The 55156-nt window shown below is 68.2% G+C and carries 60 protein-coding genes (2 of these 60 running past the window's edge); 30 read left to right on the top strand and 30 right to left on the bottom strand.

Features of this window, described 5'->3' with window-relative positions:
• On the bottom strand, positions 1-13 hold the start of the coding sequence (locus tag N0B51_RS01520; protein WP_259960423.1) for a hypothetical protein. Its footprint begins 488 nt before the window's first position; the window shows 13 of its 501 coding nt (coding positions 1-13); its start codon is at positions 11-13; its stop codon lies off the left edge, out of view.
• 230 nt (positions 14-243) lie between these two features.
• On the opposite strand from N0B51_RS01520, the gene N0B51_RS01515 reads away from it, so the two are divergent.
• Positions 244-882: a YqaA family protein gene (locus N0B51_RS01515; protein ID WP_259960422.1), complete on the top strand. Its 639-nt coding sequence runs from the start codon at positions 244-246 to the stop codon at positions 880-882.
• Here the strand turns inward: N0B51_RS01515 and N0B51_RS01510 are convergent.
• From N0B51_RS01510 to N0B51_RS01500, 3 genes are all read right to left on the bottom strand, one after another.
• The gene (locus N0B51_RS01510) at positions 879-1310 is read right to left on the bottom strand and encodes an OsmC family protein (protein ID WP_259960421.1); all 432 of its coding nucleotides are present in this window, start codon (positions 1308-1310) and stop codon (positions 879-881) included. The genes N0B51_RS01515 and N0B51_RS01510 overlap by 4 nt on opposite strands.
• 56 nt (positions 1311-1366) lie before the next feature.
• Positions 1367-2146, bottom strand: coding sequence for a sulfite exporter TauE/SafE family protein (locus N0B51_RS01505; RefSeq protein ID WP_259960420.1), 780 nt, complete (start codon positions 2144-2146; stop codon positions 1367-1369).
• A gap of 119 nt (positions 2147-2265) precedes the next feature.
• Positions 2266-2814, bottom strand: coding sequence for an Lrp/AsnC family transcriptional regulator (locus N0B51_RS01500; RefSeq protein WP_259960419.1), 549 nt, complete (start codon positions 2812-2814; stop codon positions 2266-2268).
• A gap of 65 nt (positions 2815-2879) precedes the next feature.
• Here N0B51_RS01500 and N0B51_RS01495 point away from each other — a divergent pair, with 65 nt between their 5' ends.
• Positions 2880-4190 (top strand): S41 family peptidase, encoded by a 1311-nt coding sequence (locus N0B51_RS01495; RefSeq protein ID WP_259960418.1) that lies wholly within the window; start codon positions 2880-2882, stop codon positions 4188-4190.
• A 13-nt stretch (positions 4191-4203) separates the two neighbouring features.
• Here N0B51_RS01495 and spt read toward each other — a convergent pair whose 3' ends face one another.
• Positions 4204-5439: a serine palmitoyltransferase gene (spt, locus tag N0B51_RS01490; protein WP_375545922.1), complete on the bottom strand. Its 1236-nt coding sequence runs from the start codon at positions 5437-5439 to the stop codon at positions 4204-4206.
• An 11-nt stretch (positions 5440-5450) separates the two neighbouring features.
• Positions 5451-5693: an acyl carrier protein gene (locus N0B51_RS01485; RefSeq protein WP_259960416.1), complete on the bottom strand. Its 243-nt coding sequence runs from the start codon at positions 5691-5693 to the stop codon at positions 5451-5453.
• A 150-nt stretch (positions 5694-5843) separates the two neighbouring features.
• Between N0B51_RS01485 and N0B51_RS01480 the strand changes: the two genes are divergently transcribed.
• Complete coding sequence (locus tag N0B51_RS01480) at positions 5844-6374, top strand: Pycsar system effector family protein (RefSeq protein WP_259960415.1); 531 nt, start codon at positions 5844-5846, stop codon at positions 6372-6374.
• Here the strand turns inward: N0B51_RS01480 and N0B51_RS01475 are convergent.
• Both N0B51_RS01475 and N0B51_RS01470 read right to left on the bottom strand, forming a co-directional pair.
• Complete coding sequence (locus tag N0B51_RS01475; RefSeq protein WP_259960414.1) at positions 6371-7891, bottom strand: HWE histidine kinase domain-containing protein; 1521 nt, start codon at positions 7889-7891, stop codon at positions 6371-6373. The genes N0B51_RS01480 and N0B51_RS01475 overlap by 4 nt on opposite strands.
• A 90-nt stretch (positions 7892-7981) precedes the next feature.
• A complete protein-coding gene (locus tag N0B51_RS01470; RefSeq protein WP_259960413.1) occupies positions 7982-8347 on the bottom strand; it encodes a response regulator in 366 nt (121 codons plus the stop codon).
• A 55-nt stretch (positions 8348-8402) separates the two neighbouring features.
• On the opposite strand from N0B51_RS01470, the gene N0B51_RS01465 reads away from it, so the two are divergent.
• Genes N0B51_RS01465 through N0B51_RS01445 form a run of 5 tightly spaced genes read left to right on the top strand, consistent with a single transcriptional unit; the run spans position 8403 to position 11656 of the window.
• Positions 8403-8684: a DUF3572 domain-containing protein gene (locus N0B51_RS01465; protein WP_311201823.1), complete on the top strand. Its 282-nt coding sequence runs from the start codon at positions 8403-8405 to the stop codon at positions 8682-8684.
• Complete coding sequence (locus N0B51_RS01460; protein WP_259960412.1) at positions 8681-9310, top strand: HAD family hydrolase; 630 nt, start codon at positions 8681-8683, stop codon at positions 9308-9310. Before N0B51_RS01465 ends, N0B51_RS01460 begins: the two co-directional genes overlap by 4 nt.
• Positions 9307-9765, top strand: coding sequence for a RidA family protein (locus N0B51_RS01455; protein ID WP_259960411.1), 459 nt, complete (start codon positions 9307-9309; stop codon positions 9763-9765). Before N0B51_RS01460 ends, N0B51_RS01455 begins: the two co-directional genes overlap by 4 nt.
• The gene (locus tag N0B51_RS01450) at positions 9762-10526 is read left to right on the top strand and encodes a glycerophosphodiester phosphodiesterase family protein (protein ID WP_259960788.1); all 765 of its coding nucleotides are present in this window, start codon (positions 9762-9764) and stop codon (positions 10524-10526) included. The genes N0B51_RS01455 and N0B51_RS01450 overlap by 4 nt, the downstream gene beginning before the upstream one ends.
• Positions 10523-11656 (top strand): GNAT family N-acetyltransferase, encoded by a 1134-nt coding sequence (locus tag N0B51_RS01445; protein ID WP_259960410.1) that lies wholly within the window; start codon positions 10523-10525, stop codon positions 11654-11656. Before N0B51_RS01450 ends, N0B51_RS01445 begins: the two co-directional genes overlap by 4 nt.
• A gap of 21 nt (positions 11657-11677) precedes the next feature.
• On the opposite strand, the gene N0B51_RS01440 is transcribed toward N0B51_RS01445, so the two are convergent.
• On the bottom strand, positions 11678-12004 hold the full coding sequence (locus N0B51_RS01440; RefSeq protein WP_259960409.1) for a hypothetical protein: 327 nt from the start codon (positions 12002-12004) through the stop codon (positions 11678-11680).
• Between the two features lie 280 nt (positions 12005-12284).
• Here N0B51_RS01440 and dksA point away from each other — a divergent pair, with 280 nt between their 5' ends.
• The 5 genes from dksA (at position 12285) to N0B51_RS01415 (ending at position 16047) form a co-directional block, all read left to right on the top strand.
• A complete protein-coding gene (dksA, locus tag N0B51_RS01435; protein ID WP_259960408.1) occupies positions 12285-12743 on the top strand; it encodes an RNA polymerase-binding protein DksA in 459 nt (152 codons plus the stop codon).
• Between the two features lie 176 nt (positions 12744-12919).
• Entirely contained in the window at positions 12920-13249 is a 330-nt protein-coding gene (locus N0B51_RS01430) for a PilZ domain-containing protein (RefSeq protein ID WP_259960407.1), read from the top strand.
• A gap of 46 nt (positions 13250-13295) precedes the next feature.
• Positions 13296-14750: an ABC transporter substrate-binding protein gene (locus tag N0B51_RS01425; protein WP_259960406.1), complete on the top strand. Its 1455-nt coding sequence runs from the start codon at positions 13296-13298 to the stop codon at positions 14748-14750.
• 5 nt (positions 14751-14755) lie between these two features.
• Positions 14756-15223 carry a DUF4112 domain-containing protein gene (locus N0B51_RS01420; protein WP_375545921.1) on the top strand — a complete coding sequence of 156 codons (468 nt, stop codon included), beginning with the start codon at positions 14756-14758 and terminating at the stop codon, positions 15221-15223.
• A 35-nt stretch (positions 15224-15258) separates the two neighbouring features.
• Positions 15259-16047, top strand: a complete 789-nt coding sequence (locus tag N0B51_RS01415) for a tryptophan 2,3-dioxygenase (protein ID WP_259960405.1) — start codon at positions 15259-15261, stop codon at positions 16045-16047.
• Here the strand turns inward: N0B51_RS01415 and N0B51_RS01410 are convergent.
• Positions 16044-16634, bottom strand: a complete 591-nt coding sequence (locus tag N0B51_RS01410) for an HNH endonuclease (protein WP_375545920.1) — start codon at positions 16632-16634, stop codon at positions 16044-16046. The genes N0B51_RS01415 and N0B51_RS01410 overlap by 4 nt on opposite strands.
• A gap of 120 nt (positions 16635-16754) precedes the next feature.
• Between N0B51_RS01410 and gluQRS the strand changes: the two genes are divergently transcribed.
• Genes gluQRS through N0B51_RS01385 form a run of 5 tightly spaced genes read left to right on the top strand, consistent with a single transcriptional unit; the run spans position 16755 to position 19729 of the window.
• Positions 16755-17582, top strand: a complete 828-nt coding sequence (gene gluQRS / locus N0B51_RS01405; RefSeq protein WP_259960404.1) for a tRNA glutamyl-Q(34) synthetase GluQRS — start codon at positions 16755-16757, stop codon at positions 17580-17582.
• A gap of 9 nt (positions 17583-17591) precedes the next feature.
• Positions 17592-17819 carry an HIG1 domain-containing protein gene (locus N0B51_RS01400; protein WP_259960403.1) on the top strand — a complete coding sequence of 76 codons (228 nt, stop codon included), beginning with the start codon at positions 17592-17594 and terminating at the stop codon, positions 17817-17819.
• A 27-nt stretch (positions 17820-17846) separates the two neighbouring features.
• Entirely contained in the window at positions 17847-18413 is a 567-nt protein-coding gene (locus N0B51_RS01395; RefSeq protein ID WP_259960402.1) for a cob(I)yrinic acid a,c-diamide adenosyltransferase, read from the top strand.
• Positions 18414-18471: 58 nt separating this feature from the next.
• Positions 18472-19341 carry a 3-hydroxyacyl-CoA dehydrogenase family protein gene (locus N0B51_RS01390; protein ID WP_259960401.1) on the top strand — a complete coding sequence of 290 codons (870 nt, stop codon included), beginning with the start codon at positions 18472-18474 and terminating at the stop codon, positions 19339-19341.
• Between the two features lie 55 nt (positions 19342-19396).
• On the top strand, positions 19397-19729 hold the full coding sequence (locus tag N0B51_RS01385; protein WP_259960400.1) for a hypothetical protein: 333 nt from the start codon (positions 19397-19399) through the stop codon (positions 19727-19729).
• A 6-nt stretch (positions 19730-19735) separates the two neighbouring features.
• Here N0B51_RS01385 and N0B51_RS01380 read toward each other — a convergent pair whose 3' ends face one another.
• Genes N0B51_RS01380 through mutS form a run of 3 tightly spaced genes read right to left on the bottom strand, consistent with a single transcriptional unit; the run spans position 19736 to position 23125 of the window.
• Complete coding sequence (locus N0B51_RS01380) at positions 19736-20161, bottom strand: YidH family protein (RefSeq protein WP_259960399.1); 426 nt, start codon at positions 20159-20161, stop codon at positions 19736-19738.
• Positions 20136-20498 (bottom strand): hypothetical protein, encoded by a 363-nt coding sequence (locus N0B51_RS01375; RefSeq protein ID WP_259960398.1) that lies wholly within the window; start codon positions 20496-20498, stop codon positions 20136-20138. The genes N0B51_RS01380 and N0B51_RS01375 overlap by 26 nt, the downstream gene beginning before the upstream one ends.
• 23 nt (positions 20499-20521) lie before the next feature.
• On the bottom strand, positions 20522-23125 hold the full coding sequence (mutS, locus tag N0B51_RS01370; protein WP_259960397.1) for a DNA mismatch repair protein MutS: 2604 nt from the start codon (positions 23123-23125) through the stop codon (positions 20522-20524).
• Between the two features lie 140 nt (positions 23126-23265).
• On the opposite strand from mutS, the gene N0B51_RS01365 reads away from it, so the two are divergent.
• Both N0B51_RS01365 and N0B51_RS01360 read left to right on the top strand, forming a co-directional pair.
• The gene (locus tag N0B51_RS01365; protein WP_259960396.1) at positions 23266-25527 is read left to right on the top strand and encodes an NADP-dependent malic enzyme; all 2262 of its coding nucleotides are present in this window, start codon (positions 23266-23268) and stop codon (positions 25525-25527) included.
• A 68-nt stretch (positions 25528-25595) separates the two neighbouring features.
• Entirely contained in the window at positions 25596-25979 is a 384-nt protein-coding gene (locus N0B51_RS01360) for a hypothetical protein (protein ID WP_259960395.1), read from the top strand.
• Here N0B51_RS01360 and trmB read toward each other — a convergent pair.
• The 6 genes from trmB to lptB all read right to left on the bottom strand — a co-directional run bounded on the left by trmB (position 25976) and on the right by lptB (position 31873).
• Positions 25976-26677, bottom strand: coding sequence for a tRNA (guanine(46)-N(7))-methyltransferase TrmB (gene trmB, locus N0B51_RS01355; RefSeq protein WP_259960394.1), 702 nt, complete (start codon positions 26675-26677; stop codon positions 25976-25978). The two genes, N0B51_RS01360 and trmB, sit on opposite strands and share 4 nt — an antisense overlap.
• A 60-nt stretch (positions 26678-26737) precedes the next feature.
• Positions 26738-27253: a hypothetical protein gene (locus N0B51_RS01350; protein ID WP_259960393.1), complete on the bottom strand. Its 516-nt coding sequence runs from the start codon at positions 27251-27253 to the stop codon at positions 26738-26740.
• Positions 27254-27755: 502 nt separating this feature from the next.
• Positions 27756-28526 carry a sulfite exporter TauE/SafE family protein gene (locus N0B51_RS01345; RefSeq protein WP_259960392.1) on the bottom strand — a complete coding sequence of 257 codons (771 nt, stop codon included), beginning with the start codon at positions 28524-28526 and terminating at the stop codon, positions 27756-27758.
• Between the two features lie 196 nt (positions 28527-28722).
• On the bottom strand, positions 28723-29418 hold the full coding sequence (gene ctrA / locus N0B51_RS01340) for a response regulator transcription factor CtrA (protein WP_259960391.1): 696 nt from the start codon (positions 29416-29418) through the stop codon (positions 28723-28725).
• 185 nt (positions 29419-29603) lie between these two features.
• Entirely contained in the window at positions 29604-31061 is a 1458-nt protein-coding gene (rpoN, locus tag N0B51_RS01335; protein WP_259960390.1) for an RNA polymerase factor sigma-54, read from the bottom strand.
• 26 nt (positions 31062-31087) lie between these two features.
• On the bottom strand, positions 31088-31873 hold the full coding sequence (gene lptB / locus N0B51_RS01330; protein ID WP_375545919.1) for an LPS export ABC transporter ATP-binding protein: 786 nt from the start codon (positions 31871-31873) through the stop codon (positions 31088-31090).
• A gap of 217 nt (positions 31874-32090) precedes the next feature.
• Here lptB and N0B51_RS01325 point away from each other — a divergent pair, with 217 nt between their 5' ends.
• The 3 genes from N0B51_RS01325 to N0B51_RS01315 are packed head-to-tail and all read left to right on the top strand — an operon-like array spanning position 32091 to position 35247.
• Positions 32091-32459 (top strand): hypothetical protein, encoded by a 369-nt coding sequence (locus N0B51_RS01325; protein ID WP_259960388.1) that lies wholly within the window; start codon positions 32091-32093, stop codon positions 32457-32459.
• A gap of 59 nt (positions 32460-32518) precedes the next feature.
• On the top strand, positions 32519-33862 hold the full coding sequence (locus N0B51_RS01320; protein ID WP_259960387.1) for a TldD/PmbA family protein: 1344 nt from the start codon (positions 32519-32521) through the stop codon (positions 33860-33862).
• Positions 33859-35247: a mechanosensitive ion channel family protein gene (locus N0B51_RS01315; RefSeq protein WP_259960386.1), complete on the top strand. Its 1389-nt coding sequence runs from the start codon at positions 33859-33861 to the stop codon at positions 35245-35247. The genes N0B51_RS01320 and N0B51_RS01315 overlap by 4 nt, the downstream gene beginning before the upstream one ends.
• A 6-nt stretch (positions 35248-35253) precedes the next feature.
• Here the strand turns inward: N0B51_RS01315 and ppa are convergent, their stop codons facing one another.
• Positions 35254-35790: an inorganic diphosphatase gene (ppa, locus tag N0B51_RS01310; protein WP_259960385.1), complete on the bottom strand. Its 537-nt coding sequence runs from the start codon at positions 35788-35790 to the stop codon at positions 35254-35256.
• Between the two features lie 52 nt (positions 35791-35842).
• Positions 35843-37792: a M61 family metallopeptidase gene (locus N0B51_RS01305; protein WP_259960384.1), complete on the bottom strand. Its 1950-nt coding sequence runs from the start codon at positions 37790-37792 to the stop codon at positions 35843-35845.
• 92 nt (positions 37793-37884) lie between these two features.
• Here N0B51_RS01305 and hisS point away from each other — a divergent pair, with 92 nt between their 5' ends.
• The 6 genes from hisS (at position 37885) to metK (ending at position 44938) form a co-directional block, all read left to right on the top strand.
• Positions 37885-39114 carry a histidine--tRNA ligase gene (hisS, locus tag N0B51_RS01300; RefSeq protein WP_259960383.1) on the top strand — a complete coding sequence of 410 codons (1230 nt, stop codon included), beginning with the start codon at positions 37885-37887 and terminating at the stop codon, positions 39112-39114.
• On the top strand, positions 39111-40181 hold the full coding sequence (gene prfA, locus N0B51_RS01295; RefSeq protein WP_259960382.1) for a peptide chain release factor 1: 1071 nt from the start codon (positions 39111-39113) through the stop codon (positions 40179-40181). The genes hisS and prfA overlap by 4 nt, the downstream gene beginning before the upstream one ends.
• A 14-nt stretch (positions 40182-40195) precedes the next feature.
• On the top strand, positions 40196-41032 hold the full coding sequence (gene prmC / locus N0B51_RS01290) for a peptide chain release factor N(5)-glutamine methyltransferase (RefSeq protein WP_259960381.1): 837 nt from the start codon (positions 40196-40198) through the stop codon (positions 41030-41032).
• A gap of 238 nt (positions 41033-41270) precedes the next feature.
• Complete coding sequence (locus tag N0B51_RS01285; protein WP_259960380.1) at positions 41271-42026, top strand: DUF4167 domain-containing protein; 756 nt, start codon at positions 41271-41273, stop codon at positions 42024-42026.
• Positions 42027-42061: 35 nt separating this feature from the next.
• On the top strand, positions 42062-43627 hold the full coding sequence (gene lnt, locus N0B51_RS01280; protein ID WP_259960379.1) for an apolipoprotein N-acyltransferase: 1566 nt from the start codon (positions 42062-42064) through the stop codon (positions 43625-43627).
• Positions 43628-43681: 54 nt separating this feature from the next.
• Positions 43682-44938: a methionine adenosyltransferase gene (metK, locus tag N0B51_RS01275; RefSeq protein ID WP_259960378.1), complete on the top strand. Its 1257-nt coding sequence runs from the start codon at positions 43682-43684 to the stop codon at positions 44936-44938.
• Here the strand turns inward: metK and N0B51_RS01270 are convergent, their stop codons facing one another.
• The 7 genes from N0B51_RS01270 to N0B51_RS01240 all read right to left on the bottom strand — a co-directional run bounded on the left by N0B51_RS01270 (position 44939) and on the right by N0B51_RS01240 (position 51268).
• Entirely contained in the window at positions 44939-46210 is a 1272-nt protein-coding gene (locus N0B51_RS01270; RefSeq protein WP_259960377.1) for a spinster family MFS transporter, read from the bottom strand.
• A gap of 3 nt (positions 46211-46213) precedes the next feature.
• Complete coding sequence (locus N0B51_RS01265; protein ID WP_259960376.1) at positions 46214-47344, bottom strand: NAD(P)H-dependent flavin oxidoreductase; 1131 nt, start codon at positions 47342-47344, stop codon at positions 46214-46216.
• 24 nt (positions 47345-47368) lie between these two features.
• Positions 47369-48049 (bottom strand): glutathione S-transferase N-terminal domain-containing protein, encoded by a 681-nt coding sequence (locus N0B51_RS01260; RefSeq protein WP_259960375.1) that lies wholly within the window; start codon positions 48047-48049, stop codon positions 47369-47371.
• Positions 48050-48058: 9 nt separating this feature from the next.
• A complete protein-coding gene (locus N0B51_RS01255; RefSeq protein ID WP_259960785.1) occupies positions 48059-48883 on the bottom strand; it encodes an MBL fold metallo-hydrolase in 825 nt (274 codons plus the stop codon).
• Positions 48884-49000: 117 nt separating this feature from the next.
• The gene (locus N0B51_RS01250) at positions 49001-49642 is read right to left on the bottom strand and encodes a CoA transferase subunit B (protein WP_259960374.1); all 642 of its coding nucleotides are present in this window, start codon (positions 49640-49642) and stop codon (positions 49001-49003) included.
• Between the two features lie 13 nt (positions 49643-49655).
• Positions 49656-50564, bottom strand: a complete 909-nt coding sequence (locus N0B51_RS01245) for an HAD family hydrolase (RefSeq protein ID WP_259960373.1) — start codon at positions 50562-50564, stop codon at positions 49656-49658.
• Positions 50561-51268: a CoA transferase subunit A gene (locus N0B51_RS01240; protein ID WP_259960372.1), complete on the bottom strand. Its 708-nt coding sequence runs from the start codon at positions 51266-51268 to the stop codon at positions 50561-50563. Before N0B51_RS01240 ends, N0B51_RS01245 begins: the two co-directional genes overlap by 4 nt.
• Before the next feature lie 324 nt (positions 51269-51592).
• Between N0B51_RS01240 and N0B51_RS01235 the strand changes: the two genes are divergently transcribed.
• Positions 51593-53935, top strand: coding sequence for a CDC48 family AAA ATPase (locus N0B51_RS01235; protein WP_259960371.1), 2343 nt, complete (start codon positions 51593-51595; stop codon positions 53933-53935).
• Here the strand turns inward: N0B51_RS01235 and N0B51_RS01230 are convergent.
• On the bottom strand, positions 53932-54996 hold the full coding sequence (locus N0B51_RS01230) for a mechanosensitive ion channel family protein (RefSeq protein ID WP_259960369.1): 1065 nt from the start codon (positions 54994-54996) through the stop codon (positions 53932-53934). The genes N0B51_RS01235 and N0B51_RS01230 overlap by 4 nt on opposite strands.
• 50 nt (positions 54997-55046) lie before the next feature.
• On the bottom strand, positions 55047-55156 hold the 3' end of the coding sequence (locus N0B51_RS01225; protein ID WP_259960368.1) for a sensor histidine kinase. It continues 1192 nt past the right edge of the window; the window shows 110 of its 1302 coding nt (coding positions 1193-1302); its start codon lies off the right edge, out of view; it ends in the stop codon at positions 55047-55049.

Below are 55156 nucleotides of genomic sequence, written 5' to 3'. Positions count from 1 at the left end.
CGCGAGCTGCCATGTCGTGCGATCCCGAATTGGCGACGGCGGACGCGAAGACGGGCGGGAAGCGCAGCTCCCGCCCGTCAAGATCGCCTCAGCGGCGAATCACACCATCGCGATGTTCCTGTTGACTAACCAATGATCGTTACGATGTCAAGCTGAAAGTGCCAAAAAGGTTAATCAACGTTGCCGATTGTGCCGTGTTGCCGCTTCGCGTAGAGGCCCGCGACCAGACGGGTAGGGACGCGCATGCTTCGCAAGCTTTACGATTGGACGATGGAAAAGGCGGCGCATCGCCATGCCGTCGGATGGCTCGCGCTGTTTTCCTTCGTGGAGGCCAGCTTCTTCCCGATCCCGCCGCATCCCCTGCTCGGCCTGATGTGCCTCGCCGAACCGAAGAAGGCGATTCGCTTTGCAGTCGTCGCCACGATCGCATCGGTCGCCGGCGGATTGCTCGGCTATGCGATCGGCTATGCGCTTTACGACACTGTGGGCCAGCAGTTGCTGGGCGCGCTGGGCCTGACCGATAGCTTTCCCAAGGCGGCCTGCTACCTGCGCGAGTACGGCGCCGAGATCATCATGATCAAGGGCGCCACACCGATCCCGTTCAAGCTGCTGACGATCACCGCCGGCTTCATCGCGATGCCGCTGATCCCCTTTATCCTGGCAAGCGTGGTCAGCCGGTCGATCAGCTTCATGATCGTGGGCGTGCTGTTCCGCCTGTTCGGCGCGCCGATCAAGCGCTTCATCGACAAGTACCTCGGCCTCGTGACAATTGGCTTCGTGGTGCTGGTCGTCGGCGGCTTCCTCGCGATCACCCTGCTTTCCGGCGGCGATCCGGCGAAGACCGACGCGTGCTCCTCGGTCGAGGCGGTGCAGCCGGCCTAGCCGCCGAAGGTGGCCTCGAGGGTGATCTCGGCGTTCAGCAGTTTCGACACCGGGCAGTTCGCCTTGGCCTCGTTGGCCAGCCGCATGAACTCCGCTTCGTCGATGCCCAATACAGTGCCCGTGAGGACCAGGTCCGAGCGTGTGATGGTGAACGCGTCGCCCTCCTTGTCGAGGCTGACCTTCGCCGTCGTTTCGAGCGTGCCGTCACCGTGCCCGGCCCGGGCCAGCGCAAAGCTGAGCGCCATCGTGAAGCACGCCGCGTGCGCGGCGGCGACCAGTTCCTCGGGGTTGGTGCCGGGCCTGTCCTCGAAGCGGGTCTGGAAGCCGTAGGGCTGGTCGTCGAGAGCGCCCGACTGGGTGCTGACGTGTCCCTTGCCTTCCTTGCCGAGGCCTTCGTACCTTGCGCTGCCCGATTTCACGATGGTCATCCGTTCGTCTCCTTCGCACCAGAGACGGACGGGCGGGGCCTGGGTTCCGCGCAGGGTCAGAGGCTGGTCGCCGCGACGAATGCGCCGACCGCGATTACCACCGCGGCAAATCCCCGTTCGAGAAGGTTCTTGCGCGCGGCGAGGCGAACCCCGGCCATCCGGCCAAGGACCGACCCCGCGATCCCGCCCGCCACCAGCCATGCGACCAGGCCCCAGTCGACATAGCCTGACAGGGCGTAGGAGCCGGCGGTCGTCGCGCCCAGCGCGGTCACCACCACCAGCGAGGTGCCGACCGCCACCCCGATGGGCATCGCGGTCGCCGCGATGAGGCCGGGTACGATCAGGAAGCCCCCGCCGATTCCGAAGAACCCGGCGAGCAGCCCCACGCCGAGACCGTATCCGACGAGGCGCGGCAACAGGTGGCGCGCGCTGGTCCTGTCGAGGTGCACGTCCGGATCCGAGCCGCCCTTGCGCCCGCGCAGCATCAGCCCGCCGACGACGATCATCAGTCCGCCGAACGCCGCAAGCAGGTGCTGCCCGTTCATCGCCTTGCCCGCCTCGGCCCCGATCGCCGCGCCGAGCATCCCGGCACCCGCAAACACGAGCGCGCAATTCCACTTCACGTTCCCCGCCCGGGCATGGCCCGCGAGGCCCGCGGCTGCGTTGAGGGCAACCGCGACGGCGGCGGTACCGATCGCCGCGTGCGGGCTGTCGAGCCCGACGATATAGACCAGCAGCGGCACGGCCAGGATCGAGCCGCCTCCGCCCACCAAGCCCAGCACGAACCCGATCAGCGCGCCCGAGGCGATTACTGCGGCGATGGTGCCGGCCTCCATGGCGTCAGCGGGCGATGTTGGTGGAGGAACACATTAGACATGTCTAATGTATGACCGGCCGCTGCTAGTCAAGCCCGACGTCCGCCTTCCCCATGGGCGCTGCATTCCAACGGGCGACTTCAATCCAACGGAATCGGCCAAGCCGTCGTGAACTTGCGCCGGCGCTTGACGAAGCGGGTCTCGTAGCGGCGGACTGCCGGGTCGTCGCCGAGTGCTGCATCGGCGAACGCATTGAACGCATCCATGTCGTCGACCACCACCAGGACCATCAGGTCGAGCGGCCCCGCCAGTTCAAAGATCACCTGCACCTCGGGTCGTCGTTCCAGGCGCCTGAGAAACTCCTCGACCGGCTGCAACGCGTGGCGATCGAGCTGGACATCGACCATTGCCGAAAGGAACGGACCGACCTCCCCGCTGACCACTGCTCGGTCGGCCAGGATCGTGCCGTCCTCGCGCATTCGGCGCACACGCCGGGCGATCGCCGACGGAGACAGGGCGACGTCGCGGGCAAGATCTTCGGCGGTCGCCAGGGCATTCTCCTGCAGTAGCGCCAGGAGCCTGCGATCATAGCCGTCCCATTCGCGCATTTTCTTGCAACCTACCCCTTCGCGGTGCCCGAAACGGGCAAATAGCGACAAATCTTTGCCCGGACCACGCGCGCGGGCCAAGCTAAAAGGATTTTGGAGAAAGTTGAGCCTGGAAAGGGAAGTAGATGGTCACTTGTGTACGACTGATGGCAGCGATGGCCCTTGCCGGAAGCACGATCGGGGCGGCCTCCGCGGCCGAGCCCGCGCCGCCGGCCGCGACTGCCCCGAACGCGGTCGACGCGCGCACCGTCGTCGACGCCGTGCGTCAACTCGTTCGCGATCGCTATGTCATTGCCGAGACCGGCGCGGCGCTCGACGCGGCACTCGCGAAGGCGCAGGCGAACGGTGATTTCGCCGGCCTTTCGGGACGAGCGCTCGCCGAGGCGATCAACGGGGTGATGCGGTCGGTGACGCCAGACGGGCACCTTGGCGCATCGTACGATCCAGTCCGCTCGGCCGACCTCGCCGCCCATGGCGGGGCTTTCGCCGGCGAGGACGAGCTCACCCCGGCGATGATCCGGATGATCGCGCTCAACAACGCCGGCTTCCGGCGGATGGAGGTGCTGCCCGGCAACATCCGTTACGTCGACCATACGGTGTTCGCCTGGGGCACGCCGGAATCGGAGAGCGCACTGGCCAATGCGATGGAATTCCTGCGCGGCGGATCGGCGATCATCATCGATCACAGACGGATGGGCGGCGGTGCGGCCGAAGCGGTCGCCGCGATGGCGAGCTATTTCGTCCCGGAAGGCACCCCGCTCATGCGCTTCCAGACCCGCGGCGAGGAGCCCGAGGTATCGGTCAGCGGCGCCGCGCCGTTCAGCCTCGCCGGCAAGCCGGTCTTCGTGCTCACCTCGTCGCGCACCTTTTCCGCGGGCGAGGAGTTCGCCGCTCATGTGGATGCCTTCGGCTTCGCCAAGCTGGTCGGGGAGACCACGGGCGGCGGCGGGTTCAACAACATGTTCTTCGCGCTGCCCGGCGGCCACCTGATCTCGGTTTCGACCAGCCAGGCGCTTCACGCGAGGACCGGCAAGGGCTGGGAACGCACGGGCATCGCGCCCGCCGTGGCGGTGCCGCAGGACCGCGCGCTGGAACGCGCGCAGGCCGAGGCGGTAGCGGCGATGATTCCCGGCGCGCGCGACGGCGAGCGACAAGCGCTCGAGGCGATCCTGCCGGTCTACCGCGCGATGGCGGACGGGACCGCGCCGGCGAACCCTCCGTCCACCTATCTCGGCCGGTACGGCGATCGCACCATCGCGGTCGGCGCGGACGGAACGCTCACCTCGCAGCGCGGCAACGGCCCCGCCACCAGGCTGATCGCCCTGGGCGGCGATACCTTCGCGTTCGAACAGGCGCCCGCCCAGCGGATCGCGTTCGTGGTCGAGAACGGCAGCGCGGCGGCGGTGGAGGTGTCCTCGCCCGCCGGCCCGCAGCGCACTCCGCGCAACCCGGGCTAGGCGGGCGCGGGGATCAGATGATCCCCACCGCCTTGCCCGCGCGTCCGAACATGCCCAGGATCGTCTCGACTTCCTCGCTCGAATGCTCGGCGCACAGCGAACAGCGCAGGAGCGTCATGTTGGCAGGCGTCGCCGGCGGGCGGGCGAGGTTGACGTAGAGCCCCTCCTTGAGAAGCGCCTCCCACATCGCCGCGCCGCGCGGAAGGTCGGGCATGATCACCGCGACGATCGCGCTCTGCGGCTGCTTGGTGCCCAGTTCGAAGCCGAGCGCGGTCAGCCCCTGGTGCAGCCGCTTCGAATTCTCCCACAGGTGGGCGCGCTTGTTCGAGCCGTGCATCAGCTTGCGGATGCTGGTGGCGGCGGTCGCCACCACGCTCGGCGGCAGGCTCGCGGTGAACACGTAAGGGCGGCAGACGAGGCGCATGATCTCGAATTTCGGGTGGTTCGAAACGCAGAAGCCGCCGACCGTGCCGACGCTCTTGGAGAAGGTGCCGATGATGAAGTCGCAGTCGTCCATCACGCCTGCCGCTTCGCAGACCCCGCGCCCGTGCTCGCCGATGAAACCCATCGAGTGCGCCTCGTCGACGAGAACCATGGCCCCGTGCTTCTTGGCCACCGCGACCATTTCCTTGAGCGGCGCGACGTCGCCGAGCATCGAGTAGACGCCCTCCAGCACGACCAGCTTGCCTGCGCCCTCGGGAATGCGGCCGAGCCGCTTGTCCATCGCCTCGATGTCGTTGTGCTTGAACGGCACGACCTCGGCGTTGCCCAGCGCGCAGCCGTCCCAGATCGAGGCGTGGCTGTCGATGTCGAGCACGACGTAGTCGCCCTTGCCGGCGATCGTCGAAATGATGCCGAGGTTCGCCTGGTAGCCGGTGGAAAACACCATGGCATGATCCATGGCGTAGAATTCCCTGAGCGCGTCCTCGCACGCCTTGTGCCCCTGGTAGGTGCCGTTGAGCACGCGGCTGCCGGTGGTGCCCGAGCCGTACTCGTCGAGCGCCTGCTTGCCCGCCGCGATGACGTCGGGGTCGAAGGTCATGCCCATGTAGTTGTAGGTGCCGAGCAGGATGGTGTCGCGCCCGTTGCAGATCGCGCGGGTGGGGGAGAGGACCTTCTCCATGACCAGGCTGAACGGATCTTCCTGCCCGCTCGCCAGAAGCCCCTCGCGCATCGCGATCAGGTCGTCGAACTTGGAAAACAGGTCCTTGCCTTCGCCCGCCAGTTCGGGGGGCTGGTCGGGCTGCATGATGCCTTCGCTCACGTGGTCACCATCCGGGTCACGGCATCGATCAGGTCCCCCCAGGTCTCGATCTCGGCCTGCTGGTTCATGCTGATGATGATGTCGAACTCGTCCTCGATCGCGGCGACGAAGTCCATCACCGTCAGGCTGTCGAATTCGAGGTCGCCGGCGAACGAGGTGTCCTCGTCGATTCCGACCTCCTTCTTGTTGAACGGTTCGGCCAGCGTGCGGATGCGGGCGTCGACTTGTGCGCGGTCCATGATGGTCTTTTTGTCCTGTTTTCGTGCAACCGGCTCCGGTGGTTGGGCGCCTGCCACTGCAATAGGGGGGAAAAGCGACTACCACGCCCGCTTGTCAAGGGCGGGGCCGCTTGGCAACCTCGGACTCGGAGGCAGCAGGGGAGCGAGCCGATGGACCAAGCAGAGCCGGGGCGCTTCGCTCCCAACGCGGTGCAGATGCTCCGCACAGCCCAGGCGAGCACGCTTCAGCTGTCGCAGATGGCCGACCAGAAGGCTTCGATCCTGATGGGCGCGACATTCGTCGTGTTCTCGCTCTCGGTCGGGCGCGCGCTCGCCTCCAACCAGGCGCTGCCGTGGTCGCTCGCCGTGCTGGCGGTCTTCGCGTTTCTTTCCGCGCTGTGTGGCGTCTCGGCGGTGCTACCCGCGGTCAAGACCGCCAAGCCGCCGCCGGGATTCAAGCCGAACAAGCTGTTCTTCGGCCACTTCGCGCTGCTCGACGAGCAGGACTGGGCCGACGCGGTGATCCGCGATCTCGAAGACGAGGAGGCGATGTTTCGCATGATGCTGCACGACCTCTACCAGAACGGCCAGGTCCTCCACCGCAAGAAATACCGCTTCCTCGGATACGCCTATCGCCTGTTCATCGTCGGCCTGGTCGCCACGATGATCACCTTCGTGATCGAGATCGCAGCCATGTACTAGCTGCCGCGAAGCGGGGCCGGCTTGGGAACCGGCCCGAGGAAATTGCAGACGAGCCCTTCGGGTCGATAGTCGAGGGTGATCTGTCCGCCGAGGTCCGCGGCCAGGCCCTTTTCGATCAGGCTGGTTCCGAACCCCTTGCGGGTGGGTGGGGACACGGTCGGCCCTCCACTTTCCCGCCAGCCGAACATGAAGTTCTCGCGATCCTCGTCGAAACCCCACTCGATCGATACCCGCCCGCTGCCCGTCGAGAAGGCTCCGTACTTCATCGCGTTCGTGGCCATTTCATGTATCGCGAGCGAAATCATGATCGCGTGTCGGGGCGAAACCGCGACTTCCGGCCCCGAAAGGATCGCCCTTCCGCCATCGATGCCCGTTCCCGCCAGCGCGCTTTCGATTATCTCCTTGAGCACCGCTCCGCGCATGTTCTGCGAAACGAGCATGTCCTGCGCCTTGGCGATCGCGACGAGCCGCCCCTCGAGCACGGACCGGGCTTCCTCGAGCGATCCGGCCGAGCGGAAGGTCTGCTGCGCGACGGCGTGAACCACGGCCAGGATGTTCTTCACCCGGTGGTTGAGTTCGTGGAGCAGCAGTTTCTCGTGCTCGTTGGTCCGCAGGCGCTCGAACACGCGGCCCGCCTGCTCGCCGAGAGCCTGGACGGTCAACAGGATCCCCGGGTCGGGCGGAGCGGGATTTTGCGAAAAGAACTCGAGGATGGCGACGATTCGCCCCTCGCTCTTGAGCGGGAAGGCGAACGCGCCCCGAAAGCCCGTGTTCTTCCGGGGAAAATTCGTGTCCGATGCGGTGTCAGACACCCACTGGGCCTCGCCCGTCTCGAGGACCTTTCCGGGAAGTCCGTATCCCGGCCTGAATACGATCTCCCCGGTGCGCTGGCGGATGGTGGCAGCGATTCCGGGTTGCGCTTCGAACCAGACGCCGGAGGATCGGATAACCTGCTGGTTGCCCATCGGGATGACGAACGCGTGACCGACGGGCCAGCCGGTAATCTCGCAGATGGCACCCAGCGCGCGGTAGAGGGCATCGTCGAACGAATCCGAATCGGCGGCCATGCTGGCCACCTCGAACATCAGCCGGTTCTTGACCGCTTCGCGCTCGACCTTGCGTTCCGCTTCCTGGCGCTCGGATATGTCCCTGATGAAACCGACGAATACCTCGCCGGCAGAGCTGGGAGCGGTCGTGATCGAAAGCTCGACCGGCAGTTCGCGGCCGTCGCGATGAAGCGCCGTGATCTCGATCCGTCGGCCGAGCACGCGCGGTTCCCCGCCGGCGGCCAGCCGCTGCATGCCCATTTGGTGGGCTTCGCGGTGCCGCAGCGGGATGATGAGCTCGGACAGGCTGCGCCCCAGCACCTCGCTGCTGGGCCAGCCGAACGTGTCTTCGGCAACGCCATTCCAGCCGGCAACGAGGCCGCCTCCCGTCATGACGACGACCGCGTCGAGCGCCGTCGCGAGCACGCCTTCGAGCGCCGGGTCCAGCAAGGGATGAGGTGGGTCCGTCACGGGAGGGCTATGGCCTAATCGGGGAGGGTCGTCGAGGCGGGCCGGCTTTCCGCCCGGACCAAGGCCCCGATATCCTGTCTGGCAGCGGACTTATCCCACGAGGTTCTTCACCGCGGCCATGAACGGGCCGATGCTCACCGGCTTCGACAGGTATCCGTTCGCGCCGGCGTCGCGGATCCGCTCTTCGTCCCCCTTGCCGGCATATGCCGTGACGGCGAGCACCGGGGTATCGGCAAGGCCCGCGTCGCGGCGCATCGCGACGATCAGGTCGACTCCGGACACGCCCGGAAGCTGGATGTCCATGATGACGAGATCGGGGGTGAACGCGCGCGCGGCGTTCAACACTGCCTCCCCGTCCGCGACCGGCTCGACCTCGAACCCGCCGGCGCGCAGCACGTCGCAGAACAGTTTGCGGTTGAGATCGTTGTCCTCGACAACGAGGATTCTCTTTGCCACTGCTCTTAAGCCTCCGGTTGCGTCCTGCAGGCGCGACTAGGGATTATCAAGGACGCTGACAATTACTGCCGATACCGACCATCGCTCCGGAGACGCCGACACCCTGGCGCTCTCGGCCCTCGGCTGGGTGCTTGCCGACGAAGCCCGCGCCGAGCGGTTGCTCGCGCTGACCGGCCTGACACCGGACGTGCTGCGCGACAGCCTTACCGAGCGCTCCACGCTGGCGGCCGTGCTCGACTATCTCGCGGGTCACGAACCCGACCTGCTGCTCGCCGCCGACGCGCTCAACGTCACGCCCGAGCGGCTCGCGGCGGCGCGGCAGGAGCTGGCGGAATGAGCCGGCCGCTGATCGTATCGGACTGCGACGAGGTGCTCCTGTTCATGGTGGCGCACTTCAAGGCCTGGCTCGAGGAAAGCCAGGGCGTGACGTTCAACATGGTCGGCAACGACTTCGGCGAATCGATGCGCTGGACGCAGAGCGGCGAGGTGGTCGAGCCGGCCGAGATATGGGGCTTCCTGCGCAAGTTCTTCGACGGCGAAATGCACCGGCAGGACCCGATCCCCGGCGCGGTCGAGGGCATCGCCGCGCTCGGCGAGCACGCCGACGTGGTGATCCTGACCAACCTTGCCGATCGGCATCGCGAGATGCGCGCCGAACAGCTCGCCAGTCACGGCATCCACGCGCGGGTGTTCACGAACCAGGGGCCGAAAGGCCCGGCGCTCAAGGCGATCGTCGACGAATACGCGCCGAGCCGGACGGTCTTCATCGACGACCTTGCCCAGCATCACAAGTCGGCGGCCGATACCGTGCCCGGCGTGCACCGGCTGCACCTGTGCGGCGAACCGATGCTCGCTTCGCGCATCGCCTGCGCGCACGAGGCCGGCGACGCGCACGCCCGTATCGACACCTGGGAGCACGCGCTCCCGTGGCTTATGGAACGAATCGAAGGAGTGGACGCATGAGCATCGAGGCGCGCCTCGCAGAAATCGGCATCGAACTGCCCGAAGCCGCGGCCCCTGTCGCGGCCTACGTGCCGGTGGTCATATCCGGCGGTCTTGCCCACGTGTCGGGCCAGCTGCCGTTCGTGAACGGCGAGCTGGTCAAGGGGCGCCTGGGCGAGAGCGTGCCGCTGGACGACGGTGTCGCGGCGGCGCGGGCCTGCGGGCTGATGATCCTCGCCCAGCTGAAAGCCGCGCTCGGCTCGCTCGACCGGGTGGAACGGATCGTCAAGCTGGGCGCCTTCGTCAACTCGACCGGCGAATTCGACGCGCAGCCCCGGATCGCGAACGGGGCGAGCGAACTGATGGTGGAAGTGTTCGGCGACGCCGGCAAGCACGCGCGCAGCGCGGTCGGCGTACCGGTGCTGCCGCTGGGAGCCGCGGTCGAGGTCGATGCCATCGTCGCCGTGAGGGACTGATTTTCGCGCTTCTCGATACGCTGTTCGCACCCGCGCCGGACCCCGCCCGGGCCGGCTGGCTGGGGCAGCACGAATACGCACATCGGGGCGTGCACGACGGCCGCGTGGCGGAGAACTCGCCTGCCGCGTTCGCGGAAGCCATCCGCCGCGCGATGGGTATCGAGTGCGACGTCCAGAGGAGCCGCGACGGGCGCGCGATGGTGTTCCACGACTGGACGCTCGACCGGCTCACGGCCGAATGCGGGCCAGTTGCCGCACGGGATGCCGCCGCGCTCGAAACGATCGCGCTGGCCGTCGGTGGCGATCCCATTCCCACGCTTGACCGCCTGCTGGAACAGGTCGCCCGCCGGGTGCCGTTGCTGGTCGAGGTCAAGTCGAAGCGGAATCGCAGCCCCGTGCCGCTGTGCCTTGCGGTTCGCCGCGCGCTCGAAGGATATGATGGTGCCGTAGCGGTGATGAGTTTCGACCCTCGCGTGCCGAAATGGTTCTCTCGTCATGCCCCCGAGATCGTCCGCGGGCTCGTGGTCACCGAGGAGAACGAGCGCGGCTGGCGCGGCCGGTTCCGCCGCCACCTGTCGCTCTGGCACGCACGGCCCGACTTTCTCGCCTACGACGTGCGCGACCTGCCGAGCCGGTTCGCCGCGGCGCAGCGCGCGCGCGGCCTGCCGCTGCTGACCTGGACCGTCCGGACCCCCGAACTGCGGGCACGCGCCGCGGCGCACGCCGATGCGCCGATCGCCGAGGGAGCCGGGCTCGCATGAGCGAAGCCGGGCTTGTCGCACGCATGGCCGAAAGCGTCGCGGCGCTTCCGGCCGACGAATGGGACGCGCTCGACCCGAGCGGCAATCCGTTCACGCGCCATGCCTTCCTCGCCGCGCTCGAGGGATCGGAGAGCGTCGGGGAGGGTACCGGTTGGTCGCCGGCGCCGCTGGTGATCGAGGACGGGGGGCGGCTCGTCGCCGCCCTGCCGGCCTATCTGAAGGGTCATAGTCAGGGTGAATACGTGTTCGACCATGCCTGGGCCGACGCCTGGCACCGCGCCGGCGGGCGCTATTACCCCAAGCTGCAGGTGGCGGTGCCGTTCACCCCGGCGGCCGGGCCGCGGGTCCTCACCCGTTCGCCCGAACTGGCGCCTCACCTGCTGCGCTTCGCGGAACGGTTCGCCCAGGCCAACGACTTGTCCTCGATCCATGCGACCTTCGTCGAGGCGGCGCAGGTCCCGCTGTTCGAGGCCGCGGGCTGGCTGGTCCGGCATGACATCCAGTTCCACTGGGAGAACCGCGGATATCGTTCGTTCGACGACTTCCTCGACGATCTCGCCAGCCGCAAGCGCCGCGCCATCCGCAAGGAGCGGCGCGCGGCGCAGGCCGGGGTGGAAATCCGCCGCCTTTCGGGGTCCGACATCCGGCCCGAGCACTGGGACGCGTTCTGGGTGTTCTACCAGGACACCGGCAGCCGCAAGTGGGGCCGGCCGTACCTGACTCGGCGTGCGTTCGACCTCATGGGCGAAACGATGGCGGAAGCGATCGTGCTGGTCATGGCGTTCGATGCAGGACGCCCGATCGCGGGCGCGCTGAACTTTGCGGGACCGGATGCACTCTACGGTCGCTACTGGGGCTGCGTGGAAGACCGGCGCTTCCTGCATTTCGAGCTGTGCTATTACCAGGCCATCGACGAGGCCATCGAACGCGGCCTGTCACGGGTCGAGGCCGGCGCGCAGGGGCAGCACAAGATCGCCCGCGGATATGGCCCCGTGCAGACCACCTCGGCCCACTGGATCGCCGATCCGGGCTTTCGCGCCGCCGTCGCCGATTTCCTCGAGCGCGAGCGCGAAGGAGTCGCTGTCGATGCGGAGTGGCTGTCCGCGCGGACCCCGTTCAGGAAGGGCTGAGCCAGCCCGGCGAAAGACGGGTCAGGCCGCCCGGCGATCACCCGCCAGCAGCCACTCGCGCGCGCGGCGCTGGGCCTCGGCGATTTCGCGTGCGGTCATCTCGTCGGAAATATCCGCGCGGCACCAGGCCGCCTCCTCGTGACCGCGCGCCGCGGCGAGGTTGAACCACTTGTGCGCCTCGATCAGGTCGCAGGCGGCGCCGTGGCTGCCCGTCGAATAGGCGACGCCGAGGTCGTAGTAGGCCGAGGTATCGCCCTGGGCCGCCGCGGCGAGGCATTGCGCCACCAGCAGGCTCGCGTCGTGGGACTGCTTGAGCACCGCCCCGTTTTCGATCTTGCGCAGTTCCATCTGTCTTTCCCCCTCCGGCGAACCCCCGTGTCGCCGTTGACCCGACTTCAACCCGGTTATGGTCAACAAGTGGTTAATTTCCGTTGCAGAAAATTGGCCGGTGCGCGCCGTTCGTTCGGTTTCGCTTAAGTTTTCCCCTTCTAGAGGACCTCGTTGAGCGTGCCGGCTTGTGCGCTTCCCGGCCCGTGCCTATAGGCGCGCCAACAACCAGCCGGACGGTGCCTCCGTATTGTGATGTGGAGGACGGCGGACCGGCGGGACAGGATGATTGAGGACGACGATGGCCACCCTGGCGAGCGAAGACATCGATGTACTCGAAAAGGCCCGGCGGGCGCTGGCGCCCGACTACAGTCCCTCCGAAGACGAAGATTACATGAACCCCGCGCAGCAGGATTATTTCCGTATGCTGCTGCTCGAGTGGAAGCGGTCGATCCTGTCCGCCGCCAACGCCACCCTGCAATCGCTCCAGGACGGGCCGATTCGCGAAGCCGATCTCAATGATCGCGCCTCGAGCGAGACCGACTGGGGCATCGAATTGCGGACGCGGGATCGGCAGCGCAAGCTGATCGCGAAGATCGATTCGGCGATCCGCCGGATCGACGCGGGCGAATACGGCTACTGCGAGGTGACGGGCGATCCGATCGGCCTCAAGCGGCTGATCGCGCGCCCCGTCGCGACCATGACCGTCGAGGCGCAGGAAGCCCACGAGCGGCGCGAGAAGATCTCGCGAGACGACTGATTTCCTGCGCATTTGCGCAAGGCCAGCCTTAAGCAAACTTTAGACTATCCCGCCTAGTAACCGTTGCCGCAGCGCCGATCGTGGCGCGGCCGAGCGTTGCAACTGGTTAACGGGAGCCCAAACCCGCGATGTCTGGTGTCGATACGAGGCATGTCAATCGCGACAGCCTGTTTCTGATGGCCGAGCTGCAGCTCGAGGGCGAGAGCACCGCGCATCGCGTGCGCGTGCGCAACCTGTCGGCCCACGGAATGATGGCCGAGGGCGACGTGCGCGTCCTCGCCGGTTCGCGGGTAACCGTATGCCTCAAGAATCTGCGCCCGGTCGAGGGCAGCATCGCCTGGGTCCACCAGCAGCGGTTCGGCATCGCGTTTGCCGAAGAGATAGACCCGAAGGCGCCGCGCAGCGCCGTCGGCACCGGCGACCTTTCCGCGCCGCGGTTCGTGCGGCCGGCCTCGATCGCTCCGACGGGATTCGACCTCGACCCCAAGCGCCTGCGCAATATCTGACCTTCGGCGCTGACGGGTCGGCACCGACCTGCTAACCGGGCGAGCGATGTCACCGCGCCCGCGTTTCCTGTTCGCCGCTCCGCTGCTTCTGGCGCTCGCCGGGTGCGGTTCCGCCGACGATGCAGGAGTCGTGCGGATCGCCCTCATCGGCGATCCCGAGGCGCCCTTCGAAAAGGGACTGCGGCTCGCCACGTCGGCGCAGCAGGTCCGTGCCGCGACGGCAGAGGGTCTCGTCGCGCTCGACCAGAGCGGGGCGGTCGTGCCCGCAATCGCCGAACGCTGGATCGTGACCGACGACGGAATGTCCTACATCTTCCGCCTGCGGAATGCGGAATGGCCCGATGGCACGCCGATGACCGCCGAACAGGTGCGTGACGCGCTGCGCAGGACGATCCGGGACCTCGCGGGTACCTCGCTCGGTCTCGACCTGGCACCGGTGTCCGAGGTGCGCGCGATGACCGGCCGGGTGATCGAGATCCGCCTTTCGAGCGCGACCCCGGATTTTCTCCAGCTCCTCGCGCAGCCCGAACTCGGCGTGTTCCATCGTGGGGCCGGCACCGGCCCGATGACGCTGACGCGCGATGACGGCACCGGCCGATTGACGCTGTTGCCGCCCGAGGCGCGCGGGTTGCCCACGCGCGAGGACTGGCAGGATGGCACGCGCGTCCTGGTCTTCCGCGCTTTGCCGGCTCGCGGCGCGGTCGACCTGTTCCGGTCGGGCGACGTGGATCTCGTATTCGGAGGGACCATCGTCGACCTCCCGCTCGCGCCGACGGGGCCGCTGTCGCGCGGAACGGTCCGACTCGACGCGGCGCAGGGGCTGCTCGGGCTCAAGGTCCTGCGCGAAGAGGGGCTGCTTGCCGAGCCGGCGCGCCGCGAGGCGCTGGCCATGGCGATCGAGCGCGAGACGCTGCTTGCGCCGTTCAACATCGCCGGCTGGATGCCGAGCACGCGCATCGTGCCGGCCGCCGTGGTGGGAGAGGGAGCCGGCGAACGCTGGAGCAACAGCGCGATCGACGCGCGCCGCGCCGATGCCCGCCGGCGGATCGACGGGTTCGCGGGACCCAAGACGGTGACGGTCGCATTGCCCGAAGGGCCGGGCGCCGACTTGCTGCTGCGCGAAATCGCCGCCGACTGGCGCGAGATCGGGGTAACCGCGGTGCGCGTGCGCAAGGGCGACAAGGCCGATCTCGAGCTGGTCGATACGCTCGCCCGGTTCGGCAGCCGCCGCTGGTACCTCGACCAGTTCGCCTGCAAGGTGCGCCGGCCACTGTGCGATCCCAAGGCCGATGAACTGGTGCGCGAAGCCGTCAGGGAAACCGATCCGGCTTCGCGCGCGACCCTGCTTGCCGAGGCGGAGACGCGGCTGACCGCGCGGCAAGGCTACATTCCCCTCGGCGCTCCGGTGCGCTGGTCGCTCGTGCGCGGAGACGTCGCCGGGTTCGTCGAGAACGCATGGGCGGTCCATCCGTTGTACCCGCTCGCCCTCGCCCCCACATGAAGGGCATGAGAGAGGAGATGACCCCGATGGAACCCACCGGCCGCGTCCCGTCCGCACGCAATTCGACGGTGCGTCCCCGCGCGATGCGGGTCGAACTGCCGATCGGGACCGACCCGGCGTCGATCCGCCGCCGGATCGAGGCGATGGAGCAACTGCTGGAAAACAGCTTCACCGTTCCGGGTGTCAACTATCGCATCGGACTCGATTCGATTGCCGGGCTTATCCCGGTGATCGGCGACTTCGTCACTGCGGCGATGGGGATGTACATCGTGTGGGAAGCCAAGAATCTCGGCCTGCCGAAATGGAAGCTGTGGCGCATGACCGGCAACGTCGCGTTCGACGCGGCGCTCGGCGCGGTGCCGCTGGTGGGTGACGCCTTCGACCTCGTGTTCCGGTCGAACACGCGCAATCTGAAGATCGTCAAGCGCCACCTGGACAGGCACCACCCGGCCGTCCGGACGATCGAGGGGTAGTTTCACTCGCTACCGCTTTGGCGTAGGCGTCGGCGATGACCGACGTCACCTATTCCTCGTACCTCGATCTCGACAAGATCCTCTCCGCGCAGCACCCGGCCTCCGGCGCGCACGACGAGATGCTGTTCATCATCGTCCACCAGGCGAGCGAGCTGTGGCTCAAGCTGTGCCTGCACGAGCTGTTCGCCGCGCGCGAGGAGATCATCGCCGACGACCTCAGGCCTGCGTTCAAGATGCTCGCCCGCGTGGCGCGCGCGCAGGCACAGCTGATCCACTCGTGGGAAGTGCTGAGCACGATGACCCCGGCGGATTACTCCCAGGTTCGGCCGCATCTTGCCAGTTCGAGCGGGTTCCAGAGCGCGCAGTACCGCCTGATGGAGTTCCTCCTCGGTGGGCGGAACCCCGACATGGTGACGATGCACGAGGCGACGCCGGAGGTGGCCGCCGAATTGCGCGCCGAGCTTGCACGCCCGAGCCTCTACGACGAGGCGGTGCGGCTGTTGTCGCGACGCGGCTTCGCGATTCCTCCTGATATACTCGAACGCGATCCCCGCGGCGGCTGGGTTCCCTCGGAGCAAGTCGAGGCCGCCTGGGCCGAGATCTACCGCGATCCCGAAGCGCACTGGGACCTCTACGAACTGGCCGAGAAGCTCGTCGACCTCGAATACCACTTCCAGCGCTGGCGGTTCGGCCATCTCAAGACGGTCGAACGCATCATCGGCTTCAAGCGCGGAACCGGCGGAACTGCCGGCGTGCCCTACCTCGAAGGCGTCCTCAAGCAGGTCTTCTTTCCGGAATTGCTGAGCGTGCGGACGGCGATCTAGGCTTCCAGTTCGATGTCCCAGTAAAGCCAGTCGCGCCAGGTTTCGTGGAGGTAGTTCGGCGGGAAGGCCTTCCCGTGCTGGTGCAGCTGCCAGCTTGTCGGGCGGATCGGGCGGACGAGGTTCATGTGCGCCTGCGCCGGGGTCCGGCCGCCCTTCTTCATGTTGCACGGCGCGCAGGCGGTGGCGATGTTCTCCCACGTCGTGCGCCCTCCCAGGCGGCGGGGGATCACGTGGTCGAAGGTCAGGTCCTTCTCGCTGCCGCAGTACTGGCACGCGAACCGATCGCGCAGGAACAGGTTGAAGCGGGTGAAAGCGGGAAACTCGCTCGGGCGGACGTATTGTCGCAGCGCGATCACGCTCGGAATCTGCATGTCGAGGCTGGGCGAGTGTACGCAGCGTTCGTAACTGGCGACGATGTCGACCCGCTCGAGGAACACCGCCTTGATCGCGGTCTGCCACGGCCACAGGCTGAGCGGATAGTAGGACAGCGGGGTGTAGTCGGCGTTGAGGACGAGGGCCGGGCAGCTTTCGAGCGCCCGTGAGGGATCCTCCTCGGCGCGCCGGAAATGCGCCGCCCGCTCGATCAGTTCGGCCTTGAACACGTGTCCGCTCGCCTCCCGACTTCGACAAGGACCATTTGCCGATTTCTTAGTCAAGTTGACGACACCGGCTGAATCCACAGCCAATTGCGGCTAGGGGTCTGGACGATGGACGTCACCCGCTTCGCGCCGAGCCCGAACGGTTCGCTGCACCTTGGTCACGCGTTCTCCGCGATCGTCGCGCACGACCTCGCGCGCGAGCGAGGCGGGCGGTTTCTGTTGCGGATCGAGGACATCGACGGTGCGCGGTCCCGGCCCGAGATTGGGGACGAGTTCCGCGCCGACCTCGCATGGCTGGGGCTGGAGTGGGACGAGGTTGCCCGGCAATCCTCCCGTCTTGCGTCTTACGAGGCCGCGGCCGATCGGCTGCGCGCCGCGGGATTGCTCTATCCATGCACCTGCACGCGCGCCCAGATCGCGGCGGCGGCAAAGGCCAGCGGGCCCGAGGGGCCGGTATACCCGGGTACCTGCCGCGGCAAAGACGGCGGAACAGGCGACGCGGCTTGGCGGCTTGACGTCGGCAAGGCGCTCGCGCTGACAGGACCGCTTCAGTGGGCGGACGACCTCGCGGGCGTGCAGCGTGCGCGGCCCGACCTTGCCGGCGACCCGGTCCTCGTGCGCAAGGATGCGCCCGCCAGCTACCACCTTGCCGCCACGCTCGACGACGCGGCGGACGGGGTGACGCTGGTTACTCGCGGGCGGGACCTCTTCGCCGCCACCCACGTCCACCGGCTGCTGCAGGAACTGCTCGGGCTGCCGGTGCCGCGATGGCGTCACCACCCGCTGCTGGTCGAGCCGGACGGGCAAAAGCTGGCCAAGCGGCGCGGCTCGCCGGCCCTGCGCGACCTGCGCCTGGCCGGCGAGGACGGCGCTGCGCTCGCCGAATCGCTGCGCGCGCATCGCTTCCCCGCTGGCATTTCGCTGGGGACGTCCTAGATAAACCCCATGACCACCTTCCTCGTCATCGTCCTCGTCGTCCTCATGGCGCTCGTCGCCTATTCGCTGGTACGGGGGATCGTGGCGTTCCTCCAGTCGCATCGCGCCGACATCGACGCAGGTTCCGAGCGCCAGCACGAGATGCAGCTCCTGCAGAACCGGATGATGTTCAACCGCATCAAGTACCAGGCGCTGGCGATCGTGGTGGTCGCGGTGATCCTGATGGCGACCCGCTGATCCGTTCGGCGCAACGAGGACGGCCGCTTGGTCAAGCTCAACAAGATCTACACCCGGACCGGGGACGACGGGACGACCGGCCTCGTCGACGGATCGCGCTGCCCCAAGCACTCCGCGCGGATCGAGGCGATCGGCGCGGTGGACGAGGCGAACTCGGCGATCGGCTTTGCCGCCGTCGCGCTGGAAGGTGGCGCGCGCGGCGACCTTGCGCGGGTCCAGAACGACCTGTTCGATCTCGGGGCCGACCTCGCCACGCCGGGCGTGGATTTCACCCCGTCGGAAATGGTCCTGCGCATCGTTCCAGCGCAAGTCGAGTGGCTCGAAGGCCGGATCGACGCTGCGGGCGAGAGGCTCGAGCCGCTGCGGAGTTTCGTCCTGCCCGGCGGCAGCGAGGGGGGCGCGCGCGTTCACCTTGCCCGCGCGGCGGTGCGGCGCGCGGAGCGGGCGATGACCGCGCTCGCGAGCCACGAGGCCGTAAATCCCGCCGCGCTCGCCTATGTCAACCGGCTGTCCGACTACCTTTTCCAGCTCGCCCGGTTGCTCAACGACGAGGGCCGTGCCGACGTGACGTGGGTTCCCGGCGGCAGCCGCTAGCCAACCTGCACGTCCGCCGCTAACCCGCGCTTCGCTGCAATTGCGAAGGAAGCGGACAATGGACACGATCGGAGTCGTCGGAGCCGGCCAGATGGGGGCGGGGATCGCCCAGACGCTGGCCCAGAACCACTACCGCGTGCTTCTGTCCGACATCGACCTCGCCGCTGCCGAAAAGGGCAAGGCGACGATCGAAAAGGGGCTCGCGCGGCTGGTCGCCAAGGACAAGCTCGCGGCTGCCGATGCCGAGGCGACCCTCGGCCGGATCGAGCCCGTCGCCGACCTCGCGCCGATGGCCGACGCATCGATGGTCATCGAGGCGGCGATCGAGAACGAGGCGATCAAGAAGTCGATCTTCGAAAGCATCGGCACGGTGCTCGCCGAGGACGCCATCCTCGCCAGCAACACCAGCTCGATTCCGATCACCCGCATGGCCAACTGGGCGCCCGATCCGGCGCGGTTCATCGGGCTGCATTTCTTCAACCCCGTGCCGGTGATGGGCCTTGTCGAGGTCATTGCCGGTCTCGCCACTTCGGACGACACGATCGCGCGCACACGGGCATTGGGCGAAAGCCTCGGCAAGCACGTGGTCGAGGTCCGCGATGCGCCCGGATTCGTGGTCAACCGCGTCCTGATGCCGATGCTGAACGAGGCGGTATTCGCGCTGGGCGAAGGGACCGCCACGGTCGCCGACATCGACGCGGCCTGCCGCCTTGGCCTCAACCATCCGATGGGGCCGTTGCAGCTTGCCGACTTCATCGGACTCGACACCTGCCTCGAGATCGTCCGGGTGCTGCTGAACTCGACCGGCGATCCGAAATACCGGCCCGCACCGCTGCTGGTTCAGTACGTCGAAGCCGGCTGGCTCGGCCGGAAGGCCGGCAGGGGTTTCTACGACTACGCGGGCGAGGAGCCCGTCCCGACGCGCTGATTGCCGGGAACGCCGGGGGGCAGCGGGCGGTTGATCGGGCAAAGGAGTTAACCCGATGGATGACGTCAAGCGCAAGGACCTTTCGCCGAGCGATGCGCTCGCCCCCGAAACGCACAACGACGAACAGGACGACGAGCGCAGCCAGGCGCAGACCGTCGCCGACCAGGCCCAGGAGCAGGACCGGGATGATCCCACGGCGAGCACGCGGGTGAACCGCGGCATCGACGAGTCGTCCGAGCAGGACCTCGTCGATCATATGCGCGACATGGAAAGCTCGGGCCGGATCGACATGAACGCCTACCGGGGCGAACCCAATCTCGACGACAACGAGGACAAGTACGGGAAGGACAACAAGGTCGACCCCGATTTGCCGTCCGACGGGTCCTGACCGGCCCTATCCGGGAAACGCGGCGCGCTGGCTCGTCTCTTCGCCGATATCGCCGTCGTTGAGGATCCACAGGCCGGCGATCAGCAGTGCCGAGCCGAGAATGACGGCATAGGCCAGAAGCCGGAAATTGGGCGCTGCGGGCGTTTCCAGCGTGTGCGGGTTCAGCCGCGCGAGCGTGGCGCAGGTACGCCGCTGCGCCGACCACGCCAGCGCTGCCCCTGCGCCGATGAACAGCGTCGCGATCGCGCGCGCGAGCCATGGCGGGTCGAATTCTCCGAACACCGCGCGAAAGGCGAGGCCGATGCCGATCGCGGCGAATGCCGTGCGCATCCAGCCGGCGAACGTCCGCTCCATCGCCATGATGTTGCGATCCTCGGCCAGCTCGGTCCGCTCTTCGGCGAGCTTGTTACTGTCCTGCTCGTTGTCCGCCATCGTCGGCGAAGATAACGACTTGCGTGTCGGGGACAACCTCGCTGCCGACTTCCTGCGCGGCGGCGAACTCGTCCACCGGAGTGGGATCGTAGCCCGTCGCCGCATCGATCAGCTCCTCGTCGGGCGTGAACTGCAGCTCGATGTCCGGTTCGCCCTCACCGGGCGGGCCGTGATCGACCAGTGCCTCGGCCTGTTCGCGCTGGTCGGCAAATTGCGTCTGCGCCGCGCTGATCGCGCCGCCGCCGGCTTCGGTGCCGACCAGGTTCGCCACGCCCGCGAGCACCATGCCCACGAACAGCAGGGCGAACCAGCGATTGCGAAACATGTACCCGCGCATGGCGCGACCCTAGCCGCCGGGGGTTAAGGAGCGCTTTCGCCCGCCTCGCGCTTCAATGAATAGAGCAGGTCGAGCGCCTCGCGCGGGGTCAGCGCGTCGACATCGAGTTCGCGCAGCGTTTCGCGCAGCGTGTCGCACGCTTCTTCCTCGGCCTGCACCGCGGCCGCGAACAGGGGCAGGTCGCCGAGGCCTGCAGCCAGTCCCCCCGTCTCGGCGCGTCCTTTCTCGAGCCGGTCGAGCACGGCTTTGGCGCGCGCGACCACGTGCGGAGGCACCCCCGCCAGACGCGCGACGGCAAGGCCGTACGACCGGTCGGCCGGTCCTTCGGCGAGTTCGTGCAGCAGGACGAGGTCGCCCTTCCACTCGCGTGCGCGGACGTGGTGCAGCGAAAGCGCCTCGCAGCTCTCGGCGAGCCGGGACAGCTCGTGATAGTGGGTCGCGAACAGGCACCGGCTGCGGTTGGTCGAATGCACCGCCTCGGCCACGGCCCACGCCAGCGCGAGCCCGTCGTACGTCGAGGTGCCGCGCCCCACTTCGTCGAGGATGACGAAGCTGCTTTCGGTGGCCTGCGACAGGATTGCCGCCGTCTCGACCATTTCGACCATGAAGGTGGAACGTCCCCGCGCGAGCTGGTCGCTCGCCCCGACCCGGCTGAATATCCGGTCGGCAAGGCCGCAGGTCGCCGCAGCGGCAGGGACGAAGGCCCCCGACTGCGCGAGCAGCAGGATCAGCGCGCTCTGGCGCAGGAAAGTCGACTTGCCGCCCATGTTCGGGCCGCCGATCAGCCAGAGCCGGTCGTCGGGTACCAGTGTGCAGTCGTTGGCCACGAACCGTTCGCCCCCCGCCGCGAGCGCGGCCTCGACCACGGGATGGCGGCCGGCCTCGATCCGGAGCACCGGTTCCTCGACGATGGCGGGCCGCGCCCAGTCGCCCTCGCTCGCGCGCTCGGCATGGCTGGCGGCGACGTCGATCCGGGCGAGCGCGGCGGCGGTGCGCGCGATGGCTTCGCGCGCGGCGACGGCGCGTTCGACGAGGTCTTCGAAGTGCGCTTCCTCTGCGGCGAGGGCATGGCTCCCGGCCTCGGCGATGCGGCTCGCTTCCTCGTGCAGGACCAGCGAGTTGAACCGCACCGCGCCCGCCATCGTCTGGCGATGGGTAAAGCCGCTATCCTCGCCCATCAGCGCGTCGGCGTGCCGGGCCGGTACCTCGATGAAGTAGCCGAGCACCCCGTTGTGCCTGATCTTGAGCGCCGTGATCCCGGTGTCGGTGCGATACTTCGCCTCGAGCGCCGCGATCGCCCGGCGGGCGTTGCCGGAGGTCGCCCGCAGGTCGTCGAGCGCCGCGTCGTAGCCTTGGGCGATATAACCGCCCTGGCTCCGCTCGGTGGGCGGGGCGGGGACGAGGGCGCGGGCATAGAGATCGGTCAGCGCGCCGTGCCCGCCAAGGTCGGGCAGCAGTTCTTCGAGCAGGGTGGGCCGGTCGGGCTGGCCTTTCAGATGGTCACGCAGCCGCCGCGCCCCGTCCAGGCCGTCGCGCAGCTGGCCGAGATCGCGCGGGGAGCCGCGCCCCGCCACGACCCGCCCGATCGCGCGGCCGATGTCGGGCAGCGCGCGCAAAGCGGCGCGCACGTCCGCCCGCAACAGCGGATCCCCGTGAAACCGGGCGACGAGCGCCAGGCGCGCCTCGATCGCCCCGCGGTCGGTCAGCGGGGCCGACAGGTCCTCGGCCAGCTGCCGCGCCCCGGCGCCGGTCGAACAGCGATCGATCGCGTCGATCAGGCTGCCCGCGCGCCCTCCGCGGCTTGCCTCGACGATCTCGAGGCTCGCGCGGGTGGCCGCGTCCATCGCCAGCGTTCGCCCGCTTTCGACCGCGACCGGGGGCAACAGAAGCGGCAGCGTACCACGCCCGACGTGGTCGAGGTAGGCGAGCAGACCTCCGGCCGCGCCGAGCATAGCCCGCGTGAACTGGCCGAACCCGTCGAGCGTGGCGACGCCGTGAACCGCGCACAGGCGATCGGCCCCGGCATCGCTGGCGAAATCCGCCCGTGGGCGCTCGGTGCGCTCCTCGGGGGCGCATTCCCACCCCTCGGGCACGACCACTTCGCTCGGCGAGACGCGGGCCAGCGCCGCGGGAAGATCCGCCGGGGCGCATTCCTCGAGCGTCATCCGCCCGGTCGAGATGTCGACCGCGGCGAGACCGCAGGTGCCCCGCAGTTCGCACGCCGCGGCGAGCACGTTTGCCCGGCGCGGTTCGAGCAGCGCCTCCTCGGTCAGCGTCCCGGCGGTGACGAAGCGCACGATGTCGCGCGCGACAAGGGCCTTCGACGACGGGGTCCCTTCGCGTTTCGCGCGCGCCTTGGCTTCGTCGGGGGTTTCGGTCTGCTCGGCGATCGCGACGCGCTGGCCGGCCTTGATCAGCCGCGCGAGGTAGCCCTCGGCCGAATGCACGGGGACGCCGCACATCGGGATCGGCTCGCCCTCGTGCTCGCCGCGGCTGGTCAGCGCGATGTCGAGTACTTGGGCGGCGACTTTCGCGTCGTCGAAGAACAACTCGAAGAAGTCGCCCATCCGGTAGAACAGCAGGCAGCCTTCGGCCTGGCGCTTGAGCGCGAGGTACTGGGCCATCATCGGAGTCGCGCTTCCCGCCACGGCGAGGGGGTTAGCGGCTGGCCGACCGATTCGGAACGGCGGGCGCGGCGCCTTTCCCCTGTTGCGCTCGGCCAACTTCCGTTAGGGCCACGGTGGTCATTGAAAAAGAGGGGGCCCAATTGGCCGACGAGAAGCCCACCGCATTCACCGAGCGCGAGGCGCTGTTCTACCACGAGACGATCCGGCCGGGTAAGATCGAGATCGTCGCCTCGAAACCCATGGCGACCCAGCGCGACCTCAGTCTCGCCTATTCGCCCGGCGTTGCCGCGCCCGTCCAGGCGATCGCCGACGATCCGGCCAATGCCGCGCGCTACACCGCGCGCTCCAACCTCGTAGCCGTGATCTCGAACGGCACCGCGATCCTGGGGATGGGCAACCTCGGCGCGCTCGCATCGAAGCCGGTGATGGAAGGCAAGGCGGTGCTCTTCAAGCGGTTCGCCGACGTCGATTCGATCGACATCGAGCTCGACACCGAAGACCCGGACAAGTTCATCGAGGCGGTCGCGCTGATGGAGCCGAGCTTCGGCGGCATCAACCTCGAAGACATCGCGGCGCCCGAGTGCTTCGTGATCGAGCAGGCCCTGCGCGAGCGGATGAAGATCCCGGTCATGCACGACGACCAGCATGGCACCGCGATCATCGCGGCGGCGGGACTGATCAACGCCTGCCACCTGACGGGCCGCGATCTCAAGGACGTGCGCATGGTGGTCAACGGGGCGGGGGCCTCCGCGCTCGCCTGCACCGCGCTGATCAAGTCGGTCGGCGTGCCCCACGACCACGTCATCGTCTGCGACCGTAGCGGTCCCATCTATCCGGGCCGCGACGGGGTCGACCAGTGGAAGAGCGCCCACGCGGTCGAAACCGATGCGCGGAGCCTCGAAGAGGCGCTGGTGGGCGCGGACATCTTCCTCGGCCTGTCGGCCAAGGGGGCGCTCAAGCCCGAATGGGTCGAGAAGATGGCGCCCAGCCCGATCATCTTCGCGATGGCCAATCCGGATCCGGAAATCCGGCCCGAGGACGCCAAGGCGGTGCGGCCCGACGCGATCATCGCGACCGGCCGGTCGGACTACCCCAACCAGGTCAACAACGTGCTCGGCTTCCCGTTCATCTTTCGCGGCGCGCTCGACGTGCAGGCGACCGCGATCAACGAGGAGATGAAGGTCGCCGCCGCGCAGGCCATCGCCAGCCTCGCGCGCGAGCGGGTGCCCGACGAGGTCGCCGCGGCTTACGGCGTGAACCACAAGTTCGGCACCGACTACATCATCCCCGCCCCGTTCGATCCGCGGCTGATGGAGGTCGTGTCAAGCGCGGTCGCCAAGGCGGCGATGGATTCGGGCGTCGCGCGCGCGCCGATCGACGATTTCGACGCCTATCGCCTGAGCCTGAAGGCGCGGCTCAACCCGACGACTTCGGTGCTCACCCGCGTCTACGAGGACGCCAAGGCCAATCCCAAGCGAGTCGTCTTTGCCGAGGCGGAAGAGGATGTCGTGCTGCGTGCGGCGATCCAGTTCCGCGATTTCGGTTACGGCACGCCGATCCTCGTCGGCCGGACCAAGGCGATCGTCGACAAGCTGCACATGCTCGGCGCGAGCGACCCGGGCGGGTTCGAGATCCAGAACTCGGCCGACAGCAAGCTCGTCCCCCAGATGGTCGAATATCTCTACGACCGGCTCAAGCGGCGCGGACGGACGCTGCGCGACGTGCGCCGGATGGTGAACCAGGAGCGCAACGTCTTCGCCGCACTGCTCGTGGCGCTGGGTCACGGCGATGCGATGATCTCCGGCCTCACCCGCACGTTCGCCCAGACCGCGCGCGAGGTGAACCTCGTGCTCGACGCGAAGGAAGGTGCGCTGCCATTCGGCATCCACCTGCTGATCGGCAAGAACTACACCGTGTTCCTCGCCGACACGACGATCAACGAGCGGCCGACGTCGGAGCAACTGGCGCACATCGCGACCGAAACCGCCGCGGTCGCGAAACGGCTGGGACACGAACCGCGGGTGGCGTTCCTGTCCTATTCGACCTTCGGCAACCCCCCGGGCCAGTGGCTTGGCAACATCCGCGAGGCGGTGGCGATCCTCGACGCGCAAGAGCCGGCGTTCGAATACGAGGGCGAAATGGCGCCCGATGCCGCGCTCAATCACAAGGTCATGGAGCTCTATCCCTTCAGCCGCCTGTCGGGACCGGCCAACGTGCTCATCATGCCCGGCCTGCAATCGGCAAACCTGTCGGCGAAGCTGCTGCGCGAGCTTGCGGGGGCGAGCACCATCGGCCCCATGCTGGTGGGGATGGAGAAGCCGGTGCAGATCGCGCCGATGACCGCGCTCGCGCCAGAGGTCCTCACGCTGGCCGTGCTGGCCGCCGCCGGAGTGGTCGGCTGACCGGGATGACGCGGCGTTAACCCATCGCATTCAGCCGATCCTAAGGCCCGGGCGTCAGGTCGTACGGCATGGGGATCGCAAGAAGGCCGAAACTGGCCACCAAGTATACCGGCCCGCGCATGGGCGAACGCGACGCGGTGTCGCTCGAAGCGCGGTGCCGGATCGGCGATGGAACGGTCGAATCCGTCGCGGTCCTGGACCTCGACGCGCGCGGATGCCGTGTCCGCGGGATCCAGGTGGCGGTGACCAAGAACGAGGAGGTCGCGCTCTGGCTCGGTTCGGTGGGGCCGATCGCTGCCAGGCTGCGCTGGCTCAAGCGCGGGAGCGCGGGGCTCGCCTTCGAGGCGCCGCTATCCGCGCTCCAGCTGGAGGAGGCGCGAACCACCGCCGCGCCCGTGCCGGGCTCGCGCGTGATCCCGCTGCGGCGATCGGGACCCGCCCCAGCTGGCTAGCGTCGCCGGAAGCGGAAGTACCAGACCTCGTGCCCGAATACTGTGCGGGCCTTGTGCTCGTAGCGCGTCTCGGGCCAGCCCGAAGGGCGATTCTGCCAGCTGGCCTGGCCCTCGACCACCCATTCGAATGCGTCGGTGAAACGGCGCATCACCATGAGGGCGTGGCGGAGGTAGACGTCATGGTCGGTGCCGAAGCGGAACTCGCCGCCCGGCTTGAGCTTGTCGGCGATCATCCGGACGGGGCCGTCGTTCATCATCCGACGCTTGGCGTGGCGCGCCTTGGGCCAGGGATCGGGGTGGAGCAGGTAGACCATCGTCAGCGATCCGTCGGGGACCCGCCGCAGGACCTCGAGCGCATCGCCGTGATGGATGCGCACGTTGGCGAGATTGCCGTCGCGCACGTGGGTCAGCGCCTGGGCAACGCCATTGACGAACGGCTCGGCGCCGAGGAACCCGTAGTCGGGCAACAGGTCGGCGCGGTAGGCCAGGTGCTCGCCGCCGCCGAAGCCGATCTCGAAGTGCAGGGGGCGATCGTCGCCGAACAGCGTCCGCGAGGTCACGGGACCCTCGGGAGGCGGGGCAATCTGCGGCAGCAGAGTATCGACGAGTTCGGCCTGTCCCTTGCGCAGCGGCTTGCCCTGGCTGCGGCCGTACAGCCGGTTGAGCGTGGTCGGATCGCCTTCCTTGTGCGCGGTCATGGCGCGGCGCCTAGCCGCACTCGCGGCCGGCGGTCCAGACCCTGTCGGCGCAGAAAACCGTCAGACGCTCATCCGCAATTCGTCGTATGCCGCGTCGTATTGCACGGAAATGCCTGCATCGCGCAGCCGGTCGAGGGTGACAAAGCTCGCGCTGGCGGACGATTGCCGCAGCTGGTCGTAGCGTTCGGCGGGCATTCGCTCCGCGACCAGGTCGAGCAGGTCGCCCAGCTGCACCGCGACAGCGCGGGTATCGGTGAGCCTGACGGCGACCTCGCCCGCCGCGATGCCGTCGATCCGGACGACCATGCTTTCAGGCGCCAGGGCCAGCAGCCGACCGCGCTCCTCGTCGGTGAAGACGGGCAGCGGCGGCAACGCGACCTGCATCGCCGCTGTAGCGTCGGCCAGGCCGGTGCTGGATTGCTCTCGTCCCAGTGACACCTGCGGCATGGGGTCGCGGCTTTGCGCGATCGTCGAGATCTGAGCGATGTGGGCCGCGGATTCCCTGCGATTGCGCGACGCGGGCGCACTCACCACGATCTGGTCATCGATTGCTTCGGACGGGCCGACTTCCGGCAATGTCGATAGCGCGAACTCGCTCGTGACCGGGCGGGCGACGCTTGGCAGCGGTCGGTCACTTTGCAGCACCGCGATCGCGACGGGTCGGATGGAAGCGGGTCGCTGGGCTTCGGGAGCAGGTGCACTCGTCGTCCGCGCCTGTGGTCGCGCGTCGACGCGAGGCTGGGAATGGTTTTGCGGAGGCGCTGCCGGGAACGACGCAGCGTAAATCGCAGGCGTTGCCAACGCGACCTCGGCCGGGGCAGTAATGGCGGGGCCGTGAGCAGGTCCGATCGCGGAAATCGCGAATCCACCGCCCGCCAGCAACCAGCCCCGCGCAGGTACGATTCCATGCCGGTTCGATTTCAGCCGTTCGCGCGTGCTGCGAGGCACGATTCCCTCTCCTCTGGCCGGGAAGGACTATTCAGAAGAGGCGGGAGACAAGCAAGGTCTTCGTCGGTCGATTCAAAATAGACCCGATCGGCCTTCCCGAATCGAGACAGTCGCGAAGCGGGCCCTCACCTCAATTCGCCCACGCGTTCCACACACCGTAGGAACTGGTGATCGTGAGTACGATGCCGACCGCGATCAGCATCCACTTGGCCGGAACGTGCTTGGCGAAAAACGCGCCGAAGGGGGCGGCCAGTACGCCGCCGATCAGCAGGCCGAGCGTCGCTCCCGCGAGATCGGCGAGCCCGAGGTGGTAGATGAAGGTCGCCGACACGGCGACCGTCAGGAAGAATTCGACCGAGTTGACCGTACCCACTACCTTGCGCGGATCGGCTCCCTGGATCAGCAAGTTCGACGTGACGACCGGCCCCCAGCCGCCCCCGCCGGCGGCATCGAGAAAGCCGCCCACCAGACCGAGCGGCGCAACGTACTTGGCCTCGCGCAGCTTGGGCGGGTAGAGGATGCCGCGCACCAGCAGGTAGATGCCGATGCCGGCGAGGTAGAGCAGGACGAAGGGTTTCACCGTGCTCGCATCGATGCTCGACAGGAGATAGGCGCCCGTCACGCCCCCGAGCACGCCGGGAACGAGCAACCGCATGAACAGCTTGGCGTCGATGTTGCGGTGATAGAGATGGCTCAACCCGCTGGTCGCGGTGGTGAAGCATTCGACGACATGAACCCGCTGCGACGCGAGCGCTGGCGGCACGCCGAGGACGCCGACCAGCAGGGTGTTCATGATCACCCCGAACGCCATGCCCAGCGCGCCATCGACGAGCTGGGCAGCGAACCCGACGGCGATGAAAGGCAGCAGCGCCCAGAGATCGAAGCTGGCAAAGTCGAACATGGCGGCGCTCCCCGTCGTCTGGGCCAGCCGATGCATCGCGGCGCCGGAAGCGGACAGAAAGAATTTCTAGCGCTATCGTTCGGAAAGGGGCGATCCTGCGCGCCATTGCAGGCGGGCCCGCAAACGAAAACCGCCCGGAGCGCGAACACTCCGGGCGGCCGTCCCCCGTCCAAAAGGAACCGTAATTTCGTCGCGATCAGGCCGCTTCGGCCTCTTCGCCCGGATCGCGCAGCACGTAGCCGCGGCCCCAGACGGTCTCGATGTAGTTCTCGCCGCCGCAGGCGTGGCTGAGCTTCTTGCGCAGCTTGCAGATGAACACGTCGATGATCTTGAGTTCGGGTTCGTCCATCCCGCCGTAGAGGTGGTTGAGGAACATTTCCTTGGTCAGCGTGGTGCCCTTGCGCAGGCTGAGCAGCTCGAGCATCGCGTATTCCTTGCCGGTCAGGTGGACCCGCGCACCGTCGACCTCGACGGTCTTGGCATCGAGGTTCACGGCCAGCTTGCCGGTGCGGATGACCGACTGCGAGTGGCCCTTCGAGCGGCGGACGACGGCGTGAATACGCGCCACCAGCTCCTCGCGGTGGAACGGCTTGGTCACGTAGTCGTCGGCACCGAAGCCGAAGCTGCGAATCTTCGAATCCATTTCGCTGATGCCCGACAGGATCAGCACCGGCGTCTGCACCTTGGCGACGCGCAGCTTCTTGAGCACGTCGTACCCGTGCATGTCGGGCAGGTTCAGGTCGAGCAGAATGATGTCGTAGTCGTAGAGCTTACCGAGGTCCAAGCCCTCCTCGCCGAGATCGGTCGAGTAGACGTTGAAGCCTTCGGTAGTGAGCATGAGCTCGATCGCCTTGGCCGTCGTCGGCTCGTCTTCGATCAGCAGTACGCGCATGGCCAGGTTCCCCCCTGAGTGCCCAATTCCCCGCGGTAACGACCCGTCAACCGGAGTTGCCGTGGATTAACCACAAAACATCTGAAGGAAAAAGGTTAACGACGGGTAAAGCGGTGCCGCAGAAATTAACGAGTCTTCTGTGCAACAGTGGGTTGCGCGTGCATTTGCCGCGCTATCACGCCGGTTCAGCCCGTGCCGGCGAGCTTCTTCTGACGCCGCCGCTGCACACTTGAGCCGATGCCCATCGCCTCGCGATACTTGGCGACGGTGCGCCGGGCGAGGTCGAAGCCCTTGTCCTTGAGCAGGTCGACCAGCGTGTCGTCGCTGAGGATCGCCTTGGGGTCCTCGGCCTCGATCAGCTGCCGAATCGCGGACTTGACCGCTTCCGCGCTGGCGCCCTCGCCGTCGGCCGAGGCAACGCCGCTGCTGAAGAAGTACTTCAGCTCGAACGTCCCGCGCGGGCACGAAAGGTACTTGTTGCTGGTCACCCGGCTGACCGTGCTTTCGTGGAGTTCGATTTCCTCGGCGACGGCGCGCAGGGTGAGCGGCCTGAGTTCGCTCACGCCCTTGCGGAAGAACCCGTCCTGGCGCTTCACGATCTCGGCCGCGACCTTCAGGATCGTCCGCGCGCGCTGGTCCAATGCCTTCATCAGCCAGTTGGCCTCGGCCAGTTGCTCCTTGAGCCAGCCGAGCGCCGCCTTGTCGCCGCCCGCGCCGCCGCGCAGTTCCACGTAGTAGGCGCGGTTGACGATCAGGCGGGGCAATGTCGCCTCGTTGAGGGCGATGTCCCACCCGCCGCCGGCGGGGGTCAGCAGGATGTCGGGCACCACCGCCGCCTCGCCGCGACCGCCGAATTGAAGGCCGGGCTTGGGATCGTAGCCGCGCAGCTCGGCGAGCATGTCTGCGAAGTCCTCGTCGTCCACTTCGCACATCCGCTTGAGGCGGGCGACATCGCCGCGAGCGACCAGTTCGAGGTTGTCGATGAGCCGCGCCATGCAGGGATCGTAGCGGTCGGCTTCCTTCGCCTGGAGCGCCAGGCATTCCGCGAGCGTGCGCGCGCCAACCCCGGTCGGGTCGAGCGACTGGACGATCCCGAGCGCGCGCTCGACCTCGGCGGCGGGGACCGCCAGCGCCGCGGCGACCTCTCCGATCGGGAGCGTAAGGTAGCCGGCTTCGTCGAGATGGTCGATGAGCGCCCGGGCGATGAATTCCTCGCGCGTGTCGCGCGCGACCGCGCCGACCTGCGCGTGAAGATGGTCCGCGAGCGACGGGCCACCTTCGGCGCCCCGCTCGTCGATCGATGGTCCCTGGTCGCCGCCCGCCGAAGACGGCGCCGCGCTCCAGTCGGCGTCGCCGGTATCGCGGTCCCGGTCGAGCGCGGCCGGATCGAGATCGAGGGCCGCCTCGCCGTCACCCGCGGCGTCGGCGCCGGCTTCCGACGGCATCGATTCGAGCGGCATCTCGGGCGCGTCGTCGCGCCGCACCTCGCCGGTTTCGAGCAGCGGGTTGGCTTCCAGTGCCTCGCCGATGAACGCCTCGAGTTCGAGGTTGGACAGCGCGAGCAGGCGGATCGCCTGCTGCAGCTGCGGCGTCATCACCAGCGATTGTGATTGGCGAAGATCGAGACGCGGACCAAGTGCCATTGTTCAGCTTTCCGGCACGCCCCCGGTCACAGCGTGAAGTTCTCGCCGAGATAGAGCCGCCGCACGTTCTCGTCGGCGACGAGGTCTTCGGGCGTGCCTGCGAACAGGACCTGACCGCCGTAGATGATGCAGGCGCGATCGACGATCTCGAGCGTTTCGCGCACGTTGTGGTCGGTGATCAGCACGCCGATCCCGCGGGTCTTGAGGTCCTTCACGAGGTCGCGGATATCGCTGATCGACAGCGGGTCGATGCCCGCGAACGGTTCGTCGAGCAGCATGATCGAGGGCTTGGCCGCCAGCGCGCGGGCGATTTCGCAGCGGCGCCGCTCGCCGCCCGAAAGCGCCATCGCCGGGCTCTCGCGCAAACGGGTCAGGCCGAACTCGTCGAGCAGGCGGTCGAGTTCGGCCTCGCGCGTTTCCTTGTCGGGCTCGACGAGTTCGAGAACGCAGGCGATGTTCTGCTCGACCGTCATGCCGCGAAAGATGCTCGTTTCCTGCGGAAGATATCCGAGGCCGAGGACCGCGCGGCGGTACATCGGCAGCTTGGTGACGTCCTCGCCGTCCATCAGGATCCGGCCCGAATCAGGGCGGACGAGGCCCATGATCGAATAGAAGCAGGTCGTCTTGCCCGCGCCGTTTGGCCCCAGCAGGCCGAGCACTTCGCCCTTGCCGACGGTCAGCGAGATGTCGGTCAGGACCGACCGCTTGTCATAGCTCTTGGCGATCGAGATCACCTCGAGCCCCCCGTTCGGAAGCGGCGCGTTGGCATCACCGGCGGAGGCCGTCTGGTGCGTCGTATCGGGGTCGAGCATACTCATCGCCACCAGCATGTAGCATTCCGCGCCCGCCTGAAAAGCCCCGTCTGCGCGCAATTGGCAGGGTTTGTGCATGGCACGCGCCGGGATGACGCGCGCGGGCGCGGCGAGGGCCATATCCGATGTCCCGCGGCGGGAATGGCCGCCCTCTTGCCGGGACCCGGGCAATCTGGAATACTCGTCCGCGGAGAGAGGACCTGGGGAGACACGGCTTATGGCCAAGGCGATCGATCGCACCCGCGAAACCCGCGCGCGCAAGCTCGACTGGCGCAAGCGGATGAGCGACAACATCGCCTACGCGCTCCTCGTCTATACCGGCCTTCAGATTTTCGTTACCGTCCATGCGCTCAAGTCGGGTTCCGCCTCGCTGCTTCCCTATCTCGCGCTCGTCGTTCTGGTGGCCGCGATCATCCCGGCCTGCCGGATGTTCGAGGCGCGCTGGATGAAGATCTCGGACGAGGCGGCGGCCGATCCTGCGCTCAGGTCTGCCTATCGCCGCGACCAGGCCTATCTCTGGGTGCTCGCGATCGGCCTGCCCTTTGCGCTAACCGGGCTTTTCAAGCTGATCGCCGCGACGGTCTGACGACCCGCTCGTCGCCCGCATGCTTGCCGCGCGGCGCGTCGCGGCCTAGCGGCATTTCCATGCATTCCGGAATCCTGCTCGATGCCGCCGAGGCGCTCGTCGCCGCTGCTCGCCGTCACGGCGCCGACGCGGCCGAAGCGATCGGGCGGGCCAGCCTCTCGCGCGGCGTGGCCGTGCGGCTGGGCGCACTCGAAGATATCGACGCCTCGGAAAACCGCGAAGTGGGCCTGCGCGCCTTCGTTGGCCGGCGGTCGGCGAGTGTTTCGGCCGCCGACCTGTCGCCAGCCGGACTCGAGGAACTCGCTGAGCGCGCCGTGGCGATGGCCCGGCTCGCCCCCGAAGATCCCTATGCCGGCCTTGCGCCGCCCGGCGCCCTCGCGCGGGGATCGGTTCCCGAACTGGAGATCGCGGACGACGCCGATCCTACTCCCGAGCAGCTGCGCGAGCGGGCGCTGGAGATCGAGGACGCCGCGCGCGCGGTGCCGGGCGTGACCAACAGCGAAGGCGGCTCGGCGAGCGCGAGCCGGGCCCATGCCGTGCTTGTCACGAGCGCCGGTTTCGCCGGTCACTATGGCGGCACGGCATACAGCCTGTCGGCCAGCGTGATCGCCGGCGAGGGCGCGGGCATGCAACGCGACCACGCGATGCGCAGCGCCCGCCATCTCGCGGACCTGCCGAACCCCGGCGAAGTCGGCCGGCTGGCGGGCGAGCGCGCGGTCGCCCGCCTTTCTCCGGCTGCAATACGCGGCGGGGCGATGCCTGTGGTGTTCGACCGCCGCGTGTCGGCTTCGCTCGTGGCCCACCTGCTCGGGGCGATGGGCGCGCCGTCGATCGCCCGCAAGTCCAGCTTCCTCGCCGGGCGCGCGGACGACGCCGTCTTCGCACCCGGAATCCGCATCGTCGAGGACCCGTTCAAGCCGCGCGGGATGCGTTCGCGGCCGTTTGACGGTGAAGGCGTGGCCTGCACGCCGCGCACTCTCGTCGAGGGCGGGCGGGTGACCGGCTGGCTCACCAATGTCGCCTCGGCGGCGCAACTCGGACTGGCGCTGACGGGCCACGCGTCGCGCGGCGGAAGCGGCGCACCGGGCGTGGGCGCGGCGAACGTCGACCTGCTCGGCGCGGATGAGACGCTCGAAGAGATGATCGCCGACATCGCCGACGGGATCCTCGTCGATTACCTGATCGGCCAGGGGGTCAACCCGGTAACCGGCGACTACAGCCGCGGCGCGGCGGGCCGGCGGATCGTGAACGGGCGGATCGGTGAGCCGGTTGCCGGCTTCACCATCGCGGGCAACCTGCTGGCGATGTTTTCCGGGATGCGCGCCGCGAACGACCGGGAAACCTGGCGGGCGATAAATGCGCCGAGTCTGCGCATCGAGGGGATGACGGTGGCGGGCGGATGAGGGCTGCCTTCGCGCCCCTGCTGATGTTTCTGCTCGCCTGTATCGCAGGTCCCGTCACCGGAGCGATTCCTGCGCTCGACACGTCTCCGACCGCGGCCCAGAGCGCGACCGCCGCCCCGACGATCGAGGCGACCGCCGATGCCGCAGCGGACGACCGGATCGCCCGGCGACTGGCGGGCATCTTCGGCGAATTGCCCGCATTCTCGAAAGTCGACGTCGCGGTGCGCGAGGGGGTCGTGACGCTGACCGGGACGGTGCCCGAGGACGCCGACATCGCCCGTGCGGAATCGATCGCAGCGCGCATATCCGGGGTCGCGACGATCGAGAACCGGCTCGCCCGCGACGTCTCGCTGGGCAGCGGCGCGGCGGTCGGCGGGCTGGCTGAGAAGATCGCCGGGTTCACCCGAATGCTGCCGCTGATCGGACTCGCGTTCGCGATCTGGCTCGGGATTTCGCTGGTGGGCTACCTTATCGCCGGGGTCGGCACGCTGTGGCACCGTATCGCGCCCAACTCGTTCCTCGCCGAACTCATCGCCAGCGCGATCCGCTTCGTCTTCGTCGTCGGCGGACTGGTGGTGGCGCTCGACATCATCGGGGCGACCGCGCTGCTCGGCGCGGTGCTCGGCGGGGCAGGGCTCGTCGGCATCGCGCTCGGCTTCGCGATGCGCGACACGATTGAGAACTACGTCGCATCGCTCATGCTGTCGCTGCGCCAGCCGTTCCGGCCCAACGACCACGTCGTGATCGACGGGTCGGAGGGTCGGGTCATCCGCCTCACCAGCCGCGCGACCGTGCTGATGACGCTGGACGGGAACCACTTGCGCATCCCCAACGCGAACGTTTTCAAGGCGACGATCCTCAACTACACGCGCAACCCCAAGCGGCGGTTCGATTTCGACCTGGGGATCGACGCCGACGACGATCCCGACGCCGCGCGCGGGCTGGGTCGCGAGACGCTGGCGGGCCTGCCCTTTGTGCTCGCCGATCCCCCGCCCGAGGCGCGAACCGAACAGGTCGGCGATTCGAACATCGTCCTGAAATTCCTCGGCTGGATCGATCAGACCGAGGCTGACTGGTACAAGGCGCGCAGCCGCGCGATCGCGGCGGTCAAGGCCGCGCTCGAGCAAGGTGGATTTGCCTTGCCCGAGCCGATCTATCGTCTTCGGTTCGATTCGCGGACCGACCCGCTGCCCTTTGCAGAGATCGCCTCCGCGGACGCAGCTCGAAAGCCGGTCGCAAGGAAGCCTGCGACGCCGCCCGCCGCCAGCGCCGAGGAGGACGTCACCCCCACCGCCGAAGTCGCGGAGATGGTCGAGGACGAGCGGCGTTCGGCTGGCGGCGGACAGGAAAAGGACCTGCTCGATCCGAGCAAGCCGGTCGAGTAGGCGCCTTCAGTCCTTCGCGGTTCTTGCCCGTTCGATCGCTTCCTCGACGATGCGGCGCGCCTCGGTAGCGTCGCCCCAGGCGCCGACGCGCACCCACTTCTCGGCCTCGAGGTCCTTGTAGTGGGTGAAGAAGTGCTCGATCTGCTGGAAGATGATCGACGGCAGGTCCTGCCGCTCGGCGACATCGGAATAATACGGAAAGGTCGTGTCGATCGGCACGCAGATCAGCTTCTCGTCGCCGCCGTGCTCGTCCTCGAGGTTGAGCACGCCGATCGGGCGCGCGCGCACGACGCAGCCGGCGATGAACGGGCTGCGGGCGATGACCAGCGCGTCGAGCGGGTCGCCGTCCGGCGACAGCGTATGCGGCACGAAGCCGTAATTCGCCGGGTAGCGCATCGGCGTGTGTAGGATGCGGTCGACGAACAGCGCGCCGCTGTCCTTGTCGAACTCATACTTCACCGGCTCTCCGCCGGTCGGCACCTCGATGATGACGTTCAGGCTCTCGGGCGGGTTGTCGCCCACGGGAATCTTGTCGATCTGCATGATGCGCGGCCCTTACGCGGGCTCATTTTGCATCGCAACACGTATCCGCCCGCTAGCGCGGGGCGCGGGGCGCGAGCAGGCGATCGAGAGGCTGCTCGCCGGTGCCGGTGGCGACAAGCCAAGGCCACCGCAGGCCGCCGTGATAGTCGATCGGCACTGTCGCATAGGTCGTGCCGCGCTTCACCAGCAGCGCGATCGGTTCCTTGGTGCCGGTCGCCGCGGCGATCGCCGCCTTGAGCGTATCGGGAGAGTAGGCCTCGCCGTTTACCGCGACGATCTTGGCCCCCTTGACGATGCCCGCGTCGAATGCCGGGCCGTCCCACAACGCCGAGGTGACGTCGCCGTCCTTGTCGATCGCCATGCCCAGCGAATAGGTCAGGTCGAGCGACTTCGAGTTGTCCATCCGCCCGCGGTCGAACGGGTTGGGCGTATCGCGCCAGACGAGCCGGTAGCCGGCCAACTCGATGCCCTTGAGCGGCGCCGGCTGGCCCGGCGTCAGCAGCCGGGTGGCGAGGAAATCGGCCCAGTCGTAGGGGTAAACCTCGTTGAGAGACGCCACGATGTCGTCGAACGTATAGGTCAGCTGCCCCCAGTCCCCGTCGTGCGACCCCTCCGGCGTGCCGAAGAACGCCCTGGCGAAATCGTCGAGACCCCTGGCCCCGCCGGTTCCCTGGCGGATGATCTGGTCCGCCTCGAGCCAGGTCAGCGCGCCCTCGGTGTAGTAATCCTCGCTGCGCTCGAGCGACGGATAGGGATGGGGCTTGCGCGCCGCCATGATCGGATCGTTTGTGGTGTCGCCCACGTCGCGCCAGGCGCGGCCCGGCTGGCCTTCCGCGTAGTACGCGGCGGACCGTGCGATCGTGCCGAGGATGGTATCCTTGTTCTGGAGACCCGAACGGGCGGCCAGCACCCAGCCCCAGAACTGGGTCTGTCCTTCATAGAGCCACAGCAGCGACCCCTGCATGGGCGTGCGGTAGTCGGGCGTCCACAAGTCGGCGGGCCGGCGGAACTTGCCGTTCCAGCTGTGCACCAGTTCGTGCGCGACGACGTTGTGGTCCCAGTCCATCGCGTCCCAGTTGGTGAACGAGGTCGGTTCGTACTGGTTTTCCGACGAGCGATGGTGCTCGAGCCCGATCCCCCCCATCCGCTCGGTCAGCGCGAGAAGGAAGTCGTAGTGATCGAAATGGCGGGCGCCGAACAATGCGTCCGCCTCGGTGACGAGGTTCCTGAACTGTTGCAGGTTCTGCGGCGCCAGCGCGAGCTGGGCGGGCTTGTCGGCCACCACGTTGAGCCGGACGTCCTGGCCGATGTCCCAGCTCTTCGCGTGCGCGCCGGCAAAGATCGGCGAATCGACGAGTGTCTCGTAGTCGGTCGTCGCCCAGGTCACCGTGTCGCCGGCGACCGTCTTGCCGTCGAGCGCGGTATAGGCGGTCCAGCCCGCGGGGAACCTGACCGTGGGCTTCACCGCGATGCGCCGGGTGTAGTGGCCGGCGGGGTAGAGGCTCATCTTCTCCCACTGGAGGTTGAGCATTTCCTGCGTCATCGTGATGCGCCCCTCGCTCGAGGCCAGCGGCGAAGTGTGGACGAACCGGGCGACGAGATTCCGCGTGCCGCGCGGCACCGACACCTTGAAGGCATAGACGTCGAGCGGGTCGCGCTTCCAGGCGACCGGCTTGCCATCGGCGAGGAAGCGGATGTCGCTGAGGAGCGCGATCGGCCCGCGCGGCGCATGGTTGCCGGGCAGCCACTCGGGATAGAGCAGGGTCACCGTTTCGGTTTCTGGCGCGAGCGGGATCGTCTGGGTGACGCGGTAGAGGCCCCGGCGCGTGTCGCTTGCGTCGATGCTCAATTCGATCGTTCCGCCGGGCCATGCCGTGTCGGCCGGCGCGGGGGTCTGGTCCTGCAATTCGACCGCCAGCGGAGCCGATTTCTCGGCTTGGGCAAGGCCGGGGGCGGAGAGTAGGAGGAGGGCGAGCGGCGCAACCGCGAAGGCAGATTTCATGCGGCGCCATTGGGCGAACGGCCTGCCCGATGCAAGCCACGGCTCGACGAGCGGCTTTCAAGGGCCGGACGAACGCGCTAACGGCCCCGGCCATGAGCAATCCAGCCGGCAAGACCCCGCAAGCGATCCGCGGCACGCAGGACATATTCGGCGCGGACGCCGAAGCCTTCGCCTTCGTCGTCGAGACCTTCGAGCGCGTGCGAAAGCTGTACCGCTTCCGCCGGGTGGAAATGCCCGTGTTCGAACGGACCGAGGTGTTCGCCCGCTCGATCGGCGAGACGACCGACATCGTCTCGAAGGAAATGTATTCGTTCGAGGATCGCGGCGGCGAGAGCCTTACCCTCCGCCCGGAGTTCACCGCCGGAATCGCCCGCGCGTTCATCACCGACGGCTGGCAGCAGCACGCGCCACTGAAGGTCGCGACCCACGGGCCCCTGTTCCGCTACGAGCGGCCGCAGAAGGGCCGCTACCGCCAGTTCCACCAACTCGACGCCGAGATCATCGGCGCGGGCGAGCCGCAGGCCGACGTCGAACTGCTCGCGATGGCCGACCAGCTGCTCAAGGAACTCGGCATCGCGGACGGGGTGACGCTGCACCTCAACACGCTGGGCGACGGCAACAGCCGCGAAGCATGGCGGGCCGCGCTGGTCGAGCACTTCCGCGCCGTAAAGGGCGAACTCAGCGATGATTCGCAGGAGCGGCTCGAGAAGAACCCGCTGCGCATCCTCGACAGCAAGGACCCGCGCGACAAGGCGTTCGTGGCCGATGCGCCGAAGATCGACGATTACCTGTCGGGCGAAGCACAGGACTTCTTCGACAGCGTCACCGCCGGCCTCGACGCCGCCGGCGTGGCGTGGGAGCGCGACCCGGCGCTGGTGCGCGGCCTCGACTACTACCGCCACACCGCGTTCGAATTCGTCACCGACCGCCTCGGCGCGCAGGGCACGGTGCTCGGCGGCGGTCGCTATGACGGACTGATGGAAAGCCTCGGCGGTGCGCCGACCCCGGCGGTCGGCTGGGCTGCGGGGATCGAGCGGCTGGCGATGCTAGTGGGGGAGCGCGGCGAAGCCTTCGCGGATGTCGCGGTCGTCGTCGAGAGCGACGAGATGCTGGCATCGGCGATCGCTGCTCTCGGCAAGCTTCGTGCCGCGGGCCTTTCGGCCGAACTCCACGCGTCCGGCAGTCCTCGCAAGCGTTTCGACAAGGCGGTCAGGGCCGGCGCTGGCGCGATCCTGGCGTTCGACGCGCGGGACGGAATCGGAAGCCACCGCATCAAGGCCGACGATCCCGCGCGTGAGCGGATCGAGGCGCTGATTTCGTGACCATCCCCGCCGAACGGCTCGACCGGATCGCACACCGCTTCGCCGAGCTCGAGGCGCGGCTCGCTTCGGGCACGCTCGAGGGCGAGGCGTTTGTCGCCGCGAGCCGCGACTATGCCGAGCTCGAGCCGATCGTGCGGCTGGCCGAGAAGGTTCGCACGATGCGGGCCGAGCTGTCCGAGCTCGAAACGCTCGACGATGCCGACCCCGACATGAAGGCGCTCGCCGAGGAAGAAATCATGCGGCTGCGCAACGCGCTGCCCGAGGCCGAGCGCCAGCTCGCGATCGCGATGCTCCCGCGCGACAGCGCCGATGCGAGGCCCGCGATGCTCGAGATCCGCGCCGGCACCGGTGGCGACGAGGCGGCGCTGTTCGCCGCCGACCTCTACCGGATGTACGAACGCTTCGCTGCAGAGCAGGGCTGGCGGGTCGAACCGGTCAGCATGAACGCCAGCGACATCGGCGGTTTCAAGGAAATCGTCGCCAATGTCGCCGGTTCGGGCGTGTTCGCGAAATTGAAGTTCGAAAGCGGCGTCCACCGCGTCCAGCGCGTGCCGGTGACCGAGAGCGGCGGGCGCATCCATACTTCGGCCGCGACCGTCGCGGTCCTGCCCGAGCCCGATGAGGTTGACGTGCAGATCGAGGACAGGGACCTCAAGATCGACGTCTATCGCGCCAGCGGGGCGGGCGGGCAGCACGTCAACACCACCGACAGCGCGGTGCGCATCACCCACCTGCCGACCAACACCATCGTCACCTGCCAGGACGCGCGCAGCCAGCACAAGAACAAGGAAAAGGCGATGCAGGTCCTTCGCGCCCGTCTCTACGAGGCGCAGCGCGATCAGGCGCAGGGCGCCGAGGCCGAGGCGAGAAAGGCGATGGTCGGCTCGGGCGACCGGTCCGAACGCATCCGCACCTACAATTTCCCGCAAGGCCGGGTGACCGACCATCGCATCGGCCTGACGCTGCACAAGCTCGACGAAGTGCTCGCCGGTCCCGGCCTCGGCGAACTGGTCGACGCGCTGATCGCCGAGGACGAGGCCAAGCGGCTCGCCGCGCTGGGCGAATAGACGGGCCGCTACGGATGAGTGTTCGGCTGGCGATCAACGAGGCGGCGGAGGTTCTCTCCGCGACCTCGGACACGCCCCGGCTCGATGCCGAACTGCTGATGGCGGCACTGCTCGGCGCCACCCGCAGCGAGATGTTGCTGCGGCGAATGAGCGACGAGGTGCCGCCGGGCTGGGGCCACCTCGTCCGGCGCAGGATGCAGCACGAGCCCGTCGCCTACATCCTTGGCGAGGCGGAGTTTCGCGGGCTGCCGCTGGAAGTGTCGCCGGCGGTGCTCATCCCGCGCGGCGACAGCGAGACGATCGTCGAGGCCGCAATCGAGGCCTTCACCGGGCGCGAGCCCCCGCGGACCGTCCTCGATCTCGGCACGGGATCGGGGGCGCTGCTGCTCGCGCTTATCGATCATTGGGTCGGTGCGCGCGGCATCGGGATCGACGCCAGCGCGCCAGCCTGCGCGGTGGCATCCCGCAACGCCGAGCGGCTGGGCCTCGGCGCGCGGTGCCGGATCGTGCAGGCCGACTGGACCCTGCCCGGCTGGCGGGACCGGCTTGGCCTGTTCGACCTCGTCGTCGCCAATCCCCCCTATGTCGAGGCGGAGGCCGCGCTCGACCCCGACGTGCGCGATCACGAGCCTGCGAGCGCCCTGTTCGCGGGATCCGACGGGCTCGACGAATACCGCGTACTGGTCCCTCAACTGCCTGCGCTCCTTGAGTCAGCCGGGGTCGCCGTGCTCGAAATCGGCCATGCGCAGGACGATGCGGTCGGCCGGATCGCCGCCGCCGCCGGGTTCGCCTGCACGCTGCGCCACGACCTGGCAGGACGTCCGCGCGCGGTTATCCTCCGCCGAAACTGACTTTGGGCTTGGCAAACCGGCTCGCGATGTCTAACTCGGGATCAGACCCACCGGTCATGGCATGCGCCTCACCGGCGGGGTCTAGCTCCGACATTTGCTAGGCCGTCCGGGTGCAAAGCCCGCTGGACAGGGCAAATGGGGCACCGCGAATCCATGCTGGATCGCGGCGATAGGGGTCACGCGGCCGCACCCGGAACCGGGACAGTTCGGGCAGCCACTCAGAAGGAAGCGTTTTTCCTTGAATAACAATCGCAACAATCGTCGCCGCGGGCGCGGCAACCGCCAGCAGGGCGGCGGCAACCAGAATCGCATCGACAGCCGGGCGCGGGGCAACGCGCCGCAGCTGCTCGACAAGTACAAGAAGCTCGCGCAGGACGCCGCCCATAACGGTGACCGGGTGCAGGCCGAGTACTATCTGCAGTTCGCCGATCACTATTTCCGCGTCATCGCCGACAACAAGGCGCGCCAGGACGAGGCGCGCGGCGGCGGCAATCGCCGCGACAACGCGGATGACGACGACGGCGACGACGACGATTTCGACACCGCGCGGCACGGCGAAGGGCGCCAGGGCGGCCGGAACGACCGACAGAACGATCGCCAGCGCGGCCGCAACCGCCGCGACGATCAGGACGACGTCCGTTCGCGCAACGACAACGCCGATGGCGCCGACGATGACGGCGACGATGGCCTCGAAGCCGGGAGCAATCCTTTCACGCGCGGCAACCGCGGGCGCAATCGCTCGCAAGCCGAAACGGAGCGGGATGCCGGCAACGAGGGGCGGCGTCCCCGCGGGCGGCGCGCCGCGAACCGCGAGGAGAGCGTTGCGGATGATGCCGGCGAGATCGATGCGGCAGCCTTGCCGCCATCGATTTCGGGCAGTGATGAGCCGACCGGGGCGGAAGAGAAGCCCAAGCGCAAGCTCCCGCCGCGCCGCCGCCGTCCCGCCGCCGATGAAGCGGGCGAGGATGGCGAGGGCCTGAAGGCGGTAGGCTGATCGCGTAGCGACGGACGCACGCCGTGGGCCACCGCGTGCCGCGCCTGCCGGCAGTGCTTGCCTCCCATCCGCGCCTTTCCGCGCTCGGGTGCGGCTTGCTGGCGGCGACCGGCTTTCCGCCGCTCGGCTGGTGGCCGCTCGCGCTGGTCGGGATCGCCGGGCTGGTCGGGCTCACCGCGCGGTCGTCGGGATGGAAGCAGGCGTCCCAGCTCGGCTGGCTGTTCGGCGCGGCGCATTTCACCTTCGCCAACAACTGGATCGCGGCGGCGTTCACGCACCAGTCCGAGATGCCGGCCTTCCTCGGCTGGATCGCGGTGCCGCTGCTCGCGCTTTACCTTGCCATCTATCCCGCGATCGCTGCCGGCCTCGCGCGCCTGATCGGCGGCCCGCGGCTACTGCCGCTCGCGCTCGCGTTCGGCGGCGCCTGGGCGGTGTCGGAGTGGCTGCGCAGCTGGGTGTTTACCGGCTATGCCTGGGATCCGCTTGGCCTGATGCTGCTCGGCCCATTCGACCGGCCCGGACTCGCGGCGCTCCTGCCGTGGCTGGGCACCTATGCCCTATCGGGCCTTGCGGCGCTGGTCGCGGGCGGGCTCGCGGCGATGGTCGCGGCGTGCGCGTGGGCACGCGTGGCGGCGGTGTTCGTCCTGCTCGCGATCGGCATGTACCTGCCCGGACCGGCGCCGCGCGAGGGAACCCTCGCGTTCACCCTCATCCAGCCCGGTTTCCGGCAGGCCGAGATCGACGACCCCGCCGAATACGAAAACCAGTTTCAGACGCTGGCCCGGCTGACCGCGCCGCGGCAAGATCAGGGCCGTCGGCTCGTCCTATGGCCCGAATCCGGCCTGCCCGACTACCTGCGGCCCGGCTATCCCAAGCGATACTACCTTGCGACCACCGCGGGGGCCGACCCCGATTTCGCCCGCGAGCGCATCGCCGAGGTCATCGGAAAGGGGAGCGTGCTGCTGACCGGCGCGGTCGACCTCGAGGTGAAGGGCGGCAAGGCGGTCGGCGCCTACAACGCGGTCACCGCGCTCGATGCGAACGGCGGCTTCGCAGGCAGCTACTACAAGGCGCACCTCGTCCCCTACGGCGAATACCTCGCGCTGCGCTGGCTGCTCGAACCGCTGGGCGCGACCCGGCTGGTGGCCGGGAGCATCGATTTCATTCCCGGCCCCGGCCCGCGTTCGCTCGATCTCGGCGCATGGGGCCGGGCCGGCGTGCAGATCTGCTATGAGATCGTCTTCTCGGGACAGGTGGTCGACCGCAATGACCGCCCCGACTTCCTGTTCAACCCTTCGAACGACGGCTGGTTCGGGCCGTTCGGTCCGCCGCAGCACTTTGCCCAGGCACGGATGCGGGCGATCGAGGAGGGGCTGCCGGTCCTGCGCGCGACGGTCAACGGGATCAGCGGCGTGATCGACGCGCACGGCGTGGTCCGCGCGCACCTGCCGACGAGCTTTACCGGTGGCCGGATCGACGGCCGCGTACCGCCACCGCTCGCCCCGACATGGTTCGCGCGCGCAGGTAACCTCCTGCCGCTCGGATGGGCCGTTCTGCTGATCGCGCTATCCTTGCTTGTCAGGCGGCGGAGGGGCCGCTAGGCCCGCGTTCGCATCCAGACATAAAGCTTTCCTTATATGGGGTCCTGACACACCATGCGTTCCGACTTCCTGTTCACGTCCGAATCGGTTTCCGAGGGTCACCCCGACAAGGTTTCGGATCAGATTTCCGACGCCATCGTCGATCTCATGCTGTCGAAGGACGCGCAGTCGCGGGTTGCCTGTGAAACGATGACGACGACGCAGAAGGTCGTTCTCGCGGGCGAGATTCGCTGCAAGCCGATGTACGACGAGGATCGGCCCGAGTGGAAAGACAACGGTTACTGGGCGCCCGGAGCCAAGGAAGAGATCGAGCAAGCCGCGCGACAGGTCGTTCGTGAGATCGGTTACGAGCAGAAAGGGTTTCACTGGGACACGCTCGAGTTCGAAAACAACCTGCACGGTCAGTCGGCCCACATCGCGCAGGGCGTCGACGCGGGCGAGAGCAAGGACGAGGGCGCGGGCGACCAAGGCATCATGTTCGGCTTTGCCTGCGACGAGACGCCCGACCTGATGCCGGCGACGCTCGACTACAGCCACAAGATCCTCCAGCGCATGGCGCGCGATCGCAAGAGCGGGCTGGCCGACTTCCTCGAGCCTGACGCCAAGAGCCAGGTCACGCTGCGGTTTGCCGGCGGCAAGCCGGTCGCGGCGACCGCGATCGTCGTTTCGACCCAGCACAAGCGCGGCTATTGCATCAAGGGCGAACACGCGGATCCCAAGCTCTACGCCGAACTCGACAACTATGTGCGCGGCGTGATCGCCGACGTGCTACCGCGCGAGCTGCTGACCAACGAGACCATCTACCATATCAACCCGACCGGCTCGTTCGAGATCGGCGGGCCAGACGGCGACGCCGGCCTGACCGGCCGCAAGATCATCGTCGACACCTACGGCGGCGCGGCACCCCACGGGGGCGGCGCATTCAGCGGAAAGGACCCGACGAAGGTCGACCGGTCGGGCGCCTATGTCACGCGCTACCTCGCCAAGAACGTGGTCGCCGCGGGTCTCGCCAGCCGCTGCACGATCCAGGTCGCCTATGCGATCGGCGTGTCGCAGCCGCTGTCGCTCTATGTCGATACGCACGGCACGGGCACCGTCGCGGACGAGAAGCTCGAGGAGGCGATCACCAGGGTCGCGGCCGACCGGCTCGGCGGGCTGACCCCGCGCGGCATTCGCGAAGGGCTCGGACTTAACAAGCCGATCTACCGCAAGACCGCCGCCTATGGCCATTTCGGGCGCCAGCCTTCGGGTGATGATTTCCCGTGGGAAAAGACCGATCTGGTCGATGCGCTGAAGGCCGCGCTCGCCTAGCTAGAGCCTGCCCTCGCGCACCATCGCGAGATCCGCCGCGACCGTGCGCGCGGCGATGAAGTAGTGTGCGGCTGCCCATAGCGACATCAGCGCCGCCCCGGCCATCGCGTGGCCGAGCGCGAGGTGCGAAGGGAGGCCGGCGCCGGCGAGCCGGTCGCTCAGCGTGCCGACGATGACCGGTCCCATCCCGCCGATCAGCCCGCCGAAGATGTTGGTGAGCGCGTTGGCGGTCGCGCGCATCCGCGGGTGCATCATGTTCTGCAGCGTGCCGACTGTCACGCCGAGAAAGCTGAACTGAAGTACCGCCGCCAGCATCGTGAAGACGACGAACGGCGCAAGGTCGCCGCGGGTGAAGGCGATCAGGTAGAGCGGCGCGGCAAGCAGCAGGCTTATCGCCGGGACGAGGGCATAGGAGGACGGGAAGCGCGGGGCGAGCCGGTCGGCGATCACGCCGCCGGCAATCGTCGAGATCGCGGCCGGAATGCTCGATATCAGCGCCGTGGTCAGCCCCGCATCGCCCACCGACAGTCCGAAACGCCGGGTCATCAGTGCCGAGAGGAACGCGATGAGCCCGAAACCGATCATCGCCCCGATCGCCGATCCGATGACCAGGTGACGCGCGCTCGGCAATTCGAGGAAGCGCCGCACGACGGCTCCGATCGGGGGCACCGCATCATCGGCTGCCGCATCGTGCCCGCCGCGCGCCGGCTCCTTCAGAAACAGCCAGATCACCCCGGCGATGACGATCCCGGGGAGGCCGGTAACAATGAAGGCCCACCGCCAGCCCCAGATCTGCGCAACGTAGCCGCCCCCTGCGAGACCCACGAAAGCGCCCAGCGGGGCTGCCAGCAACAGCACCGACATCGCCGTCGCGCGGCGGTTCGGCGGGAAGTAGTCGGCGACGAGCGACTGGTTCGCGGGCAGGCCGACCGCCTCGCCGATGCCGACTGCGATGCGTGCGGCGAGAAGCTGGTACCAGCTCTGGACGAAGCCGCAGCCGGTCGCCGCGATCGACCACAGGAGGGTTCCCACCGTGGTGAAGGTCAGCCGCCGGCGGCTCTCGGCAAAGCGCGCGACGACCACGCCGAGCACGATGTTGAGAGCCGAGTAGGCGAAGCCGAGCAACCCGATCTGCTGGTCCGACAGGCCGAATTCGGCCTTCAGCGGCTCGACCAGCGCATTGACGACGATGCGGTCGACGAAGCCGATCAGCCCGACGAGGGTGATGAGAAAGAGCGCGAATCGCGGAGCAGACCGACGCCACCGCCTCATCGTTCAGCCGAGCGATCCCGCGAGCCGCATGGCGGCCTCGACGAATTCCTCGCGGAAGGCCTGGACCACCGCCCGGGCGGGTCGAACATCTTCGACGAGGCCGACGCCCTGGCCGACGAAATAGCTCACCAGGTCGCGCGCCTGCGCGTTACCGGCTTCGGCAGCGCGCTCGATCCGCGCGAAGGCGGGTTCGGAAATCATGCCCATGAGCGGCATGGGCAGCGTGCCGGGGCCAGTCTCGCCGTCCCAGGCCTCGTGCCACGCGGTCCTGAGCTGCCGCGCGGGCTTGCCGGTGCGGCTGCGCGAACGGACGGTGTCGCGGCTGCGCGCGGCGACCATCTTCTGGCGGAATGCCTCGCTCGCCTCGCTTTCCGGGGTCGCAAGCCAGACGCTGCCGGTCCACGCGCCCTGCGCCCCGGCGGCCATCATTGCCGCCATCTGCCCGCCGGTCATGATGCCGCCGGCTGCCAGCACAGGGGTATCGTAGCCCGCCTTGCCGAGTGCGCGCACGACTTCGGGGATGAGCACCAGCGTCGATACCTCGCCGCAGTGACCGCCGGCCTCGCCGCCCTGGGCAACGATGATGTCCACGCCCGCCTCGGCCTGCCGGAGCGCGTGTTCCTTCGCCCCGACAAGGGCCGCGACGGCGACTCCGCGGCGCTTCCCTTCGGCGATCATCTCCGGCGGGGCTATGCCGAGCGCGTTGGCGATCAGGCGGATCGGGTGCCGAAACGCCACCTCCATCAGCGCCATCCCGTTTTCCGGCGTGATCCCCATTCGCTCGCGCAAGGGCGCGACGGTGCGATTGGCGTCGATGCCGTACTGCGCAAGCAGGTCTGCCGCGAACTCGGCATACCGGGGATCGATCGCTGCAGCGCGCGCGGCGTTGTCGGCCATTGCCGCAACGCGCGGGTCGATCGTCTCGGGGACGATCACGTCGACCCCGTACGGGGCACCTTCGACGTGCGCGTCGATCCAGGCGAGTTCCTCCTCGAGCTGGTCGGGGCTGAAGCGGGTGGCGCCCAGAACCCCGAACCCGCCGGCCTTGCTCACCGCGGCGACCACGTCGCGGCAATGGCTGAAGGCGAATAGGGGAAATTCGGCGCCGGTCAGGCGGCAGACGGGGTTGTCCAATGCGGCTCCTCTCGTGCGCGCCGTTCAGGAGCGGTAGTCTGCGACGATTCTCCCCGCCGCCGCAAGCTCTTCCTCGTGCCCGGCTTCCCGCCATTCCTCCGCCAGCGCGGCCGCTTCCCACGCGCGCATCGCCGGATGGTCGATCACGCGCGTCACCCACGCCTGGCCCTGGCCCACGTCGAGCCCGTAGGTCCGTACCCGAAAGGCCACCGGCGCATAGAACGCATCGAGCACGGTGAACGCCTCGCCCCCGAGCCAGGGGCCGCCGAACCGCTCAAGCGCCAATTCGAACAGTTCGCGGACGCGCGCGAGGTCGCGCGCAAGTGCCGGTCCCGGCTGGGGCGGTTCCACCCGCACGCCGACGTTCATCGTGCACTCCGCGCGCAAGGAAAAAAATCCTCCATGCATTTCGGCAACGGCACATTGGGCGAAGGCGCGCGCCGCGTCGTCGGCGGGCCAGACTCCTTCATGGCGTTCGGCGAGATAGAGCACGATGCCGAGCGAATCCCATACCGTCCGGTCCCCGTCGAGGAGGACGGGGACCTGGCCCGTCGGCGAGAACGCGCGAAACGTGTCGTAGTTGGTCGGCTGCGTGAAGGGCTCGATCCGGTCCTCGAACGCGATGCCGAGCGCGCGCATCAGCAGCCAGGGCCGCAGCGACCAGCTCGAATAGTTCCGGTTGGCGGTAATCAGGGTGTACGCCACCTGGGAAGCCTACAGCACCATCAGGTCGCGGCCCAACACGATTTCACCTGCGAAGTCCGGGCGGACCGCGGCCAGCCATTCCGCGTCGGGAACCCCCGGGAGCCCGCCGGGAACGAAGTGGCTCAGCACCAGCGTCCTTACCCTCGCGCGCGATGCGAGCTTGCCGACTTCGGTCGAGGACGTGTGGCTGGCAAGCAGGTGCTCGCGCAACCGGGCAGCGTTCGGCTCGCTCGCGATGACGGGTTCGATCGCGGGCAGGTGCATGACCTCGTGGACGAGGATGTCGGCACCCCGGGCCAGTTCGACGAGGGCATCACTCGGCCGCGTATCGCCCGAGAACACCACCGATCGGTCGGGGCAATCGAAGCGGTATGCGAAGCTCGGCACCATGGGAGGATGTTCGACCAGTGCAGCCGTGACCCGGACCCGGTCGTCGGCATAGACAAGGCCGGGCTGGCGATGTTCATGGACGCGCAGCAGCGTGGCCGGGTCGACGCGGCCTTCGTCCTTTCGCCGCACGGCGATATCGGCCCGGTTCGCGCGAAGCGTATCGCGAAGCATCGCTGCGAGCGGAGGCGGCCCGTGGAACTCGATCGGGTGGGAAAGCGTCGCCGCCCACGCCAGCAGGAGCAGCGCGCCCGCGTCGATGTTGTGGTCGCTGTGGTGGTGCGTGATCATCACCGCGGCAAGGCTGTCGAACGGAATCCCGGCGAGCGCCATTTGCCGCGCCACCCCGTTGCCTGCATCGACCAGGTAGGCACGGCCGCCGACGACGACAGCATTGGCGCTTGCGGCGCGATTGGCCTTGGGGGTCGGACCGCCGCCGGTTCCCAGCAGGACGATTTTCGAGCCGGCGAAGCCCGCCTCGCCGGCACGTGCGGCGATCGGGGCCGCCGCGATGCCGGCTATGACACTGCGCCTGGCCCAGTTCCCCGCGATGTTCCGATCCTCCTAGAGCGCAACCTCGTACGCGGCCGTCGTCTTTTCAGCCACCTCTTCGGCCGTCACGCCGGGGGCCAATTCGACCAGCCGGAAGGGGCTGTCGTGATCGGGCCGCTGGAAGACGCACAGGTCGGTCACGATCATGTCGATCACGTTCCTGCCGGTCAGCGGCAGGGTGCACTCGGGGATGAACTTGGGGCTGCCGTCCTTGGCGGTGTGTTCCATCACCACGATGATCTTCTTGACCCCCGCGACGAGGTCCATCGCCCCGCCCATGCCCTTGATCATCTTGCCCGGGATCATCCAGTTGGCGATGTCGCCGCCCTCGGACACCTCCATCGCGCCGAGCACGGTCAGGTCGATGTGTCCGCCGCGGATCATCGCGAAACTGGCCGCGCTGTCGAAGTATGCGCTGTGCGGCAGTTCGCTGATCGTCTGCTTGCCCGCATTGATGAGGTCGGGGTCAACCTCGTCGTCGTAGGGGAAGGGGCCGATTCCCAGCATCCCGTTCTCGCTCTGCAGCGTGACGTGCATCCCGTCCGGGATATGGTTCGCCACCAGCGTCGGAATGCCGATGCCGAGATTGACGTAGTAGCCGTCCTTCAGTTCTCGGGCGGCACGGGCGGCCATGTCGTCGCGGGTCCAGGGCATCAGTGTTCCATCCTCAATTGGTTGCGAGCGGCGGGGGTGCGATGAACCACCCGGCTCCGATCAGTCGTTCGAGCGGCAATGCCAGCGCGGGATTGCGCAGATAGGCGAACAGCTCGTCGAAATCCGTCTTCTGGTCGCCAGCGATGGCCACGACGCAGTGGCTCTTGGCGAAATCGTCCCGCCGGGTCTGCTTGCGCTCCTCGGGAAACCGCAGGAGGACGAGTTCGTCGCGCCCCTGCGGATCAAGTCCCGAGGCCTTGAGCGCGCGGCGGACCATGCCGGCCTGGTCGGCGGTGCGGCTGGAGACCCACCCGATGATCACTTCGGCCTCGCGCAATGCAGCGAGGCGACCGGCGAGGGCCGGATCGGCGGGGATTGCCGCGTTCAGGTCGACAGCCGTTTCGCCAGGGTCGAGGTCGATCAGGACGCTCGCCGGCTGGACCGAGCATATGCGCGTCTCGGGCTTCATCGCCGACGGGTCGGCCAGCATCGCCGAGCGGCGTTCGGACCCGATGACCGGAATGCTCGCCTGGCGCCGGGCATAGGCGGCAAAGGCGTCCCAGCCCCGTCCATCCACCGTCCCGCCGGTCGCGGGTCTCACGCCCGAAGGGGGCGGAAGCTGCGTGAGCGTCGTCAGGCGATAGGCTGGCGTATCGACTGCGGCAGGGCCGGCGGGGGGCGCCGGGTCCGGTTCGCCCGGAATCGCGACCCGCGCCGCTGCCACCTGGCTCGCGGGTGCGACCGGTCGATCGACTGCAGGGCCGCGCACCGAACCCTCGGCGCGCGACTTGGCTACGCCGCCCGCCGCCAGCACCGGGAGCGCCGCGGCGGCGATGCAGCCCGACAGCATCGGCGCGGCGCCCAGCGCGACCAGCAGCGCGCACGCCGCCCGGCTTCGGCCCGTGCGGGCCCGGGGTGTCACGCCGCCTCGCGCTCGCGGACGGTGCGGAACTCGATCTTCTTGTCGTACGGCGCGCCGACGATCATCCGCTGGACGTAGACGCCCGGCAGGTGGATGCAGTCCGGGTCGAGGCTGCCGACGGGCACGACCTCCTCGACCTCGACGACGCAGACCTTGCCGCAGGTCGCCGCCGGCAGATTGAAGTTGCGCGCCGTCTTGCGGAACACGAGGTTGCCGGTCTCGTCGGCCTTCCACGCCTTGACGATCGCGAGGTCGGCGAAGATGCCGCGCTCGAGAATGTACTCCTCGCCGTCGAAGACCTTGGTCTCCTTGCCCTCGGCGACCTTCGTGCCCACGCCGGTCTTGGTGTAGAACCCCGGGATGCCGGCACCGCCCGCGCGCATCCGTTCGGCGAGCGTGCCCTGCGGGCAGAACTCGACCTCGAGCTCGCCGGCCAGGTACTGCCGTTCGAACTCCTTGTTCTCGCCGACGTAGGACGAGATCATCTTCCTGACCTGCTTGGTGCGCAGGAGCTTGCCGATGCCCTCGTTGTCGATTCCTGCGTTGTTGCTGGCAAAGGTGAGGCCGCTAACCCCGCTGTCGCGGATCGCGTCGAGCAGCCGCTCGGGAATGCCGCACAGGCCGAAGCCCCCGCTGGCAATCAGCATGTCGTTCCTGAGAATGCCGTCGAGCGCGGCGGCGGCGTCCGGATAGAGCTTGTTCATCGCGGGGGGCTTAGCCCGCGAATCCGGGCCTGTCACGGGGCTGCGGCGGCCTCTCAAGGGCATGACGTGTTGAGGAAAACGCAACGGGCCATGTTCTTTTCGCACTTGCACAATGCGCCGCAGTGCAACATATCCCGTCCTGCCTTTCAGGCATCCTCTCCCAAGACTTCCAAGGCCCGGCGGGTTCGTCCCTCCGGGCCTTTTTTTGTTCCCCGTCCAGGCACCCGTCGCGGCACCGAATCGCTGCCCGTTCATTGGCAAAGTGCGGCCCGCTTCCTAGCTGAAGGGCCGACGATGCGTTTTTGACGAGGAAGGGGCCCAGACATGGCCGATGCGGACGCCGGGACGGCGACGGACGAACGAACCATCCGGTTGCAGGTCGCGGCGGCACGGCAGGAGGAGAGCGGGCAGGGCATCGCGCGGATGCCCCGCAGCGCGTTCCAGGCGCTCGGCATCACCGAGGGTGACGTCGTCGAGATCACCGGCAAGCGCACCACGGCGGCGATTGCCGCCCCGGCCTACGACGAGGACCAGGCGCTCGAGGTCATCCGGCTCGACGGGCTCCAGCGCGGCAACGCCGAGGTCGGCAGCGGCGAGCACGTCGTGATCAAGGCAGCCGAATCGCGTCCCGCGACCCGCGTGGTGTTCGCGCCCGCGCAGCGCGAAATGCGGCTGCAGGGGCCGACCCAGGCCTTGCAGCGCAATTTCTTCCGCAAGCCGCTGGTCGCGGGCGACATCGTCGCCACGACCGGGCAGCAGCCGGTCAACAACATGCCGCCCGAAGTGCGCCGGATGTTCAACCAGCCGGCCTACGCCCTGACCCAGATCCGCCTCTCGGTCGTCTCGACAGCGCCCAAGGGCATCGTCCACATCGACGAGAACACCGAGGTCGAGCTGCGCAGCGAGTTCGAGGAGCCGCGCGACGGGCGCGCGGTGGTCAATTACGACGACGTCGGCGGGATCGGCGACACGATCCAGCAGCTGCGCGAGATGGTCGAACTGCCGCTGCGCTATCCCGAACTGTTCACCCGCCTCGGCGTCGATCCGCCTAAAGGCGTGCTGCTCCATGGCCCGCCGGGGACCGGCAAGACCCGTCTTGCGCAGGCGGTCGCCAACGAGAGCGACGCGCACTTCATCACAATTAACGGCCCGGAAATCATGGGTTCGGGCTATGGCGAGAGCGAGAAGCGCCTGCGCGAGGTGTTCGAGGAGGCGGCGAAGAATTCGCCCGCGATCATCTTCATCGACGAGATCGATTCGATCGCGCCCAAGCGCAGCCAGACCCCCGGCGAAGCCGAAAAGCGCCTCGTCGCGCAGCTGCTGACGCTGATGGACGGGCTGGAAGCGCGTTCGAACATCGTCGTCATCGCGGCGACCAACCGGCCGGACGCGATCGACGAGGCCTTGCGGCGCCCGGGCCGGTTCGACCGCGAGATCGTCATCGGCGTGCCCGACGAGAAGGGGCGCCGCGAGATCCTGAGCATTCACACCCGCGGGATGCCGCTGGGCGACAAGGTCGACCTCGGCGAACTGGCGAAGACCACGCACGGTTTCGTCGGCGCCGACATCGCCGCGCTGGCCCGCGAGGCGGCGATCGAGGCGGTGCGTCGGATCATGCCCAAGCTCGACCTCGATGCGCGCGAGGTCCCACCCGAGGTGCTCGAGGAACTGTACGTCGGCCGCGAGGACTTCCTCGAGGCGCTCAAGCGTGTCCAGCCCAGCGCGATGCGCGAGGTCATGGTGCAGGTGCCCGACGTGGGCTGGTCGGACATCGGCGGGATCACCGAGGCGATCGACAAGCTCAAGGAAGGGGTCGAGCTGCCGCTCAAGAACCCCGACGCCTTTCGCCGCCTGGGCATTCGGCCGGCCAAGGGTTTCCTGCTCTACGGACCGCCGGGCACCGGCAAGACCCTGCTCGCAAAGGCCGTCGCGAAGGAGGCGGAGGCGAACTTCATCTCGATGAAGAGCTCGGACCTTTTGTCGAAGTGGTACGGCGAGAGCGAGCAACAGATCGCGCGGTTGTTCCAGCGAGCACGGTCGGTCGCGCCCTGCGTGCTGTTCATCGACGAGATCGACAGCCTGGTGCCGGCGCGCGGGTCGGCCCAGGGCGAGCCGCAGGTGACCGGCCGGGTGGTCAACACGATTCTCGCCGAAATGGACGGGCTCGAGGAGCTGCAGTCGGTCGTCGTGATCGGGGCGACCAACCGCCCGACGCTGGTCGACCCGGCGCTGCTCAGGCCGGGCCGCTTCGACGAACTGGTCTACGTGGGCACTCCCGACAAGGCTGGCCGCGAGATGATCCTGGGCATCCACACGCGCAACATGCCGCTGGGGCAGGATGTCGATCTGGGCAAGGTCGCCGCCGACACCGAGCGGTTCACCGGGGCCGATCTCGAGGACGTCGTCCGCCGCGCCGGCCTGAACGCGTTGCGCCGCGTGGGCAGCGAGGTATCCGAAGTCTCGGCGAAGGACTTTACCGAGGCGCTGGCGGATTCGCGCGCCACGGTCACGCCCAAGATGGAAGAGGAATACAAGAAGATGCGCGGCGAGCTCAAGAAGCGGGCCGCGGAAACCGGGACCAGCATCGGCTTCATCAGCGAAGGAATGCTCGAGCCGACGCGGGAGCACAAGCACGCCCCCGCGGTGGTCGACCGCAGCGACGACTAGGCGGGCGCCCCCTCGGCGGCGACCGCGGCGTGGAGCAGCGCGTCCGGCTGCTCGCGCCGCAGCCAGTCGAGCATGTGCTCGCGCACCGCGCAGCGCAGGTCGAACAGGCCGCCGATGGTGGCCGAACTCATCGCGAGGCGCAGCTCGACCGAGCCTGCGCGGGCCTCGGTCATCACCAGCGTCGCGGTGCGCTGGTCCCATTCGGGCTGGGTGGCCACGAAGCGCAGGAATTCCGCGCGGATCGGTTCGACCTCGGCTTCGGGCGCGAGCTGCAGGTAGACCGGGCCGGTCAGCATCTCGTTGACGCGCGACCAGTTCTCGAAGCTGTTGTCGAGGAACCGGCTGGTCGGCACGATCGCAGCGCGCTCGTCCCACATCCGAACGACGACGAAACTCATCCGGATCTCCTCGACCCGGCCGGTGTGGCCGTCGATCGAGACGAGGTCACCGAGCCGCAGCGGCTCGGTCAGCGCCATCTGCAGCCCCGCGATCAGCGACTTGAGCGCCGGCTGGGCGGCGGCGCCGACCGCGAGTGCGGCGAGGCCGGCTGAGGCCAGCAGCGTCGCGCCCACCTGCTTCACGCCGGGCAGCTGGAACAGCATCAGCCCGACCGTCACGAATACGATGGCGAAAGTCGCCGTGCGCGACAGGATCGCGATCCGCGTCCGCCGGCTGCGCGCGGCGGCAAGATCGGTCGAAATCTCGGCCTTGTGGTCAAGTGCGGCGGCGAAGGCCTTGACCAGCGAATAGGCGATCCAGCCGACGAGCGCGGGGACGACGAATGGCGCGATCACGGTCCAGCCGCGGGCGACCGTCTCATCCACCTGGGCGGCCAGCGCCAGAGCGATCGCGACTGCTGCCCAGCGCGACGGCGTACGCAGCACTGCGAGGATCATCTCGTCGGTGTCGGTTTCGGTCCGCGCGGCGAGGCGGCGCGAGACGGCGAACACCAGGCGGTGGAGCACCAGCGCAAGCAGTACGGCACCGATGCCGTAAGTTGCTGCGTGCGCGAGCGCCGTCCAGTCGATCGTATAGCGGGCAGGGTCGAGTTCACGGAACATCGGCTTTGCGCCCTATGGACCGCGCGGCGTGCTGGCAACCCGGGCGGAAGTCACGGGGCCGGCAGCTTGATGGTGACCTCGACCCCATCGCTCGAGAACACGCGGTCGATCGATCCCCGCAGCTGCTTGGCGGCGCCGGTCATCAACAGGCTGCCGAAAC

The sequence above is a fragment of the Tsuneonella litorea genome (assembly GCF_025154015.1).
Classification (GTDB): domain Bacteria; phylum Pseudomonadota; class Alphaproteobacteria; order Sphingomonadales; family Sphingomonadaceae; genus Tsuneonella; species Tsuneonella litorea.
Note: the sequence above shows the minus strand (reverse complement) of the source record. Positions and strands in the feature narration are given on the sequence as shown.

Coding starts and splice junctions, on each gene's coding strand:
- N0B51_RS01270 (WP_259960377.1), bottom strand. CDS start 46,210: ATGAGGCGGTGGCGTCGGTCTGCTCCGCGATTCGCGCTCTTTCTCATC.
- N0B51_RS01320 (WP_259960387.1), top strand. CDS start 32,519: ATGCATTCCGGAATCCTGCTCGATGCCGCCGAGGCGCTCGTCGCCGCT.
- metK (WP_259960378.1), top strand. CDS start 43,682: ATGCGTTCCGACTTCCTGTTCACGTCCGAATCGGTTTCCGAGGGTCAC.
- prmC (WP_259960381.1), top strand. CDS start 40,196: ATGAGTGTTCGGCTGGCGATCAACGAGGCGGCGGAGGTTCTCTCCGCG.
- N0B51_RS01495 (WP_259960418.1), top strand. CDS start 2,880: ATGGCAGCGATGGCCCTTGCCGGAAGCACGATCGGGGCGGCCTCCGCG.
- N0B51_RS01455 (WP_259960411.1), top strand. CDS start 9,307: ATGAGCATCGAGGCGCGCCTCGCAGAAATCGGCATCGAACTGCCCGAA.
- N0B51_RS01480 (WP_259960415.1), top strand. CDS start 5,844: ATGGACCAAGCAGAGCCGGGGCGCTTCGCTCCCAACGCGGTGCAGATG.
- N0B51_RS01250 (WP_259960374.1), bottom strand. CDS start 49,642: ATGCCCTGGACCCGCGACGACATGGCCGCCCGTGCCGCCCGAGAACTG.
- N0B51_RS01305 (WP_259960384.1), bottom strand. CDS start 37,792: ATGAAATCTGCCTTCGCGGTTGCGCCGCTCGCCCTCCTCCTACTCTCC.
- N0B51_RS01485 (WP_259960416.1), bottom strand. CDS start 5,693: ATGGACCGCGCACAAGTCGACGCCCGCATCCGCACGCTGGCCGAACCG.
- N0B51_RS01430 (WP_259960407.1), top strand. CDS start 12,920: ATGGCCGAGCTGCAGCTCGAGGGCGAGAGCACCGCGCATCGCGTGCGC.
- N0B51_RS01385 (WP_259960400.1), top strand. CDS start 19,397: ATGGATGACGTCAAGCGCAAGGACCTTTCGCCGAGCGATGCGCTCGCC.
- hisS (WP_259960383.1), top strand. CDS start 37,885: ATGAGCAATCCAGCCGGCAAGACCCCGCAAGCGATCCGCGGCACGCAG.
- N0B51_RS01440 (WP_259960409.1), bottom strand. CDS start 12,004: ATGGAACTGCGCAAGATCGAAAACGGGGCGGTGCTCAAGCAGTCCCAC.
- N0B51_RS01390 (WP_259960401.1), top strand. CDS start 18,472: ATGGACACGATCGGAGTCGTCGGAGCCGGCCAGATGGGGGCGGGGATC.
- N0B51_RS01425 (WP_259960406.1), top strand. CDS start 13,296: ATGTCACCGCGCCCGCGTTTCCTGTTCGCCGCTCCGCTGCTTCTGGCG.
- lptB (WP_375545919.1), bottom strand. CDS start 31,873: ATGCTCGACCCCGATACGACGCACCAGACGGCCTCCGCCGGTGATGCC.
- gluQRS (WP_259960404.1), top strand. CDS start 16,755: ATGGACGTCACCCGCTTCGCGCCGAGCCCGAACGGTTCGCTGCACCTT.
- N0B51_RS01240 (WP_259960372.1), bottom strand. CDS start 51,268: ATGAACAAGCTCTATCCGGACGCCGCCGCCGCGCTCGACGGCATTCTC.
- rpoN (WP_259960390.1), bottom strand. CDS start 31,061: ATGGCACTTGGTCCGCGTCTCGATCTTCGCCAATCACAATCGCTGGTG.
- trmB (WP_259960394.1), bottom strand. CDS start 26,677: ATGACCGCGCACAAGGAAGGCGATCCGACCACGCTCAACCGGCTGTAC.
- dksA (WP_259960408.1), top strand. CDS start 12,285: ATGGCCACCCTGGCGAGCGAAGACATCGATGTACTCGAAAAGGCCCGG.
- spt (WP_375545922.1), bottom strand. CDS start 5,439: ATGCAGCCCGACCAGCCCCCCGAACTGGCGGGCGAAGGCAAGGACCTG.
- N0B51_RS01360 (WP_259960395.1), top strand. CDS start 25,596: ATGGGGATCGCAAGAAGGCCGAAACTGGCCACCAAGTATACCGGCCCG.
- ppa (WP_259960385.1), bottom strand. CDS start 35,790: ATGCAGATCGACAAGATTCCCGTGGGCGACAACCCGCCCGAGAGCCTG.
- N0B51_RS01325 (WP_259960388.1), top strand. CDS start 32,091: ATGGCCAAGGCGATCGATCGCACCCGCGAAACCCGCGCGCGCAAGCTC.
- mutS (WP_259960397.1), bottom strand. CDS start 23,125: ATGATGGCCCAGTACCTCGCGCTCAAGCGCCAGGCCGAAGGCTGCCTG.
- N0B51_RS01420 (WP_375545921.1), top strand. CDS start 14,756: ATGAGAGAGGAGATGACCCCGATGGAACCCACCGGCCGCGTCCCGTCC.
- N0B51_RS01415 (WP_259960405.1), top strand. CDS start 15,259: ATGACCGACGTCACCTATTCCTCGTACCTCGATCTCGACAAGATCCTC.
- N0B51_RS01345 (WP_259960392.1), bottom strand. CDS start 28,526: ATGTTCGACTTTGCCAGCTTCGATCTCTGGGCGCTGCTGCCTTTCATC.
- N0B51_RS01515 (WP_259960422.1), top strand. CDS start 244: ATGCTTCGCAAGCTTTACGATTGGACGATGGAAAAGGCGGCGCATCGC.
- N0B51_RS01445 (WP_259960410.1), top strand. CDS start 10,523: ATGAGCGAAGCCGGGCTTGTCGCACGCATGGCCGAAAGCGTCGCGGCG.
- N0B51_RS01505 (WP_259960420.1), bottom strand. CDS start 2,146: ATGGAGGCCGGCACCATCGCCGCAGTAATCGCCTCGGGCGCGCTGATC.
- N0B51_RS01460 (WP_259960412.1), top strand. CDS start 8,681: ATGAGCCGGCCGCTGATCGTATCGGACTGCGACGAGGTGCTCCTGTTC.
- N0B51_RS01375 (WP_259960398.1), bottom strand. CDS start 20,498: ATGCGCGGGTACATGTTTCGCAATCGCTGGTTCGCCCTGCTGTTCGTG.
- N0B51_RS01230 (WP_259960369.1), bottom strand. CDS start 54,996: ATGTTCCGTGAACTCGACCCTGCCCGCTATACGATCGACTGGACGGCG.
- N0B51_RS01315 (WP_259960386.1), top strand. CDS start 33,859: ATGAGGGCTGCCTTCGCGCCCCTGCTGATGTTTCTGCTCGCCTGTATC.
- N0B51_RS01380 (WP_259960399.1), bottom strand. CDS start 20,161: ATGGCGGACAACGAGCAGGACAGTAACAAGCTCGCCGAAGAGCGGACC.
- N0B51_RS01510 (WP_259960421.1), bottom strand. CDS start 1,310: ATGACCATCGTGAAATCGGGCAGCGCAAGGTACGAAGGCCTCGGCAAG.
- N0B51_RS01400 (WP_259960403.1), top strand. CDS start 17,592: ATGACCACCTTCCTCGTCATCGTCCTCGTCGTCCTCATGGCGCTCGTC.
- N0B51_RS01235 (WP_259960371.1), top strand. CDS start 51,593: ATGGCCGATGCGGACGCCGGGACGGCGACGGACGAACGAACCATCCGG.
- ctrA (WP_259960391.1), bottom strand. CDS start 29,418: ATGCGCGTACTGCTGATCGAAGACGAGCCGACGACGGCCAAGGCGATC.